This window comes from Sorangiineae bacterium MSr12523, from assembly GCA_037157775.1.
GTDB classification, from domain to species: domain Bacteria; phylum Myxococcota_A; class Polyangia; order Polyangiales; family Polyangiaceae; genus Pendulispora; species Pendulispora brunnea.
In genome coordinates, this window is record CP089982.1 from 11,577,223 (window position 1) to 11,634,893 (window position 57,671).

The window sequence follows — 57,671 nt, forward strand, 5'->3', positions numbered from 1 at the left end:
CAAGAAGTTCGCACTGCAGTCGTACTTGCCGCCGCCAGGAAAGCGGTAGTCGCAGCTGTAATGCACGAAGTCGAGCCCGAACGTGACGCCGACGTTGTTGTTGATGTTCGGGATGAATCCGTTCTGCACGACGGGGATCGTAAAGCGCCCGCCAGCGCCGAAGCCCGTGCTGCTGCCGTCGTAGCCGTTGCCGTAAAGATTCGCGAAGGCAAGCGTCCCGTGGGGCTCGATCTCGACTTTGTAGTCCGGATGATCGCCCGGATGTTTGATGGTGTCGTCCGCCATGGCGGAGGATTCACCGGCGCCGAATACGGCGAGAAGGGCTGCTGCTGACACACTTCCGATGGTGCGGAGCTTGGGCATCCTCATTGACTCCCTTTCAGATCGTCGGGTGGGGTTCCGATCGACGCACGCGGACCAGGAAGCCACCAAATGCCGTCACGGGTGCTACGTGCTCGGCCATCACGTTCGAGCCGCGCAAGTAGGCGGCTGACCGTCTCCGTCGTTGCGTTGACCATGTGTGCGATATCACGTCGGCGCAGAGGAATGGCGATAAAGCGCCCCTGCCCAAGAGGCGTACCGTGTGCGCGGGCTAGACCATCGAGCACGCGAATGATGCGCTCGTCAGCCGACCCCGACACCAATTCGTCGATGCGCTGTACGTACGTACGCGCGTCTTCGGCCGCGCGGGCCAGCCAATAGCGCGCGAGTGCCGGTGAGCGGCCCAGGGTCTCGAGCAATGCCGCATTGCCGATGGTCACGAACTGCGACGAGCGCAGGGTGACCACGCTGGCCACGGCGGGCTCCTCCCCCACCGGCGAGGAGTCCGGAATGCGGCACGGCGCCCGCAGGACACTGAGCACGATGGGGTCGGCGTCCTCGCGATCGGGCTGGCGCACCATTTTCACGGCGCCCCGTAGCAGAAAGATCACGTGGGGCGACGGTGCACCTTGGGCGAGCAAGGTCACGTTGGCGTGCGCGACGCGATGGCTCGCATTCGCGGCCAGCTCCTCGAGGATATCGGCGCCAACTTCCGCCAGACCGGGAACGAGCCGCAGCTCTGCAGCGACGTCGAAGGGGGCCTTCGCCATGAGATAAGCTTTTCAAGAAATATGCTCCGCGGCCCGGCCACAGCAAGCCGGAGCATGAAGAGCTGGTTTTCCTCCCGCCAGAAGAAAATTTCCCCCCTGGGACCCCCCAATCCGGGGTGGCGCATCGAGAGGGCTGGGATCGGTAACCAAAGTTTGTGCCTTGTGGTAGCTTGCCGCCCCATTCCAGAAAGGTCGAGACCATGACCCAGAGCAGCAACGAAGCGGAACAGACGGCGGGCATTGCGCTCAAAGGCGGCGCCGCCATCCTGGCCCCCGTCACCGCGTTTCCGAATGGCATTCCCAGCAACGCCCTCGTTCTCATTCCGCTCGGCCCCAATGGTGCGCCGGTGGAAAAGAAGATCGTGGACGGTCCCGTCGCCCTCACCCAAGACGAGGTGTGGAAGCTGCTCGGGTTGAACGGACCGCCGGTCCAAGTTCAGGACGATCAAGGCCGTCCCATCGTCATCGGCGTGGAAGATCTGCTCACTGGTCTCGAGAAGCACTGGCGCGAGAATCCGAACCCGGACGATCCGTCGCCTGGCCGCATCTACGCGCAAAAGCTCATGGAGTACGGCCGCCACGCGAAGGCCGAGACCGTGCTCGCGAAGATCGTCGCCCTCGGCGGCGAAGGCGAGGATTGGCTCGCCCTCGGCGTTGCGCAGATGCAGCAGGAAAAGTTCGACAAGGCCGAGGCCACCCTTCGCGGCGCGCAGAACCTGTTGAAGGACAGCCCGTTCCCGTCGCTGCACCTCGCCAAGCTCGCGCACGAGAAGAAGGACGCGAAGATGGAGCGCGAGGCGGTGGAGCGCGCGATTCAGATCGACGTGAACTCGGTCGATGCCTGGGCCTACCTGACGAACTTCCTGCGTGAGGCGGAAGGCGAGGAGAAGGCCGTCGCCCAGGTCGAAGAACTGGCGAACGCCCCGGTCAACAGCCGCACCGCCGCCCCGTATGTGGCGCTGCAGGGCTTCTACGCCGGCGACGAGAAGACGCGCGACAAGGCCATCGACTTTGCGAAGAAGGCCGTCAGCCGCTCGCCCGACGACGTGCTCGCGCTCCTCTGTCTGTCGGCCCTCTACGGGCAGGCGGGCAACCTCGCGGAGGTCATCAAGGTGCTCGCCCCGCACGAGGCCAAGATGCAGCGCGACGTGCGCCTCGCGCACAACTACTTCGAGGCCCTCGTGCAAATGCGCGACATGGCCAAGATCACTGCGCTGCTCAACAAGCTCGCGACGTCGCCGAACCGCGAGGTCAAAGACTTCGCCATCCAGCGTTCGCGCGCCCTGCAGCAGATGCTCGCGCAGCAGCAGCAAGCCCTCTCGCAGGCTGGCGGCGGGCAGTAAGCCGCCTAAACGCGGACGCGTTTTCCCAGCAGCAAGAGGAAGAGCGGGCCGCCCAGAAGCGACGTTACGGCGCCGACGGGCGGCTCGGTGTGCAGGAAGCGAAAGAGCACACGGCTCAGTAGATCGCAGAGAACGAGAATTCCCCCGCCTGCGAGCAGCGAGGCGGGGAGGATGACGCGCACGTCGGGGCCGAAGAGGCGGCGCAGCGCGTGCGGGACGATGAGGCCGATGAAGCCGATGAGGCCCGTGACGCTGACGATGCCGCCCACGACCAGCGAGCACGCGAAGAAGGTGCGCCGCTCGAGCGCGCGCACGTCGACGCCGAGGTGCTGCGCGGGTTCGTCCCCCAGCGCGAGAAGATTGAGCCTGCCCGCGTCGATCAAGAGAATCGCGCTGCCCAGCGCCACGTAGCCGGCGACGGAGGCGAGCGCGCCCGGTGAGGGCACGTCGAGAAAGCCCATGAGCCAAAAGAGGAGCTCCTGCGCTTTGGCGGCGCTGATGAGCGTCTTCAAGAAGGTGATCGCCGAGGCCGCGATGGCGTTCACCACGACGCCCGCGAGCAGAATGCTCGTGGCGTGGGCGCCGGGGCTCATGCGCGCCACGCCGTAGACGATGGCCGTCGCCGCGAGGCCTCCGCCCAACGCGGCCAAGGGTACGAGGGAGGCGCCTACGAAGGTGATCGCCGCGATGCCGGACAAGATGGCCACCGTCGCACCGAACGCCGCCCCGCCGGAGACGCCCAGGACGAAGGGCTCCGCCAGCGGGTTGCGCAGCAAGGTCTGAAAAGCGACGCCCACCGCCGCGAGGCCCGCGCCCGAGACCACGCCGAGAAGCACGCGCGGAAGCCGCGCCGAGAGCACGATGGTGCGGTCCAGCGAGTCGGGCTCGGTGACCGCGCGCGCGAGCGAAATGGGCTCGGCCCCGAAGGTGACGGCCAGCACCACCGCGAGAACCAGCAGCGCAAGTCCTGTCGCGAGGGCCTTAAGGCCCACTGTTCCTCTCGTGCAAGAGCCGGAGGCCGACCATGGTCAGGTCGGCGTCGTAGTGCCCAATGGTCCGCGACAGCGGCGCGATGAGCGAGCCGAGTCCGCCGGTGGCGATGACGTCGGCCGGGTAGCCCACCTCGTCGCGGATGCGATCGACCAGGCCGTCGACCATGCACACGTAGCCAAAGACGATGCCCGATTGCATCGAGTGCACGGTGTTGCGGCCCACGACCCGCGGCGGAGCCACGATTTCGACGCGCGGAAGCCGGGCCGCGCGGGCAAACAAAGCCTCGGCGCTCAACTGGATGCCCGTGGCGATGACGCCGCCCAGGTATTCGCCCTTGGGGGTCACGATGTCGAAGGTGGTCGCGGTGCCGAAGTCCACGGCGATGACCGCGCCTTTGAAGCGCTCGTACGCCGCCACGGCATTCACGATGCGGTCGGCGCCGACCTCGCGCGGATTCTCGTAGAGAATGGGCATCCCGGTCTTGATGCCCGGGCCGACCACCAGGGGCTCGGAGCCGAAGGCGCGTTTCACCAGCCGGGCCATGGGCTCGGTGAGGGCCGGCACGACGCTGGCGATGATGGCCGCGTGGATGTCGCCCGGCGCGATGTCGTGCATCGCGAGCAGCTGCCGCAACACGACGGCGTATTCGTCGGCCGTGCGTCCGCGGTCCGATTCGACGCGGAACTGGTGGACCAGCGTTTTGTCCTCGAACAGACCGTAGACGATGTTGGTGTTCCCCACGTCGATGGTCAAAAGCATGTAAGTCCCTCTGCCTTCCTCTCGCGCTACCGCTCCACGCGCGCGTCGTGGATAACATCACCTTGGGCCACCGCCGCCCAGTCCCCCTCGGCACGACCGACCCGCGTGTACTGCCCATCCAGGTGCGGCGTGCGCGACAACGTCACGAAAATCTGGCTCGAGCCCGTATCGCGCCCGGAAAGGGCCATTCCCACGGAGAGCGGCTCGAACGGCACAGGCGATGTTTCGCAGCGAAGCGTTCGACCCGATCCGCCGTAGCCATCGCCTCCAGGGTCGCCGAATTGCGCAACGAAGCCCGGCACCACGCGGTGCACGAGCATCTCCTTGAAAAATCCGTTCTGCGCCAACGCCACCAGCCGCGTCGCGGTCACCGGCGCGAGGGTCGGGTCGAACACGATGGAGAGGTGCCCCGCGTCCGTCTCGAAGACGACCTTCGTCGGCTGCGTGGCCAGATGATCGAGCTCTGGCGCAAGGGAAGGCTCGGCCGCCGGCCCCGAGCACGCGGGAGCCCCCAGCTTGGCCAGCGCCTTCGAGGCACGCTGCCGCAACATCGCATTCGGCTCCTTGCAGGCCGCCTCCACCACGGCGCGCGCCCGCTCCAGGCGAAGCGCAACCGCGGCATCGAGCAGCCCGGCGCGCGTTTCCAGGAGATCCTCGCCCCAGCGCACGTCGAGGGCCTCCGATAGCGCGGGGCCCACCCCCGCCATGCGTTCCGGATGCGCCACGATCGCGTCCGACGCCGTGCCCACGAGGCCCGCCTTGCCGGAGCGAAGGGCGGCCATCACCGCGGTGCGGGCGGCGTCACCCAGCTCGGGGTGGCCTTCCAGCGCTTCCAGCGCAAGCTCGCGCACGCGGAGGTTCTCGCTCTTGGTCAGGGCCAGCCACGCATTCTTGCGCTCGCCCGCGAGCGGCTTGCGCAGCAGCGACGTGAGGCGCGCCTGCTCGTACACCGGCGTCCCCTTCGCATCGCAGCGCGCGAGAAGCTCGTTCTCGTACGCATCCTTGGCCAGCGCCCCCGCCGCGGCGCACCGAAGCACCGCCAGCCTGCGCGCGAGCACCTTGGGCACCTCGCCCGGCGCGTTCAGCGCGGCGAGCGCCTTCAACGCGGGCTCCGCGGCCTTGGGCGCCTCGCCATGCAATGCATCCAGCAGCGTCGTGAGCACGCCGAACTCGTCGCCCGCGAGCGCCATGAGCGCCATCGGATCCGTCAGCGGCCGCCCGAGATCCGCGATGGCCTCGCCCGCGGCCTCCCGGCCCGGTGCGTCCATCAGACCGAAACCACGCGCGGCCTCGGCGCGTTCCGCAGCCGAAAAACTGCGCTCGCGTACGATCTTCGCGAGCTCGCCCGCCGCCGCAGGGCCGGCGTGCGCGAGCGCGCGCACCGTGAAGATCCGCTCCGGTGTGGCATTCGGCAACGAGGCGCGCGCCACCTCCAGCAGCCGCGGCGCGAACGCATCGGGCAGCCTCTTGATGCGCCCCAGCGCAAATAGCGCCGAGGGCACTGACGATGCGGCGTCGAGCAGCGCGCCGATGGCCTCGTCGTTCAACGACGATGCCGCCGATATCGCACCGCCCGGAAGCGATCCCGCGCGACTCGCCACATCGCCCAAGCCCTGCGCCGCGCCCTCGGCCCACGCCCCGCGCGCCTTCACCCATGCCACGAGCTGCGATTCCGCCGCCGCCCCGCCGCACTTCCCGAGCGCCCGCGGAAGCGCGATCCGCACGTCCGCCTCTTCGACGCCCACGGTCGCACGCGTGCCACCGTCCGGGAACGCCCCCGCGCGGGTCAGCAGCGCGTTCACGTGCGCCTCCTCGTGCCCCTTGCACGTGAACCCGAGGCCGTACGCGGCCCACGCGACCACGTCCTCGTCTTGATCCGCCACCGCGCGCAGCAAGCCCGGGAGGCTCGCCTCGTCGGCGATGCGCGCGAGCGCACGGGCCGCACGCCGCCGCACCCGCACATCGGCATGACCGAGCGCCACCGGCGGCACCTCGGACGCGCGCCGTCGATCCGCGGCGCGATCGAGCACGGCAAATTCCGCCGGCGTCTCCAACGCGGCATCGACCGAAGCCTCCATTTGTTGCGCCGGCGCTTCGCTCTTTTTGCAGCCCCCGAGCACCAACGCGAGCGCCAGGGTGCTCCATAGCGCGAGCCACTCCGCCACGCGCTCGCGTCCCCAACGCCAGACGCGATGGCGCACGCCCCGCTCGGGCGACTTCGCCGGCACTTCGCGCACGACGGCGAGCCCCTGGCGTTCGAAAATTCGGCGCGCGCGCGGCAGATGCCAGTCGCACGTCACCAGCGAAACCTCACGAATTTCTCGCCGCGCCAAGAGCACGGAGGAAAAGCGCGCATTGTCGACCGTATGAAACGAGCAGCGTTCCCGCACGATGTATTCCTTTGGCACACCACGTTCGACCAGCGCTGTTGCCAGCGCATCCGCCTCCACCACCCCATTCCACATCCGCCCGCCGCTCACGACAACGACCACGGGTGGCCTCCACGCCTGCGCTGCCGCATTTGCGCGGCGTCCTGCCGCGCCCGTGAGCTTGCCGCCGCCATCGAAAACGACCTTGCAACCAAGGACGACCATCGCGGGCTCCGTCACGACGCCCAGCGTCCATGTAGCGATTGACGAGCTGCGCGTAAGGGGCTTATCTCCTTAGATTGCATGCGGATCACGTTCTGGGGAGTCCGCGGGAGCATCCCGACGCCCGGTCCCGACACCGTTGAAATCGGGGGCAACACGAGCTGCCTCGAGGTCCGCGCGGGCAAGGCCATCGTCATCTTCGACGGCGGCACGGGGCTGCGGCTTCTTGGGCAAAAGTTGCTCAAAGAGATGCCGATCACGGCCCACATCTTTTTCAGCCACGTGCACTGGGACCACATTCAAGGCTTTCCGTTCTTCGCGCCGGCGTTCGTACCAGGCAATCACATTCACCTCTACGGCGGAAACAACGTCTCGCGCACCCTCGAAGAGACGCTCGCCGGCCAGATGGACTACCCGAGCTTCCCCGTCCACCTTTCGGAGATGGGCGCGAAGATGACCTTCGCGGATCTTTACGAGGGGCAGACCCTGGAAATCGACTCCGGCGACGGCAGTGCGTTTCGCATCACGACCTGCCGGGGCAACCACCCCAACGGGGTTTGGGCCTACCGCTTCGAGCACAAGGGCCGCTCCGCCGTCTACGCCACGGATACCGAACACTATTCGGTGGTGGACCCCAAGCTTTGCAGGCTCGCAAAAGACGTTGACGTCCTCATCTACGACGCGATGTACACGCCGGAAGAGTACGCTGGGACGGCAGGCACAGGCGGACCCAAGGTGGGTTGGGGTCACAGCACGATAGATGAGGCAGCCAAGCTGGCGAAGGCGGCGAACGCGAAGAAATTGGTGCTCTTTCATCACGATCCCGGTCAGAGCGACGCGGCGGTCCGCGACAAAGAGCGGCGATGCCGCGAGTGGTTCGCCAATACGGTGGCGGCCTACGAAGGCCTTTCCATCGAACCGTAGCGTTCTCCGTCGAACGCTATAACGAGATGGAAGGCAACGCCCGCCGACCTTAACGGCGTGAAAGAACGCGAAACCGCGGCCCTATAGGGTCGTCTCTCTCGGCGTGAAGGGTCCATCGACATGGACCGCGCAACGTTTGCGTCCAGTTTCGTGAACGTCGTCGCGCGTTGCGCGAACACTTCGCTGCACCTTGGACCGATCGCTAGAAACCCGCGTTAATCGCGATGGCATCGCCCGTGCAAAAGGGTCTCGCGGGTCCGGCTCCTCGGGAGATCGCCCCGGACCTCGAAAGTGGAGGAGTCTATGAGCTCCGTGTTCGACGGCGCGTCGTTGCGCGCTTACAGGGAGAGTCTTGCCTCGGTTGCCCCGCTCGATCGTGAGACGGAGCGGGATCTTGCGCGTCGCTGGATTGCGGGCGAGAAGCGTGCGGGGGAGAAGATCGTCGAGGCTTGCCTGCCCTTCGTGATTGCCATTGCCCTTGAATACCGACGGTGGGGAATCCCGCTCGAGGACATCGTTCAACAGGGAAATCTCGGTCTTTTGCGGGCCGCGAAGAAGTTCGACCCCGAGCGCGACGTTCGCCTCGCGACCTATGCGGCGTACTGGATTCGCGCCGAGATTCGCGAGTACGTCGTGCGTGCCTACCGCGTCGTTCGTTTGGGAACGACCAAGGCCGAGCGCCGCGCACTTCGCGCCTACCGCACGCAGGAGCGCGATCCCGAAGAGCTTGCGCGCTTGTCCGGTCTGTCGCCGGAGCGCGTCGAAATGCTCATGCCGCTGCTCGCTGGGCGTGAAATGAGTCTGGACGCCTCGGGCGCCGATACCACGCCGGTGGTGGAGCGCATGGCAGCCAAGGGACCGGATCCCGAAGAAGCTGCAGGCGCGCAAGAGGTTCGCGATCGCGCTGCGGGCGCCGTGCGCGATGCGCTTCGTCATCTGAACGAACGTGAGCTGCTCATCGTAAAGGAGCGGCTGATGAACGACGATCCCGTGACGCTGCAGCGGCTGGGCGAGATGCTCGGCGTGAGCAAAGAGCGCGTTCGTCAGCTGGAAGAGCGCGCCCGCGGCAAGCTTCGCGATCGCCTCGCGAGCATGCGCGAGCACGCGCAAGCGATGTAGTTCGATGGCACTCCCCCACCCCTGCCCTCTCTCTCGCGGATGGATGGATTGAAGATCCTGGCTCGTCGCGGGAGGGTGCTGACGGAACTCAATCCTGAGGCGTCAGCTCCCTCCCACGGCGGGAGAGGAATTCGGGCTCCGATACGAGAAAAAGAGGTTAGGGGTGGGGGCGGGTCTGTTTCTGGAAGGTAGAAAGGCAGCCTGCTAGGCTTCGAAGCAGCTTTTGCATGCTCGGAGGATCGCGGCGCCGAATAGGGGTGGGACTGTTTTTGGCGGTGGCCGCAGGGGCCATCTGGCTGGGGGCACGCCACCCTGTTCCGGCTCCGGTGAACGTAGGGGTGGTCACTTTCGGGGGCCCGGCAGAAGTTGCGGATGCGGGCCCGGGTGCGCAGAGCCCCAGCGGCCTGTTCGAGCAAGACGAGGGACAGGCGACATCCTTTCGCGTTCCATCCGGCGCACCCTCGGAGCTTTCGTGCGAGGAAGCACGAAGTGTCGTTTCGCAGGTTCGCGAAATGCTCGCGTACCGTCCCGCGCCCATCCGCGCGGCGGCGTTCGCCGATGCCGTGATCGACTGGCTCGATCCGCACGGCCTGTGGAGTGCAGCGCCCGATAGCCCGGTGGCGACGGCCATCGAACGGCATGGCCGGGAACTTTTGCGCGAGCTCGAGCATGAGCACGGGGACTGCGCCGCCGCGCGGGAAGTCGGACGCGGGCTGGAGCGCTGGGTTCACGACCTGCAGAGCGAGTTCGAGGCGAAGCGCCAGGCGATGACCGGCGCAGAAATGTCCATCGATACCGCCGTATTCGAGCCCATTGCCGACGGGGCGAGCCCGTCGCCCAAAGCATCGACGTTCGCGGTGCTGCTCGGGGAGCGGGTAGGAGCAGGTGAGCGCCTGCTCGGAACCAGCGGCGCCACATTTGCGCGGGCTGCCCGCGAGCATTTTTTTCCGGATCTGAACGCCGACGCCTGGTCGCGGGTGCTGCTTGCCGCCGGGGTACGTGCATATGTTCCGCTGGTCGACCCCCACGGCGGATGGGCGCCTCTGGAGGAAGAGGCGAGCATCTACGAGTTCGACCTGGATTCGCACCCGCGGGCTTCGCTGTGGGAGAAGATCGGGCGCACGGCTTTGGGGGCGCGCATCGAGTCGGGCGCGCTCCCGCCGATGCGCGATGGCGATGCCGTGCTTGCGTTGGGCGGGGTGCGCACGGCAGGGCTCGCGATGGAGCAGTTGCAACAACTGGCCATCGTGGTGGCGGCGTCGCACCGTCCGACGGAGGCCATCGTGCTGCGCCAGGGCGATGCGACGCCGCAGGCGCTCAAGCTCGATCCGGAGGCCAGCACCGAAACCGGTGGTGGTGAGGAGATGCACGTCGGCTTGCCGGCCGAGCGCATCCCGTATGGCGACGGATCCATCGTGGTGGTGACCATCCGCGAGGTGCGCGACGACTTGGGCGAGCAACTCGCGCATACGATCGTGCGCGAGCGCGCGCAATCGAGTCCGCCCGTGGGCATCGTGCTCGATTTGCGTGGCAATGGCGGCGGCTCCACCGACGGGGCCATCCACGCGCTGAGCGCATTTTTGCCGAATGCGCCGCTCTTTCCGATGAAGCGGCAAGACGGCAGCCTCGAAATGGAGCGCGCGCCCGAGCCTCCTCCGTCGGAGCGCTTCGAGGGGCCGGTGGCCACGTTCGTCGATGGCAACACGGCCAGCGCCGCCGAGATGATCTCGGGCGCACTGACCGCATACCGGCGCGGGCCGAGCGTGGGGCGCCCGACCTACGGCAAAGGCTGCGCGCAGGAGTACTCCGATGACGATGCGCGCGCGGGCGTGCTTCGTCTGACGACCTTGCTCTATGCGCTGCCCGATGGCTCGGCGGTGCAGCGCGTCGGTCTGACGCCGACGTTGCGCTTTCCCTTCGCGCTTTTGCCCGACGAGGATCCCTCGGGCGAGAGCGAGGCGAAGCTCGCTGGTTCGCCCCCGACGTGGCGAGGCCCCGACGTGCGCAACCGCCAGATGGTCGCACGCTTCGAGGCCGCGAAGCTCATGACCTGGCCCTCGCACGGTGGCCATGTGGGGCCCTGCAAGGATCCCGACGTCTGCCGCGCCCTGCACGTTCTCGGCGGCGGCCCCCCGCGCATCTCCGCGGCCTCCAAGCCCGCCGCGCGTTGAAGCCGAGCTAGTGCCGGACGAAGTCCGAGCCGAGCTTCACCACGATGGCAATCACCACGCAGAACACGACGGCGCCCACGAAGCGATCGCCGCGTCGCATGGCCAGCCGAGAGCCGACGAAGGCCCCCGCGGCGCTGGCCGCCGCCATGGGCAGGGCAATGTGCCAGATGACATTGCCGCGCACCGCGAAGAGGGTGAGCGCGGTCAGGTTCGACGCCAGGTTGATCGTCTTGGCGTTGCCCGAGGCCCGGGTGAGCGTGTCGCCGAAGAGCATCGTGAAGCCCACGATGAGCAGGGAGCCCGCACCAGGGCCGAAAAACCCGTCGTAGAAGCCGATGGCCAGGGCAAAGCCCGCGAGCACCGCCTTGGGGTTCTTCCACGCGCGGACCTGCGGGCGCATGCGCCGCGGCATGGCCACGATGATGGCGGCCACCACCAGGAGCGTCATGACCAGCGGCCGCAGAGGCTCGGGGCGCACCGCCATCACCAGGAGCGCGCCCGCGATCGCGCCGAGCATCGAACCTAGAAACGCGACCGGCACGCGATCGCGATCGATGCCGTCGCGCCGCCAAAAGGAGACGAACGACGCCACCACCCCGAACGACGACTGGCCCTTGTTGGTGGCCAGTGCCAGATGCGGCGGCAGCCCCGTGGCCAGCAGCGCCGGTAAGGTGATGAGCCCGCCCCCTCCGGCGATGGAGTCGACGACCCCGGCAAAGAAGGCGGCAAGAACGAGAAAAACGATGCTCGCTTCAGGCGAGCCGATACTTGGGAGAACGGACATCGATGTTTCGCAGGCGCAAAACCACGGAAGAGGAAGGAGTTTTCATTCCCACCGTAACTTTGGACTATGGAAGAGGAAGTTTCGGTCGAGCTGATTCATAGGGCCGCATCGGAAAGTGAGCTGGACTAAAATGGAATCTTCTACATGACGGCGTCCTCTTCTACGCACGTCGCGGTCACGCTCAGCGTCTACCGGCGCGAGCGGTTGGTGAAAACCGTGACGCTTCGCGACCCGGTCTTGCGCATTGGTACCGATCCCCGCAGTCAGTTGAGCATCGACGACACCACGGCGTCGCGCACGCACGCCGTCTTGGAGGTGCGCGAGGACGGGCCTACTTTGATTGATCTCGGCACCAACAGCGGTACGTGGGTGAACGGAGCCCGCGTGAATCGCTGCCGCTTACGCGTGGGCGATGAGATCCGCATTGGCACGACGCACATCCACGTCGAGCGCATCGAAGCCGCCAACTGAGGTCACGGCATCGACCGGCGAGACGAGTACGCCGTCACGGAAGATGCCCAGGCCTGCGCGCACGGCGACGTAGTCGAGCGGGTCGTCCGGCGAGAGGGCCTGGACGACTTCGGCGATTTTGGCGGTGCCATTGGGACGAATGTCCAAGTCGACGAGGACCGGGACGAGATCGCCGACGAAGCCGGCATCGACGGCGGCGCGGGCCGCAATGGGATCGTCGACCGAGAGCGTGCGCAGGAAGGAGCGAACGTCGACCCACTTGCCGATTTTCTCGATGCGGCGAAGAACGCGGCACTCGGTGGAGGCGAGCAGCGCGGCGGCGCGCTCGTGGAGCCACGCTTCTCCGCCACGTGATGCGAGCACCGCGCGCGGGATGCAGACGGCGTAGCGCGCGGCCTCGATGGTGCGCGAGACGGCGGCATCCTTGGGGCCAAGATGCGCGGCCGCGAAGAAGCGAACGCCCTCGGGCGAGCCGGCCGTGAGGGCCTCGAGGTGCTCGCGCGGATCGATGTCGCAGGTGAGCTTGATGTCGACGATCTCCGCGAGGCTCGAAACACCGAGCGAAAGCGCGGGGGCGAACATCATGTCCGGCTTGGGGTGGTAGCCCGAGGAGTAAAATAGCGAGAGATCGCAGCGACGGAAGGCGCGCGGCAGGGCGCGGATCAAGTCGAGGTGCGAGAGGAAGCTGCTCCTGCCGATTTTCGTGTAGGCGAACCGGTAGCGGCGGGCATCGCCTTGCACGATGCGCGGCGGCGGGCCTTTGCCTTTCGCGGGCTTCTTCGGCTCGGCGGCGACGACCGGCTCGGGCGGCGGAGGCGCGACGACGATCGGCAGCACCCGTTTTTCCTTCGCCCCCAACTTCGTCAGGTAGTCGAGGCGCTGATCGCGCATGGCGTCGAGATCGCAGGCAACGCCGCAGTCGTAACAGACGAGGCGGCGATGGTCCTGGTTGGCATCGGCGAGGTTCGTGTGGTGCACGAACATGCCCGCGGCCTTGCCGCACGGCGGGGAAAGGCGGCTCTTGAGCGCCTTGCGGTACTCGCGCGCGAGAAAGCCCTCTTCCAGGCCGACGTCGATGTGGTCCCAAGGCAGGCGCGCCGTGACGGGGATGGTGCCCAGGTACTGCGCGGGATCGATGCCCTCGGCGGCGAGGGCCTCGCGCCATGCGTCGATGTCGAGCTGGTCGTCCCACGAATCGAAGCGTGCGCCGGCGCGGTAGGCGCGCTCGAGCACCGCGGCGAGCTTGCGATCGCCGCGCGCGAAAATCGCTTCGACCCAGGAGCCGTCGGAGCCGTGCACCTTGAGCTCCACCTTGGCCCGCTTGGCCTCCTCCGCGAGCCAGCGCTGCTTCTGCTTCACGCTGTCCGGCGCATCGATGGCGCACCATTGAAACGGCGTGTGCGGCTTCGGTACGTGCGTGGACACGCTCACCGTCACCGACGGCGCCCCCGCGTTCATCTCCTTCTTGATACGCCGCCCCACCTCACGCGCACGCCCGCCAACCCGCGGGATCTCGCGCACATCGCTCTCCTCTTCGGTGGGCAGCCCGATCATGAAGTAAAGCTTCATGCTGGTCCAACCGCGGGAAAAGATGCGCTCCGCGGTGGCCATCAGCTGCTCTTCGGTGACGTTCTTGTTCACCACGTCGCGCATACGCTGGCTGCCCGCCTCCGGCGCGAAGGTGACGCCCGTGGCGCGCACGCGCTGAATGTCATCGAGCACCGACTCCTCGAGCCCGTACGCGCGAAGCGACGAGACACCAAGGCTCACGCGCTCGGGCACCAGCTTGTCGGTCACCTTTTTGATCAGCGGCGCAATGCACGAGTAGTCCGCGGTCGACAGCGAGGTGAGGCTCACCTCGTCATAGCCCGACTTTTTTACGGCGGCGAGCGCGGTGGCCACGATCTGCTCGGGATCGCGCTCGCGCACGGGGCGGTAGATCATGCCCGCCTGGCAAAAGCGGCACCCTTCCGTGCAGCCGCGGGCGATCTCGATCGACATGCGGTCGAAGATCGCTTCCGGCCCGCCGATGGGCCCATCGTCCGGAAAGGGAAATCGGTTCAAGTCGTCGACGAGCGAGCGACGCACCGGGAACGGCAGCTCGGGATCCTTCGGCGGAATCACGGCCGCGAAACCGCCGATGGGATCCACCTCGGTCTCGTACAGGCTGGGCACGTACACGCCTTCGAGCTTCGCCAGCGCGCGCAGCCGCTCCTTGCGCGGCACGCCTTGTTCGCGCAAGTCGACCCACATGAGGGCGACCTCCGTCGTGCGCTCCTCGCCGTCGCCAATGACGACGGCGTCGAGGAACGGAGCCATCGGCTCGGGGTGCGTGGCCGTGGGGCCGCCCGCCAAAATGAGGGGATCGCGGTCGCTGCGATCGCTGGAACGCAGAGGGATGCGCCCCAGATCGAGCATGGTGAGCACGTTGGTGTAGGTCAGCTCGAACTGCAGCGAGAAGCCGACCACGTCGAAGTCACAGAGGGCGTGCGCACTCTCCAGCGACACCAGCGGCAGCGCGCGCTCGCGCAGCTCCTTCTGCATGTCGATCCAGGGCGTATAGCAGCGCTCGGCGAGGGTGCGCGGATCCTCGTTCAAGATCTTGTAGAGGATCTTGAAGCCGAGGTGGCTCATGCCAATGTCGTACAGATCCGGGAACGCGAGGCAGACGCGCGCGCGAACGGCGCTCCAGTCTTTCTTCTGCGCACCGAATTCGCCTCCGAGGTAGCGCGCCGGCTTTTCGACGCCGTGAACGAAGGAGGCATAGGGGTGATCCAGCGGGGCTACGGCCTTCATGCGGTGAATCCAGCAGCGTTAGCACATACCCGGTCCCCATGCGGGGTATGATGGGGACGTGGTCCGCCGCGCGGTTCCGTTCGCTCTGATTCGCGTTTTTCTGCTGTCCGTCGTGGCGGTGGTGGGCTCCGCCTATGCCTTGGTGAGGTATTACACCCGCCCGCACCCGCCCATGGTCGTGCCGAGCCCCTCGGCCACGGTCCCGACTCAAGCGGACCCATCCGATGGTGGGGAGATCCCCGCCCCGGAGCTCATCCCCTATGAAGAGCCGCAGAAGCAGTAGCCCATGAAGGAAGACACGCTGGTCATTCACGAGATTTACGCGAGCATCCAAGGCGAGAGCACGTTCGCCGGGCTGCCCTGCACCTTCGTGCGCACCACGGGCTGCAACCTTCGCTGCACCTGGTGCGACACCACGCAAGCGTTCTACGGCGGCACCCGCATGGCCCGCGCCGACGTGCTCGCCCGCGCCCTCGCCACCGGCACCGATCTGGTCGAGCTCACCGGCGGCGAGCCTCTGCTGCAGCCGGGCGTCTTTCCACTGATGCGCGAGCTCTGCGATCAGGGCCGCACGGTTCTCGTCGAGACCAGCGGCGAGGCCGACGTCGCACGGGTAGACCCGCGCGTGCACAAGATCATGGACCTCAAAGCCCCCGGCTCCGGCGAATCGCACCGAAACCGCTGGTCCAATCTGGAGTTCATCACGGAGCGCGACGAGATCAAGTTCGTCCTGGCGAGCCGCACCGACTACGAGTGGATGCGCGACATCGTGCGCTCCCGCGATCTTTCATCGCGCACGCCAAAGCTGTTGGCCAGCACCGTCTTCGGCAAACTAAGCCCGCGCGACCTCGTCACGTGGGTCCTCGAAGACGCCCTCCGCGTCCGAGTGCAACTGCAAATGCACAAGTACATCTGGGCCCCGGAGACCCAAGGCGTGTGAGAGCGCGGGGCGAAAGAAGAATTGAACAGGGAGGGGGGGAGGCGGGGAGGGAAACAACGCGAATCCCACCGGGTGCCTAGGCTTTTTTTGGGTTTTCCGTTGGCCCAGTGGGCACACTGAAAAACAAAAAAACAGCCTCGGTGCGCGGTGGGATTCGCGCCGTATCCCTCCCCGCCTCCCCCCCTCCCTGTGAATCTTCTAGCCTCTAAACGCGGCGTTCGGAGGCGAAGGATTCGTAGTCGTGGACGTCGGCTTTGGAGCCGATGATGAGGGGGGTGCGTTCGTGGAGCTCGTGGGGGTGGATGTCCAAGATGGGCTTCTCGCCATTCGTGGCGCCGCCGCCGGCTTGCTCGAACAAGAATGAGATGGGATTCGCTTCGTACAAGAGACGGAGCTTGCCCTTGGGGCTTTTGGTATCGGCTGGGTAGGCGAAAATGCCGCCTTTGAGCAAGGTGCGGTGCGCGTCGGCGACCAAGGAGCCCACGTAACGGTGGCCGTAAGGGCGGCCGTCTTCCTTGTCGTCCTCGCGGATCCAGTCGTGCCAGCGGCGCACGCCCTTCGACCAACGCACGTAGTTGCCGTCGTTGGTGGAGAAGCAGTTGCCGCGCTCCGGACAGCGGATGTTCGGGTGCGAGAGGAAAAACTCGCCCACGTTCGGATCCAGCGTGAACGCGTCCACGCCGTGGCCGGTGCTCAGAACGAAAATCGTCGAAGGGCCATAAAGCGCATAGCCCGCCGCGACGATGCGGCGACCTGGTTGGAGCGCGTCCTCGACCGCGGGAACGATCTCGCCGTGGCGGCGACGCAGGATCGCGAAGATGGTCCCGATGGAGACGTTCGTGTCGATGTTGCTCGAGCCATCCAACGGGTCGAACAGCACGACGTACTTGCCCGAGTTGGTCGCGAAGCGGGCCTCGTCGAGCTCCTCGCTTGCCAGCAAACCGCAGTGGCCGCTGCGTTCCAGCACGTTCACCAACACGTCGTTGGCGAAGGCATCGAGCTTTTGCACCTGCTCGCCCTGCACGTTCGTGTCGCCGGTGTAGCCGAGAAGGCCAGCGAGCCCGGCAGCACGCACGCGCGTGGTGATGATGCGGATCCCCAGCGAAATGTGGTTCAGCAGCGACGTGAACTGGCCCGTGGCCCCCGGTGCGGCGTGCATGCCGGCGAGAACGTGCTCGCGCAATGTCGTTCCGACGACGGAGGAGGCACGAAGCGGCAGACTGGTCGGTGCTTCGCTAGGAAAGGAGGAGCGGTCTGTGTTGGTAGGGTCGGGCATGCGGACTCTTCTGCGTTAGGCCGAGTGCAGGTCTCGCCTTCGCCGGCGGGGTCGGATACCCTCCACCGCGAAAAATAAGACCCTCACACGGATCATACCAAGGAGCAGTGCGATGGCACTTACCGATCGCGTCAAACAGATTCTCTCGTGGTACGGCTCGGAGAGCCCCGGCGTCAAAACGAATCTCGTTCGTCTCATGAATACCGGCGCCCTCGCCGGTACGGGAAAGTTCGTTATTCTGCCGGTTGATCAGGGATTCGAGCACGGGCCTGCACGTTCGTTCGCGCCGAACCCGGAAGGCTATGATCCCGACTACCACTTCCAGCTCGCGATCGATTCGGGCTGCAATGCGTACGCGGCGCCCCTCGGCTTCCTCGAAGCAGGAGCGGACAAGTTCGCAGGGCAGATCCCGCTCATCCTGAAGCTGAATAACTCCGACACGCTGGCCAAGGTCGATCAGCCTTGCAGCGCCCTCACCGGCTCGGTGAAGGACGCCGTGCGTCTCGGCTGCACGGCCATCGGCTACACGATTTACCCGGGCTCGGGTCAGCGCAACACGATGTACCAAGACCTGCGCGATCTGATCGCCGAGGCCAAGTCGTACGGCCTGCCGACGGTGCTCTGGGCTTATCCGCGTGGCGCCGGGTTGTCGAAGGAAGGTGAGCTCGCGGTCGACGTGGGCGCATACGCGGCGCAGATCAGCGCGCAGCTCGGCGCGCACATCATCAAGATCAAGCCGCCGAAGGACTTCATCGAGCAGGCCGAGGCGAAGAAGGTCTTCGAGAAGTACAACATCCCGACCAAGACGCTGACCGATCGCGTTCGTCATTGCGTGCAGAGTGCATTCAATGGCAAGCGCATCGTCATCTTCTCGGGCGGCGAGGCCAAGGGCACCGCCGACGTTCTCGCCGAGGTGAAGGAGATCGCCGCCGGTGGTGGCTTCGGCTCCATCATGGGCCGCAACGCCTTCCAGCGTCCGCGCCCGGAGGCGCTCAAGCTCCTCTCCGACGTGATCGCGATCTTCAAGAACGCGTGAGGTATCTCGGGGGTCTCCTTGTCGTTCTCGTGGGATGCGGCGGTGCTTCGGCACCCGCCGCTCCGACGAACGAGCCGGCGGCGAATGCGCCGGCATCGCAAGCGCGCAACGCCGGTCAGGTTGGCGATGCGGGCGACGAGAACGGCAAGCGAGACCCCGCGCAGTCTCATCCGCGGATCAAGATTCGTTACGAGATTGGGGGGCGAGCATTTCCGCTGCCGCTCGTGCGCGGAGCCATCGGCGGCGAGCCGACGTGGATGCTCATCGACACGGGGGCCAACAGCCACGTGATCGCGGGCTGGCTCGCACGCAAGGCGAAGCTCGACACGAAGAATTTCGGCGACCAGGGAACGGACCACGCGGGGCACGCCATCGTGACGTCGCGCGTGGATCGATCGCAGATCACCGTCGACGGTTGGGGAGCGCTCCCGGATGCGCCCACGTTGGTGACGGAGATCCCCGAGGCGGTCGCCCGCATTGGCATTGGTGCATTTCTCTCGCCGCAGCAGCTCGCGTTGCAGGCGGGCGGCGGAACGGCTGTGGTGCTCGACCTGGCCCGCGCGGAAATGTACGCGACGGACTCTGCGCAAGCGCCGGCAGAGCTGGAGGGCAAAGGCGCCGATCTCTTCACGGCGGCCACGCGCACCTGCGAAGATCGGGCGAGCCCCATCCGCGGGCTGGCGTTCGTGGTCCCTGCGAAGATCGAAGGGGCCGACGTTTCGCTGTTGCTCGACACGGGCGCGCACCGTTCGGACCTTCTCGCGGGCACGCCGGCGGCGCGCCGGCTCATGCCGCGCAGCGTTCCAAATCGGGAGCAAGTCTACGCCGCCAGCGGCAAGCTCTCGACGCGCACCGTCCGCGGGGCCAAAGTGCACGTTGGCGCGCACACCTCGGTTGCGGACGTGGACATCATTCCCGGCGAGTCCGATCCGAGCTGCCCGCGCGACGGGGTGCTTGCCATGGATATCTTGAAATCGTGCATCGTGATTTTTGACCGCGGCACCGTGCTGGGTCGCTGCTCGCCATGAAGATGCGCCTCCTCGGAGTGGCCACCGTGCTCGTGGCCACGGGTGTTTCCGCGGCGCCGACGCTGCAGCGCAAGGCAGCCGTTCGCTACGACGTGGCGGGGCTCGCGCCCCTGCCCTTCGTGCGCGGTTCGGTGGGGCGTGAGTCCACGTGGATGCTGCTCGACACGGGCGCGTCCACGCACGTGGCCACAGCGGCGGTCACGCGACGCGGCGGCGTGAAGACGGTGGCCGGCGGCGACAACATCGAGGACCACGCCAGCGCAACGTTGGCCTCCACGCGCGCGGAGGCCGCGCAGGTGTCGCTCGACGGCTGGGGCAAGCTGCCGCAAGGCCAGCTTCTGGTCATCGAGCAGAACGAGGCGAGCCTCGCCAGCAAGGCCAACGTGGGCGTGTTCCTCTCGCCGCAGCGCCTCGAGGAAGGCCGCAGCGTCGTTCTGGATCTGCGCATCGGGGAGCTGCGCACGGCGGCCGACGAGATGGAGATCATGCGCACCCTCGCGACGAGGGCGCGCGACCCACTGCTCCGCGGGGTGCGCGTTTGCAGCGGCGTGTTCGTGGCCCAGGCGCGCGTCGAGGGGCAAACGGCGGATTTGCTCATCGACACCGGCGCGACGCGCTCCACGATTTACGAGACGACGGAGGCCGGGCGACTTCTCGGACCGCGCACGACGAAGAGCAACCTGATGAGCGAAACGCCGTCGGGCAAACTGCAGTCGCGGACGTACCACGGGGCGCAGATCGAAGTCGGCGACTTTCAGGTGAAGACGGACGTCGAGGTCTTTTCGGGCGGGCCGCCCGCGGACTGCAAGACGGACGGCGTTTTGGGATTTCCCGCGCTTCGAAGCTGCGTTCTCGTGTTCGGCCCGCGCCGAGGTCAACTTCGCGCGCGATGCTGATCGCGGATCGCTTCGTCCTCGAAGAAGAAGCCGGTCGCGGTGGGATGGGCGTCGTTCACCGCGCGTTCGATCGCACGACGGGGCGTCGGGTCGCTCTCAAGGTGCTGCGCAACACCGAGTCGTCCGCACTGCGCCGCTTCGCTCGGGAGGCCGAGGTCCTGGGCAAGCTCGAGCACCCGGACATCGTCCGCTGCATTGCGCACGGTGAGGACGAAAACGGTGAACCGTACCTGGCCCTCGAGTGGATCGACGGCGAAAGTCTGCTGATCCGCCTCACCCGCGCCGCGGCGGAGGAGGAACGGCTGCCCGTCGCGGACGTGCTCGAGCTCGGGCAACGCCTCGCGGGGGCGCTCGATGCGGCGCATGCCGTGGGCATCGTTCACCGCGATGTGAAGCCGAGCAACATTTTGCTCGCGGGCGGGAGCCTGCGCGCGCCGAAGCTCGCCGACTTCGGCATCGTGCGCGCGAAATCCGGCTCGGACACCCCCGTGGAGCAGGCGACGACGACGGGCACCGTGCTCGGGACCGTGGGCTACATGGCGCCGGAGCAAGCGCGCGGCGAAGCGGATCTCGACGGGCGCGCCGATCTGTTCTCGCTCGGTTGCGTGCTCTTTCGTTGCCTCACGAACCGCGATGCCTTTGCCGGGACCGATCCCGTGGCGGTGATCTCGCGTCTGCTGATGCACAAGCCGCCGAGCGTGAGCGAATTTCGCCCGGACGTGCCGCACGAGCTCGACACACTGGTCGCGCGCCTGCTCGCCAAGGAGCGTGAGCGGCGCCCTGCCAGCGCCGCGGAGGTGAAACGCGCCCTCGCGCGCATCGATGCAGCCCTACTCGGCGAAACGCAGGATTCGCGTACCGCTCCGCCGCCGACGAAGTCACGGCGCCCGCTTTGGCTCGCAGCGATTGCGATGGCGGTGGGGATCCTGGGCGCCGCAATCGCGCTGCGTACGCGGCGGCCATCACCGACGCCGCCCGTCGTAGGACCGGTGCCCGTGCTCCTTACGGATCACAAGGCAGCACCGTCGTGCGTGCCGCAGGCCGCCGAGGCGTATGCGCGCGCCCTGCGATCGATGCATGAAGGCCGCTGGGACGAAGCAGGCCGATTGTTCGACCAAGCTTGGCAGGCCGACAGCGCGTGCCCCCAAGTTGCATTTCGCCGCTTTCTCTCCGCGTACACGCAAGCGCCCCTCTACGTGCAGCGCGAACGGCTGCGCGACGCCATGCGCCTTCGCGACGCCTTGGTGGTGCGCGACCGCCTTCTCTTGGATGCCCTGGGCATGGCGGTCACCCAAGGCCACACCGATGAAAACGTCACGCACCTCCTGGACGAGCTCGTGCGCCAGTACCCGAACGACGCCGAAGTCCTGGTGCTCTCGGCCGTACACGGGAGGATGGAGGCCCCTCGTGACTCGGCAGACCTCGAGGCCGCGGTCGAAGGCTTGCGGAAAGCCACGCAAATCGATCCGAAGTATTCCGATGCGTGGCAGATGAAGGGGGCTGCCCTCGCGAAACTCGGACGCGAGGACGAGAGTGATGAGGCCTTCGCCCAGTGCCTCCGAGCGTCGCCCGCATCCGTCGACTGCATGGCTGCGCGGATCGACGGGCTCCAGCGACACGCCAAATGCGCAGATGCCGCCGAACTCGCGCGCCAGAAGGCGTCGTGGGAACCGGGCGAATCGAGGCCCTACGAGCACCTGGCCGAAGCGCTCGTCGGAGCCCATGCGGCACGGGAGGCCATCGACGAAGTCCTGATCCTTCGTTGGAACCGGCTGCCACCGTCGTCGCGCGATGAAGTTCGCCTTCTCGAGACCGAACAATTGGAGGCGTGGGATGGGCACTTCGACGTGGCTCTTCGCACGGCGGAGCAGCTCGCTCCTTACCTCGCGAACAGCGCCGATCCGGAGAAGCGCTGGGCCAACGCGTTGCTGACCGTAGACGCGCTCCTCGAAACCGGCAACGTGGCTCGGGCAACGCAGGAGGCCATGATGGTGCTCCGGCGCAAGGACGGGTGGGGTCCAAGCCCGCTGCACGCGTTCAAGATGGCAGCGGCGGAGCCCTGGTTGTTGGCCGCCGCGCTGCGCGGGGGAAAACTCACGGTGTCCGAGTGGCGCAGTGCCACGAAGGCCTGGGAACGAGCCAACGAAGAGGCCATCGGTCCCTTCGATCGATGGGTGCTCGCGTGGGGCGCTGCGGTGGGGCCATCGCTCGCGCCGGCCGAAGCCATGGCCGCCGCTCCCACCGAGCGCTCCGGCAAAATCCTGCGCGATTTTCGCTCGGCGTGGCAAGAAGGCATCGTCGATGGCTACGCAGGCCGAATCATGATGGAGGCCGGCGACGTGACCCGGGCCATGCCGCTTTTGGAGGCCGCGGCACGAGGTTGCCAGGGCATGAGGTACCCGTTCTTCGGCGTGCGCATTCATCTCTGGCTCGGCATGGCCAAAGAGAAGCAAGGCGACACCGCGGGCGCATGCAGCGCGTATCGTACCGTTCTCGATCGATGGGGCAAGGCCACGCCACGCTCCGTCACCGCCATCGAAGCGGAAAAACGCCGTCGCGCGCTCGCGTGCCCGTGAGTTCATCGTACTGATCGCGCCAAATGCGGGCGCGCAAGTGACCTTGTCGTGGCCGATCGCGCATGGCAACGTCGATGTGGATTTATCTCGGAAAGGCGGCAGCTTCCGTGGGCGAAGGACGCGAGTTGACGGAACGAATATCGGTCGATGACTTCTCGTTGACCATCGAGCGCAAGGAAGAAGGTTCGATCATCCGACTGAGCGACGCCACGGGACGCGAGCCACTGCGCATTGCCCTCGGGCCCGATGGGCCGGTACTTTTCCTGGGTAGCGGCTTATCGATTGCCGTCGCCGGGGACCTTTCGTTCGCAGCGAACCGCATTGCCATGCATGCGAAAGAGGGTGTCGCGATCAGCACCGAGGGCGATGCCACGATTCACTGCGAGGGCGATTTGGTGACCGACGCGCGCGAACAGCGGATCCACGCGCGCTTGGGCGAAGTGCGCGTGGAAGCCAACGACGATGTTCGCTTGTTGGGTGAACGCATCAAGTTGAACTGCTAACGCGATGCAACTCGACAATCAGACGCCCGTCTCCGCCATGCTCTGGCGCACCGCCTTCAACGAAGACGACATGGCCGCGGCCGTGGTCGCGCGCATCACCTACCGCATCGTCGACGGTCGCTTGGTGATGGACAGCGAGCAGCCCTGGATCATCGCGCAGGGAGGGCCCTGGGAAAGCCCTGCGGGCGTGACGCTCCCTCCCGACGACTGCTTTCGCCGAGGTGGCATCGACCTTCTCGTCCTGGGCTCGGCGCGCGCACCGTACGATCGGCCTGCACAGAAGGTGGAAGTGCGCGTATGGCTGGGTGACTTCGTCGGCGGGGTCGACGTCTTTGGGGAACGCGCGTGGGTAAGGAGCCTTGGCGGGACTTTGGTCCCGACCAATCCGGTACCATTCGTCCAAATGCCACTCACCGTCGCACTCGCGTACGGCGGCAAGCAGATCTGGGATCAATTGGAGATGGGATTCCCCATGAATCCCGCCGGCAAAGGCTGGTATTTCGAAGAGCGAAACGCACTTCATCAACCCTTGCCGAACATCGAGGATCCGCGCCAGCTGATTCGGCGCTTCGAAGATCAGCCGGATCCGGTGGGCGTGGGATTCGCACCGATGGGATTTGGCCCCACCCTTCGCCGGGCCGTGGAATTCGACGCGCACGGGATGCTGCAGAAGCTTCATGGCACGTTCTTCAACCAGGCTTTTCCCGAGTTGATCGCCCCTTTGGGCGCCAGCGAAGGAACGGCGTGCGGGGTGACCGGGGTTCATCCGCAGGGGCCAATTCGATTCTATCTTCCTGCGTGCCCGCTCGTGACCGATATTCAAATAGGCCCAACCCGTGTGGAACGCTCGTTGGCCGTGGATCAAATCGGCATCGAGCCCGACCTCGGCCGCGTGTTCATCACCTACCGCTATCCGTTTCGTTATTCCGTCACGCGCATGCAGCGCCGCACCTGCGTTCTGCGCTGGGCGAGGAGCCTATCTTGAAGAGCAACGTCCTACGCCGCTGGCATTTCATGATCGGGTGCGATTGGCATATTGCATATCCGCCGCCGGCAGCGACGCCCGTCGGCAGGATGCCTTACTTCGTGGTCAATATCATGACCAACGTTCTGCACATCGAATTCACCGTGCTCTACGCGAAGACGGTGGAGGCCGACTCGCTGCAGAGCAACATGTGCCGGACGACCGATATCGGCATGCTGACACCTCACATCGGGCCACCCAGCGTCCTTTTGCCCATCGAGCTGTTTCTCTCGGCGTCCAAATCGCACTTCGGCCCCATGTCGGTCCAATGCACCGACCAGCATGGCGGCGACCAGTGCCTCGCCTCCGCGTTGTTCTGTGTGGTCAATCCCAATTTGAATTGCGGCACGCCGATCCCAACGCCCTTGGGCTTCGTCATCGCCTTCAACACCACCCAGTGCGAGCTGAGTTTGGCCGATATTCTGACCGGCCTTTTCAGCATGGCCATGGACTTCGTGCTCCAATGGCTGATGGGCAAACTGCCTTTGGGAAAGGCGTTCGATTGGCTCGGCAAGAAGGTCGCGCCGCGCCTTGGAATCAAGCTGTTGAACCGAGCAGCCGCGCGGGCTGCGGGGCGGGAAGCGTGGAAGGCAGCCGGAAAGCAAGGGCCGCTGAAACCCTTCGCCGATGCGGCCATGAAGAATGCAAAGGACCGGCTCTCGCGCTTTTTGCTCCGCTTCGAAAACATCGGGAGCAACATCGCGGGATTTTTCATTGGCTCGCCGCTTGGCACGGACTTCGGTGCCCCCGGCATCGGCGGAACGACCCCCTTCGGCTTGGCGCAAAAAGGTTTGGGGGCCTTGGGCATTTCGGATCAAGGCGTCTACGACAAGGTCAACAACCCGCAACCCGCGTCGCCGTCGCCCGCCCCCGCGTCACCGTCACCGGCGACGACCACCCCCGCGTCGCCGCCGCCGGCCACGAGCACCCCACCGGCGACGACGAACATGCCCCCGCCGGGTCCCGCCCCCACCCCGCCACCGACCACCGGACCACAAGGTGCCGTGAACAATTACTTGACCGATCCCTCCGTGGAACACATTGGCGGCCCGTAACCTCATGAGCGATTCCGATCCGAAGGTCTCGGCCTATCCATTGTCCGCCCCCGATCGCAACGGCGCGCACGCGCTCGGCGTGGTCGCGAAGCGCAGTTATGGTGTGCTCTCGTCCGGACAATGTACGCCGGCGCCCGAGGAGGCACTCCTCAACTTCGCCCCCATCGATGATCCTGACCACCCCGATCTGATCGAGGAGGATTCCGATCTGTGGCCGGACAAGCTGTTGACCGACGTCGTCGTGCGGGGGCATGCGTGGAATCACCCGCGCACGCTCAGCTTTCACGCCGAAGTTTACCTCAATCGGCACTTGATGAAGCGCGTGTTGGTCTCGGGCGAGCGCCGCTGCTTCGTCAATGCGGGGGGACAACTTGCCTTCACGCCGCCGAGCCTCGTCGACCGCGTGAAACTCAGCTACGCGTTGGCCTACGGTGGGGAAGATCGGGCCGCCGAGGAGCGCGTTGGATTTCCCGAGCAGCCGTTCATCGAACTCCTGGCGGAAGATCAACGGGCCGCGGCCACGGTGGCGGCGAGCCCGTACCGGTATGCGCGCAACCACGCCGGGCGCGGATTCATCATCGATGCCACGGCGGAAGCGCTCGAAGCGCTGGCGCTCCCGCAGCTCGAGGATCCCGCCGATCGGCTCACGCCCGAACGCCTCATCGTGCACGATCCTTGGCATTGGCCGCTGCAGCCTTTGCCTGCATCCTTGGATTTTTTGGGCCATGGGATGTTTCCGCGGATCGGGTGGTTCGGGCACACGCCGGATTGGGATCCTCAAGAGATCGGGCACTTGAGCGCCCACTTTCCCGAATTTCGGCTCGGACATGCCACGACGAACATCTTCGATCTGAGCGACGAGGATTTTACGAAGCGCTTCGATCGACTCGCCTTTCAAGGCGCGTCGCTGGGCTTGCGGGTGGGGCCTCTGCAGGGCGGCGAATGGCTGACGCTCGTGAACCTGCATCCGAGCGTGCCCAATTGGACCTTGCAGCTTCCCGTAGAGCGCCCGCGCCTGGCCGTGGACGATCGGCAGGGGGGCCTCACCCCGTTGAAGGCGCGCCTTCAGACCGTGTTGGTCGAGCCGGATCGTTGGCGGGTCACCATGGTCTGGGCCGGCTTCGCACGCGCTCTTCGGCCCTACCTTCCTCAAGAGCTGGCGCGAATGCCCTTCCAGGCGCAATGGTGAACCGTGATCCTCCTGCGAGAACCTACGCGCACCGTCTACGACTTACCCGTGGGCTCCGCGGTGTTGTTCGCGGCCTCGATGGCGGCGACCATTCACCTGTTACCGCTGACGTTCAAGCACGTTGCGTTCGTCGTGGCGGATCTCGCGTTCCTATTCACGATGATCGTGCAATTCCGGGTGACGTCGCGCGTGGGCGACGAGCTCGTGACGCTGTCGTGCGTCGGTCGCAAGCGCTGGCCGGCCCGCAGGCATCGCCTTCGAGGTCGAACCTCGAGCACCAGCAGGGGGACGAAGTACCACGATCTGGAGCTCGTCCCTGGCCAGCAAACCGAGGCGCACGAGGCCCTCGCCACCATCGCCACGGTGTACGCCACAGCGCGCGGCCGGGCGAAGCTCGAAGCCGCCGCCCAGCTGCTCGATATGCCCGTTAGCTGGTGACCAGCGGCAGGCGCACCCGCTTGCGGGCCTGTGACTCTTCCTCCATGCGCAGCGCGGACTCGGGCAGCACCACGGTGCCCAGCGACTCCGGCAGCGGCAAGTGCTGGTTCTTCGCGTAGATGGGGTGCCTCCCCTTTTCGCGGTACCACTCGGCGACGGTGGCGTTGGCCTTCATCTTCTCGATGATGTTTCGCCAGCCCACGCCGGTGTTGTAGGCGCAAAAGCTGATTTCGCCCATTTGCGTGCCGTACGGGATGATGCACATCTCGGTGCGGCGGAAGTCGTAGTTGAACAAATCTTGGAACCACATGCCGGCGACGAAAAGGGCGCGCCATTCGAATTCGTGCGCATCGCTTTCGAATTCGCCGACGCGCTTTCCGCGGTTGCCGGTTTGGCTCATGAATTGTTTGAGCAGATGGAAAAAGGTGAAGCCTTTGGGCGCCTTTTCCGGGTGGAAGTTCTTGAACAGTGCCATGGCCATTTCGGCCATCGTGATCGCGCGGCCCTGGGCGGCGTCGGTGACGTCCTGGATGTCCGAGAGCAGGCCCTCGAGGTCGAGGAACTGCGTGAGCGGGACCATTTGCTTCGTCTTCTTGTGCACGAACAAGATGGTGCCGATGCCGCAGTTCGGGTGGCAGCCGCACTTCATCGAGCCGAACTCGGCGCCCTCGCCCAAAAGAAGATCCGTGAGATCGCTGAACGGGCCCAAGGCCGACAGGGGGAACCAGTCGCGCAGGGGCTCGGTGGCGCCGGTCTGCGCCTTCACATCACGCGCGAGGTGGCTCAAGGTGTAGCGCTGCGCGATGCGGGTTTCGTCGCTGACGTCTTCGTCGCGGCCGGTGAAGCTCACGGGCTGGAAGCTGATGACCGTGACCTTGTCGGCGTTGGCGATGGCAAAATCGACGATGGGGCCCACTTGGTCGTTGTTCACGCCGTTCACCACGGTGACGACGAGCACGACGTCGATGCCCACCGCGTGCAGGTTCTCGATGGCGCGCAGCTTCACGTCGAACAAATTGCCGACCTTGCGGTGCGAATTGGCCTCGTTGGTGACGCCGTCGAACTGCAGGTACGCGATGCGCAGCCCCGCCTCTTTGGCCTGCCGGGCGAACTCCGGATCTTGCGCGAACTTGACGCCGTTGGTGGCCGCCTGCACGCAGAAGTAGCCGACCTCGCGTGCGTAGCGAATGGCCTGGAGGAAATGCGGGCTCAACGTGGGCTCGCCGCCGGAGAATTGCACGCTCATCTGGCGGCGCGGCTGGATGGTCAGCGAGTCGTCGAGGATCTTCTTCGTCTCGTCCCAGGAGAGCTCGTGCACGTAGCCGACCTGGTTCGCGTCCATGAAGCAGGGGTCGCACATCATGTTGCAGCGGTTCGTCAGGTCCACGGTGAGGACGGCGCCGCGGCCATACTTGACGCTGGAGCTCCCGTGCTCGCGCAACTTGCTCAGCGGGGCGAGGTAGTCGCGCCCGGGATAGAGCTTCTCGATGCGGCGGAGGAACGCGGCGTCGATGGCCATGACGTCCTCGAAGCGGCCGTGCTCGGGGCACTCTTTGACCATGAGGACTTGGCCGTCGCGCTCGATGATGCGGGCCTTGATCTCGCCCGGCTTGCCGTCGATGAGCGTGCGCAGATCGCGCTCGCCGGAGAGGATCTCCGTGCGCACGGCCTTGACGCATTTCGGGCAGAGGGAGTCGGTCTCGCGCGGGAAACCGAGCTGGGGAAACGTGCGCTCACGCCGCTTGAGCAGCGGGGCGGGGGCCCACTTGGGGTGCTTGCCCGGGCGCTCGATGGCACGATTGAGCTTCTGCACGAGGGGCCAGGCCGAACGCGCAGCGCGCGAGAGACCGCTCTCGGCGACGCGTACCGTCGACTCGAAAAAACCGGTAGAAAAAGGAGAAGCGACCGAAAACGACCGTGCGTATTTCATGCCGATGGGGCGTGAGGGTAGTACACCTTTCGTGAAGCGGGGAGATCACGATGAAGTCGTTCACCGAGTACATGACCATGCACACACGCAACCGGCGTGAGCTCGTGCATCTAACGCCGACGTTGAAGACGCTCCTCGAGCGGTCCGATATCACCGAGGGCTTCATGCTGGTCAGCGCCATGCACATCACGGCGGGTGTGTTCGTGAACGACAACGAGCCGGGCTTGCACCGGGACATCTGGAAATGGCTGCAGGATCTCGCGCCCGCCGGCCCGGATTACGAGCACCACCGCACGGGCGAGGACAATGGCGACGCGCATCTGAAGTCGTTGCTCATCCACCACGAGGTGACCTTGCCCATCACCAAGGGCAAATTGGACCTGGGGCCATGGCAGGAGGTCTTTTACGCGGAGTTCGACGGCCAGCGGGACAAGCGGGTCATCGTGAAGGTGCTGGGCTTTTGAGGCCTTCCCGAGGAGCGGCGCTTCTTCCCACGGCTCTTTTGGCCGCGCTCTGGATGGGGGGCCTGGGGGGCTGCGCGTCCAAGGCGACGCCGCCGCCCCGCAGTGCGGGTGAGGCAGGCGCCGAGAATGCCGCCCGCTTCGCGCGGGACGAGGATGCGCTGCTCGGCGATTTGGCGGCCGTGGATGCACGCCTCGCACGGCGCGCAGGGGTGGTCGCCAAAGAGGCGGACGTGCGCAAGAACGTGATGGGCGCCATCCTGGCCGAGGATTCCACGCTCGAGGTGGGCGACGAAGGCGCGCTCGACCTTTTTTCCTTCGAGGCCCGCGCGCGGGGTCTCGAGGCGGCCTCCCAGCGTGCCCGCGGTTGGACGTATCCGCTGGCCAAGGACAGCGAGCTCGAACGACGGCTCTTGGTGCGGCTCATCGACGAGGAAAAAGCCCGCGTGGCCGAGGAAAAGGCGCTCCCGCGCTCGGCGAGCGAGTTGGTTCGCGGGATGGTGGCGTGCTGGGTCCCGCCCGCGAATCAGGAGGCCGGCAAGGCCCGCGACAAGTGGCTCGCACGCCGGCTGACGGACGTGCAGGCGAGCCTCAAAGATGGCGCGCTGACGAAGTTCGAGGCGAACGAGCTCGACGACTCGCTGGATGCGCTGGAGCGGCTCACCACGGGCTACGGGGAGAGCTCCGTGGCCATGGCGCGGCTTCGCGTGGCGCTCGATCAGGTGAGGCCGGCGAGCGATCCCACGAACGACGGCGAATCGGTGCGGCGCGGCGTGCGGACGCACCTGGGGCTCGCCACCGACGCGGCCATGTTCACGCGCATGGAGCGCGCGGAGAAGGAGCTGCGCAAAGCGCTTTCAGCGAGCAACGCGGGGCGTTCCGAGGCCGAGATGCGCACCATCGAAGCCGATGCGCTCGCGCGCGTGCTCGTGGAAGGCCGTTGCCAAGGCAATGGTTCGCGCCTTCGCTCGCGCACGCCGCCGCCGGAGCGCGCGTACGTGTGTGGCTCGCTCCGGCGCATGGCCGACGCGACCTCGCCGCAAGCGCGCGCTGCGGCGCTCATGGCGCTGCACACGGAGCTCGTGGTGGCGTTGTGGACGTCGCCGATTCACTTCGGGCAGGACGCCCCGTACCGCGCGGCGAACAAGCTGCGACCGCTCATGCCCATCCCGCCCGAGCGCGAAGTGCGACTCCTTCGCGTGGCCGCCGTGCGGCCGGTGGCGGCGCTGGCCGTGGGGTGGGCAGCGGTACTTCTCACCGAGGCGGGCCCTGACGCCGCCGGCACTCGCGCGAGCCGCTGGCTTGCCTTCGGTGACGCGCCGCTCGATATCGTCGAAGGCGCCCGCCTTTGGTAAATGGGCGAGACCGCTACACGCCGGCCGCGAAATGACGCATAGTTAAGTGGACCCACGTGCCAGCAGCGCCACCCGTCGTGAGTTTTCTCTACGAGTACGTCGGAACGACGTGTGTCATCGTCCACGGCGAATCCGTGCCCGGCGACGATGAGTGGGACGTGTTCCTCGGCGTCTTCGGCAAGCACGCCGCCGCGGGCACGATGCAGAAGGTGCTCGTCTTCAAGGAAGGCAGTGGCCCCAACCCGCGGCAGCGCGCGCGCTTTCTGGAAGTCGCCAAGGAGTACTTCCGCCGCTCGGTCCCCACGGCGGTTCTCTGTCCCCCCGGGCAGCCCGAGGGCGTCTCCACCGCCGTCGGCTGGTTCCACCAGCGCCATGCGACGTACGGCTTGAACGAGCTCACCAAGGCGCTCGACTTCCTCGAGCTCCACGGCAAAGAGCGCGACGAGGTGGCGGATCGACTCGCCTCTCTGCGCGAGAGGCTCTCGAAGATCCGCCGTCCGCCGCCGCGCTAGGCGATCGCGTTACTGCGCGCCGTGCCCGGGCGGCATCATACCGGGCGGCATCCCTGGCATACCGGGCGGCATGGCAGGGGCCTTCGGAGCACCTCCGTCCGCGGCTTGCTGGAACTTCGTCACGTCCGCCGTGACCCAGTCCGATACGGCGCTGGGAAGAACGTAGACGGTCTCGCTGCCGTCCTTCGTGGCATAGCGCTCGCTGCCCGACGAGGTCTTGCCGACCTTGAGCACGAACTTGCCGGCGTTGTCCTTGAGCCCGATGGTGACCGTAGCTTGCGGCTTGTCGAGGCCCGTCACGTCCACGCCCTTACCGTCGCCGAAGTCGTCGGCGTTGAGCGCTTTGAAGATGCGCAGCGCGTCCTTCACTTTTTCTTCGTCGAAGCGCGCAATGGCCTGGCCGTTCCACGTGCCCGCCCACTTCGCGCCCTTGGTGAAGGAAAACGTGCCGCCCGCCTTCTTCGGCGCGCCCGCATCACCGGCCGGCGCGGCCGCCGCGATCTCGTTCGACTTCTCGATGACCAGCGAGGTCACGTTCGCGTCGTCGAACTTGAAGATCTCCGTGTCGCGCCAGGCCTTGACCTCGCGGCCGTACAGGTAGCCGGAGTAGCCGCTGACCGAATAGATACCCGGGTTTCCAGCGGCAATGGCCATCTGGCCGCGGCCGCCCGACTTGCCGAAGTAGTCGTCCGCCTTCTTCTCGCCACCCTTGTACGCGACGACGTGCACCGCGTGCTCGGTGTCGAGCTGGTACGACTTCTTGATGTCCTCCGACGGATTGGCGTCGATGAGGTCCCCCGTCTTGAGCTCCTTCAAGTTGTCGATCAGCGATTTGACGTTGCCCTGATTCGCCGGGAACGACACGGGCTTGGTCAGCTCCCACTTGTCGCCCTTCTTCTCCAGCACGACCTCGCCCTTGTCGGCGTTGGTGATGGAAATCTTGTCGAGGTCCTCGCCCTCCTTGAGATCCACCTTGAGGACGGGTTTCTCGGCCGCCGTCTCCTTGGAGGCGACGCCCATCGACTCGTCCTTCTTCGACTGCGCATACACCGCGTAAACCAACACGACGAGAATGGCCCCGCCGATTGCAATCTTCTGCGTTCCGCTCATGGTCTAACGACTCCTGAACTCGATCGAACTGGCTTCAAGCAAGAGAAACGTTCTCGCGCGATGCGATGCGCGAGCGCCAACGCAAGACGCCGTACAGAGAGAAGAGCAACGGGAGCCCGAGGATGAGCAGCCACTGCACCTTGTTCTGCGTCGACTTGCGGGAGGCCTTCATCTCGTCCTCGCGCTTTTTGAGCTGCTCGTCGGTCTCGTTCTCGAAGTCGATGTTCGGCTTCGAGACCTCGCCGTAGGCGAGCGGCGCCTCGTTCAGGATCTTCGCCGACACGGCAAGCAGGTCGCTGTCGCCACCGAGCCAGTCGAGCGTGTTCTTGAACGAGAGGATCGTGTTCGTCAGGGCTTGCTGCGCGTACGGCTGCGCGAGCTGCTGCAGCTGCTCGTCGCCACCCATCTGCGGCATCATCATGCCCATCTGGCCCATGTCCGGCGCATTGCCGGCGCGAGCGAACGGATTCGCGAGGAACTGCGAGGCCGAGAGCACGAACACGCGTGCCGCCGACTTGCTCTTCTCCGGCGTATCGATGCCCTGCTTGTCGCCCGAGGGGAACGCCGTCTTCAAGGTCCCGTCGACCGTGGCCGCAATGACGTACTGCGCCGGTGCGCTCTTCTTGCGGAGCGTGCTCCAGTTCTGGAACGGCTTCAGGTCGACCGTCTCGCCACCCACCGCCGTGCTGTTCGGCGTGGAGCGCGCCACCGACTTCACCGTGGCCTCGGGCTGGATGTCCGTGTGGAGGAGCAGCGGCGAGGAGAACGGGAAGACCAGGTCGTTCATGCGGAAGAACGCGGGGAACGACGAGTCGAGGAGCTGCTCCTCACCGGAGAAGCGCGAGTCGTCCTGCACCGAGAGGAACGCGGGGAAGCGCGGACGCGCGATGCCGCCCTGCGTGAGCATCTGGACGCCGAAAGAGCGACCGAAGTCGAGCACGGCTTCCTTCTTCAGCTCGATGCCGTAACCCGCGAGGAGCTTGTCCAAGCCGTGCGCGTTGAGCGTCGCGTTCATCGACGCATCGCTCGCCTTGACGTTCACCGCCGAGGCGAAGACCGCGAGCGACTTGCCCTTCATCACGAACTCGTCGATGCGGCGCAGCTCCTTCTCGGAGATGTCCTTGCCCGGCTGCGTGATGATGAGGCCTTCGAGCGCCTCGTCGATCGCGCTGTCGCCGTTCTTCAGGTCCACGTCCTGGAACGTGTAGAACGGGAAGTTCTTCGTGATGATGTCCTGCATCGTGGCCTTGCCAAGCTGCGCGGGCACCAGGTTGGCCTCGGAGAGCTTCATCTCGTCGTGGCCCGTGAGCACACCGATCTTGCGCTTCACGTCGTCCGCCTTGTCGCGGATCTCACGGATCTTGTTGGTCAGCCAGAACTCGAGGCCGCTGGTGTTGCCCGGATCGAGGGAGCGAATCGAGTCCTTCTCCGAGCCGTACTTCAGCACGAGGCCCATGAAGCCCATGGTGACCGCGGCCTTCTCGGACTCCGTGGCGCTCGCCTCGCCGAAGGGCTGCTCGACGAGACCGGCGTCCTTGGCCGTCTTTTTGGTCTCTTCGTCCTTGGCTTCGATGATGTTGTAGTTGAACTTCCCGCCGCTCGCGTCCTTGTACTCCTGGAGGAGATCGCGGAGGTCGCGCACGAAGGCGTCGAGCTTGGGCAGGCCCTTGGTGACGTAAGCGTCCACCTGCATGGACTGCTTCATCTCGCGGACCATGGTGCCGCTGCCTTTGGAGAGCTTGAAGCGCTCGGACTTGGTGGTGTCGAAGCGTTTGTAGACGCCGAGCGCCGAAAGCGCATTCAGCGCAACGAGGATGCCGGCAATGACCAGGAGCAGAACGCCGCTTTCAGCGGCCGCGCGTGCTTTGCGTTCCATGATTCGAAAATCGTTTCTTTTGGATCCGGTTGAACGTTCGGCTCAGGACCACTTGCGGCTTTCCAGAGAACGGAAAGCAGCCAAGAGGCAGATGACCCCGATGGACACGAAGTAGATGATGGCCCGCGTGTCGATCAGGCCTCGCGAGAACGGCGTGAAACGCGTCTGGAAGCTGATGAACGCGATCGCATCGCCCAAGGCACCGGGAAGCGTCTCCACCAGCATGCCGATGATGAGGAGAAGCAGCAGGGTGAACGCCGAGAGGAAGAAGGCGATGATCTGGCTCTCCGTCAGGCTCGAGAAGAGCATGCCCACCGCGACGCCCGCGCCCGAGAAGAGCAGGAGGCCGAGGTAGCCCGTCCACACCGGACCCCAATCGAGGACGCCGAGGCGCCACGGCCACACGAACATGGCGATGGGGTAGATGAGCGTGGCCAGGAGCAGCACGGCGCACATGAAGAACGCGGCGAAGTACTTGCCGAGAATGACCTCGCTGTCGCGCACCGGCAGGGTGATGAGCAGCTCGAGGGTGCCCGAGCGCTTCTCGTCCGCGATGGATCGCATCGTGACCAGCGGGATGACCAGCGCCGCGAGCATCCAGGGCAGGAACTCGAACATACGGGTCATCGACGCGCGGTCGACCTGCCAGAAGCCGCCCTGCTGGATGAGGAAGAAGTAGATGCCGAGCGCCAAGGTGCTGCCACCAATGACGACGTAGGCGATCAGCGAGTCGAAGTATGCGCGTGTCTCGCGCCGGGCGATGGTCAGCGTGTTCTTCACGATGCTCAGACCGGGGCCCTCGGCCGCGACGGCGGAAGGCGCATCGGCATGAAGCGAGGCGCTGCGCTGGTTTGCCTTGGGCGCAGCCTCCTCTTCCTCTTCGTCGTCGTGGGCCTCGTCTTCCTCGGCCTCGGCGGGTTTGGCCTCGCCGTCCTCGTCGACGGTGCTGAGGGGCTTCACGTCCTTTTCCTCGTCTCGCTCTTTTTCCAAAGTGCTCATCGCTTGCCCGCCTTCTTCTTCGGCGCCTCTTCTTCCTCTTCGTCCTCGCCCTCGTCTTCGTCCTCTTCCTCCTCCTCGTATTCCTCTTCCTCGTCTTCGTCCTTGGCGGAGAGGTTGCGGTTGCGGCGGGCATCGCCCACCGTGAGGTTGCGGAAGACGTCTTCCAGGGTTTGCGTGTCGCGGTGCAGTTCGAGGATGACCCAGCCCTTGTCCACGATGAGGCGGAACAGGTCGGGGCGCAGATCGAGATCTTGCTCGCTGGCCAGCTCGAAGGAGTGCGCGCGCTCGTCGGTGGGCAGCTCGGTCACCGCGGTGACGCCGCGGATCTTCGACAGCGCGGCCTCGACCTCGCTCTTCTTCGGCAAGGTGCCGGTGCCGCGGTAGGGCTCTTTGCCCGCCGATTCCTGCACCGACACGACGTAACGAACCTTGCCGCTCTTGGCGCGGATCTCATCGAGGGGCCCGTCGGCCACGATGCGGCCGCGCGAGATGATGATGGCGCGGGCACACGCCGCCTCGACCTCGGACAGGTTGTGGGTCGAGAGAAGAACGGTGCGCTCTTCGCCGATGCGCTTCAAATAATCGAGGAACTCGGCCTTCTCGTTGGGGTCGAGATCGCTCGTGGGCTCGTCCAGGATGAGGATCGGCGGGTCGTGGATGAGGGCCTGCGCGAGGCCGACGCGCTGGCGATAGCCGTGCGACAGGTAGCGAATCTCCTTGCCGAGCACCTTGGCGAGGCCGCACACCTCGACGACCTTGCGCGCGCGGTCCTTGAAGCCGGACTTGTCGAGCTGGCGCAGGTCGGAGGCGAAGTGCAGGTACTCGAGAACGCTCATCTCGAGGTAGAGCGGGGCGCGCTGCGGGAGGTAACCCAGGCTGCGGCGAACCTCGAGCGGGTTTTCGAAGACGTCGAACCCGCGGATCCTCGCGCTCCCCTCGGTGGGCGAGATGAAGCAGGTGAGGATGCGCATGGTCGTGGACTTGCCGGCGCCGTTGGGGCCGAGAAATCCGACGACCTCCCCTTTCCGAACTTCGAAGTTGATCTTATCGACCGCACGGAACGCCCCGTAGCGTTTGCTCAGGTCGTTCGCGTAAATCATCACATCGGTTGCCATCTTTGTTCGCTCGTTCGCTTTTTGGCCGGTCGTAGTCACCAGGAGGCGGAGATCATGGGAGTCTCTCGAAATCCCGCGAAGGTCGCGATTTCACGAGAAAAACCCATATGGCGCCCCCGCGCGGCGCATCCTACTGACCAGGGACGACCTGTCAACTGCTCGGCATCCTGTCATCGGAAGCGCTGCCTGCATGGGCGTGCGCGCCTAAAACCAGCCAGACGCGGCTTCATTCCCGGTCGCGAAGAGGGGATTGAACAGGGAGGCGGGGAGGCGGGGAGGTTTTTTGGGTTGAGCTCCGTTTCAGGGCGCTGAAACGAGTGAAAACCACAAAAACTCCCCGTCTCCCCGTCTCCCTGTGAATCTTCTTACTTTCCGAAGCGGCGGACCGAGTTCGACCGGTTGACGAGCTCGTTGTAGGATTTCACCAATTTGCCGGGTGAGCCTTCGACGGTCCATTCGGAGGAGCCGCCCAGGCGCATCCGCTCGCCGGTCGAGTAGGGCGTCTTGTCTCGGACGCGGCGCATCAATTCTTTGGCGGCGATGAGGAAGTCCTTGGCCTCGCCCACCAGGGAATCGATCATGATGAACTTCGACGCCTCGTCTTTGTGCGCGGCGACGTAGTTGGAAAACTCGTTCACGGCCTTCTCGTATTCATCGACCTTCGCGGTGAATTTCGGCAGATCGACGGCGTCGAGCTTGTGCGAGTCACCCAATTTGACGAGATCCTCGGCGACCAGCATCGTCGTCGCGCGCCAGTAGGCGAGCTTCTTTCCCTCGGATTTTTCGATCTTCGCGAGGGTGCGCTCTTTCACCTGGCGATTCAGCGTGTCGACTTGCGTGCGCATCGCCTTGTCGGCTTTGTCGAAGGCATCGAACGAGGCGACGAGCTTCGGGTGAAGCTCTTTGCCTTTGGCCATCTTGTCGTCTTTGTAGTTCTTCTGATCGTAGTAATCGCTCGCTTCTTTGATCACCGGGTATGCCGCCGTCACCGCTTGCGCGTACGTGCTTCCGGCTTGCTCCAACTCGGGAAGCGACGGCTTCATGCCGTTGGCCTTCTGCACACCCGCCGCGCACTTCGCGGGATCGCTGATCGAATAAAGGCCGTAGACGTTGCGCTCTTTGCCGGTGGGGCCCGTCTTTTCGTTGGCCCAGTCGAAGTAGCGGCGCTCCGCATCGTGGAAGCGATCCGAAAGGCTGTTGATGCAGTCGATGTACGCGTTCAGCTTTTCGCCGACGGCTTCGTCCTCGTCCTCGGGCTCCTCCGCGTTGTTGGCGCCCGATGCGCTCGCTGCATGGACCGAGTCATCGTCTTCGGCGGCCGCGTCCTTTTGGGCGGACTTCGCGGCGGCCTTGCCGAGGGCCCTCACGATGCGCCTGCAACCGGTCAGTCCCGGGAGTGCAATGAGGGATACGGCGAGGGTCAGAACCAGAAGGGGGTTACGCATGGATCCCCCATAGTCGTACGTTTACACCTCAAATGGCAAGATGGCCGACTCATCGAGAACGGCGGCCACGGCCTTCAAGTCGATGTCCGGGCGCTCTTCGCTGTCGAGAGGACGCACGGGTTGGCCAACATTGACCCAACCGAGGAGCCGCTCGTTCGGGCCCATGGCCAGGAGGGAGCGGAGATCGGCTCCATCGTGGTACGGGGACGTCTTCCAGATGGCCCCGAGGCCCAAGGTGTGGGCGGTGAGGAGGATCGCGTAGCCGGTGCACGAAGCCGCGGCGACTTGCTCCCACTCGGGGATGTTGGCGCCGGGACGCGGGGACGCGATCAGCGCGATCAGCGTGGGGGCCACGAAGGCCTTGTTCTTCACCTTGGCCAGCACGCCGGGCGAAAGGTCGGGACGGCTCTCGGCGGCAGCACCGGCCAGCGCAGCACCGAAGCGCTCACGCCCGTTGCCGCGCACCACCACGAAACGATACGGGCGAAGCTGCCCGTGGTCCGGCACGCTCACAGCGGCCCGCAGCAAAATCGTGAGCTCGTCGGGGGTCGGCCCCGGCTCGGTGAGCGCGGAAACGCTCCGGCGCGTCAAAATGACATGGCTTACAAGCTCTTTTTGTTCTTTCGTGTGACGGAGGCCGGACATGTGCTGTCTTAGAAAGTGGTGCACTGAACGGGAACTTCAAGACTGAACATTCAGGTGCAGGCCGTCTCTTTTAGCGAAGCTCCACGACTTTGACGGTCCGCTTCACCATATGTTCACCCGGCGCGAACCCGTGTGACTCACTGCTCGTCCAGAGCGCGGTGTTGGCGCTCTCGAGGGCTCGGCGGGTGTCCTCGCGGCGGGCGGTCACGGCATCGGGGTTCGTCGTCGTGTCCGTTGGCAAGGCAACAATCGCGCGGCGGGCGAGGGCGGCGGCGTCGCGGGCAACGGCGGTGAACCAGGTCGGACGGGCGCTGAAGCTGGCCATGAAGCGCTGAATGTCCGGGTCGGCGGCAGCCCCTGCGTCGGCTTTCCCGTCCAGCAGGCCCCTCACCGGCAACAAGCCCGCCGCGGCGCTGAGCACCTTGGCCGAGGTGGCCCGTTCGTACGCGCCGATGGTCTCCAGGGTGAGCATCACCAGCGCCCCACGAAGCTCGCCCACCTCGCGCAGCACGTCGCGGGCGCAGGGCTCCGGCCCCGAGACGAGCCAACTGCGAATGCCCGCCTTTTCCCAAACGGACAACGGGAACCGATGCTCGCCGGCCCCCTGCCCTTCGAGATCGCACGGCGCCGGCTGAAAGAACGTCAGCTTCTGGCTTACGTTGGGCCGCTCTGCGGCGATGCGTGCCACGTCGGACAAGCTCGTGGCATCGGCGACGGTGGCCACCTTCGTCTCGCGACGCGAGAGCAGAGCATCGGCGAGCACCTCGATGGACGATGCGTAAGGCTCGCCCGCCACGAAGCCGAATTTGGACGCGGTCGCGTGGCGCGGTGCTGCGAGAACGACGACGGCGACGCCGTTGCTCTCCGCCCACCGCAATGCGCGCTCGGCCGAATCCGGCTCGAAGCCCGCGAGGATGACCCCGGCGCCATCGCTTGCCAGATCGTCGAGCACGGACTCGATGCGATCGGCGCGGCCGCCATCGTCACGCGTGACGAGGAGCGTCTTGTCGCCGGGATCCTTCGCGGCGCGCGGAAGGTTGAGCGCCCATGCGGCCCCGCGCGCAGCGTCCGCGGCGGCGTCGCGCAGCGATGACGAACCGGTCGGCAGCACCAAGCCGATGGTTCGCCCCGCCACAGCGCGCGTGGTGCGATGGCGGGTGGCCAACTCGCTGACGAGCAACCCGGCATCGCTCCCCAGCACGGGGGCGCCGGACGCGGGATCGACGAGCCATTGCGCCAGCCGCGCATCGCCGGTCGCCACGGCATAAGCGGAGAGCTGCAGCGCAACGAAGCGTTGCATCTCCACGCTGTAGCCCGTGACCAGCGGGGCACCACCGCGCGCGGAGGCCCGCATCGAGCGCAGCGAAGCCTCCAGCACCTGCGGCGACATGCTGGCCAGCGCCTCGGGGATCTTGCGGCGCGCCTCCTCGCGCTCCTCGTCGTCGGCGTGGCGAAGCCACGAGTCCATGTAGGCGATGGCCTCGTAGTCGTGGTGCGCGGCCACTGCATCGAGCGAGATCTCCTCTTGAAAGAGCTCGAGCGCGTGCCGGTCGACCATCTTGCCCGCGAGCGGGGCCAAAAGCTCCAGCGCCTCGTTGGGCCTCTGGGTCAGACGAAGCAGCCGCGCGCGCGCCACCATCGAGAAATCGCGCGTGGCGCCAGGCGGAATCGTCTCCAAGAAGTCGAGCTGCGCCTTCGCCTCGGTGAAATCGCCGTCGCTCAGAAGGATGAAGGTCAGGTAGGTGCGCGCGAGCGCTGCGGCGCCATCATTTGGAAACTTCGACAGAAATTGCCGAATGCGCACGCGCAGCGCATTGCGATCGCGCCCCTCGAGATCGCCCCACATGCGCCGGATCTCGGCCATTTCGGCCGCCGCCGCGGGGGTGCTCGACAAGGTGGCCACTGGGCGGCGCCGCTTCCCTGCCCCGCCGCATGCCGCGGCCAGAGCGAGCGCGAGGGCGATCGCCAAGAAAGCGGGGAAGCGCGAGCGAGGTACCACGATTGCTATCCATTTACTCGAAATTGGCTCTATGTAAGGCACACTTCACATGGCAACAAAGAGCATCCTCAAGAGCGAGTCGAACAAGGTGCGGCGGGTGATCGTCGTCGGGGGCGGACTGGCAGGGCTCACCACGGTCATCAAGTTGTGCGAAGCGGGCGTTCCCGTCGATCTGTTCTCGCTGGTGCCGGTCAAACGATCGCACTCCGTGTGCGCGCAGGGTGGCATCAACGCCAGCGTGAACACCAAGGGCGAGGGCGATTCGCCCCAAGTGCACCTCGAGGAGACGGTCTACGGCGGCGACTTCCTCGCGAACCAGCCTCCCGTCAAAGGCATGGCGGAAGCCGCACCCGGCATCGTCTTCATGCTCGATCGCATGGGCGTGCCCTTCAACCGCACGCCCGAAGGCTTGCTCGACTTCCGCCGCTTCGGCGGGACGCTCTTCCACCGCACCGCCTTCGCCGGCGCCACCACCGGGCAGCAGCTCCTCTACGCACTCGACGAGCAAGTGCGCCGCTTCGAGACCATCGACGTCGAGGACGAGCGCGGCGTGGTCGTGCGCGGCGAGAAGATGGTGCGCAAGTTCGAGTGGTACGACTTCTTGTCCGTGGTGCTGGACGACGCCGGCATCGCCCGCGGCATCGTCGCGCAAGACGTCAAAACCATGGAAATCGAGGCCTTCCCGGGCGATGCGGTGTGCCTCGCCACCGGCGGCCCCGGCATCGTGTTCGGCCGCTCCACCAACAGCGTCATCAACACCGGCACGGCGGCGAGCGCGGTCTACCAGCAGGGCGCGTGCTACGCGAACGGCGAGTGCATCCAGGTGCACCCGACGGCCATCCCGGGTGCGGACAAGCTTCGGCTCATCTCCGAGAGCGCCCGCGGTGAGGGCGGACGAGTGTGGGTCCCGCGCGATCCCAATGAAACGCGCCGCGGCCGCGACGTGCCGGAGAAGGATCGCGAGTACTTCCTCGAGGAAAAGTACCCCGGCTACGGCAACCTGGTCCCGCGCGACATCGCCAGCCGCGAGCTCTTTTTGAAGTGCTTCCACGAGAAGCGCGGCATCTTCAACCAGGGCAGCAAGAAGAACGAGAACGAGGTCTACCTCGACCTGACGCACCTCCCGCGCGAGACCTTGGAGAAGAAGCTCTCGGGCATCCTGGAGATCTACGAGAAGTTCGTGGGCGAGGATCCGTACACGAACCCGATGCGCGTCTTCCCCGCCGTGCACTATTCGATGGGCGGCTTGTGGGTCGACTTCGAGCGCTCGGCCAGCGGTTCGCTCGTGATGGGCTCCCCGCGCAACCAGGCGACGAACATCGAGGGCCTCTACGCCGCCGGCGAGGTGGACTACCAGTACCACGGCGCCAACCGCCTCGGGGCGAACTCGCTTTTGAGCTGCATTTACGGCGGCATGGTCGCCGGCCCCGCCATCGCGACGTACCGGAAGAACCTGGCGAAGAGCTCTTTCGACGTGGGCGACAACCTCTTCAAGCAGGCGCGCAAGCGCGAAGAAGAGAAGTACGAGCGCATCCTCAAGATGGACGGGAAAGAGAACCCGTACCGGCTGCACGAGGAGCTCGGCGAGATGATGCTGCGCGATGTGACCATCGAGCGGCACAACGCCACGTTGGACAAGGTCATTACGAAGATCGACGAGCTGGAAGACCGCGCGCGCAAGTGCGGCGTGACCGACAAGGCCGGCCACGCGAACCAGGGCGCACCGTTCATCCGGCACCTGTTCAACATGATCGTGCTGGCCCGCGTGATTGCGGTGGGCGCGCGCCGGCGTGACGAGTCGCGCGGTGCGCACTTCAAGCCGGAGTTCCGCGACCGCAACGACGCCGATTGGCTGAAGACGACCTTGGCGTTGCACAAGCCGGGCGTGGGCGGCGGCAATCACGGCATCGAGTACGTGTCGTCGCTCGATTACTCGATCAACGGCAAGCCGATGCATGCGACGAATCAAGTGGATACGAGTTTGGTGAAGCCGCGCGCGCGCAAGTACGAAACGGCGGGTGCGGCGGCGGCCACGGCGACTGCGCAAGCAGCGAACAAGGCCGAAAAGAAGGCAGAGGAGGCCACGCAGTGAGCCAGAAGGTACGCACGTTCAAGCTGCGAGTGTTGCGACAAGATGGTCCCACGCGCCGGGATACGCGGCGTTGGGAGGAATTCGAGATCACCTGGAAGCCGCAGATGAACGTCATCAGCGCGCTGATGGAAGTCCGGAAACACCCCGTCACCACCGATGGCAAGGAGACCACACCGGTGGTCTGGGAGTCCGTGTGCCTCGAAGAGGTGTGCGGTTCCTGCACCATGGTCATCAACGGGCGCGTGCGCCAATCGTGCACGGCGCTGATCGACACGCTGCTGCAGAGCGGCGAGACGATCACCTTGGAGCCGATGACCAAGTTCCCACTGGTGCGCGATCTCTTGGTCGACCGCTCGCGCATGTTCAACGACTTGAAGCGCGTGAAGGCGTGGGTGCTCCTCGACGGCACCCACGAGCTTGGACCGGGACCCAGGCAGTCGCAGGAGACGCAGGAAGAGGCCTACCCGCTGTCGCGTTGCATGACGTGCGGCTGCTGCTTGGAGGCGTGCCCGCAGGTGAACGACTCGTCGGACTTCATCGGGCCGGCGGCGATCAACCAGGTGCGCCTGTTCAACCTGCACCCGAGCGGAAAGATGCACGCGGCCGAGCGCATCGAGGCCTTGATGGGCTCCGACGGCGTGGCCGGTTGCGGCAAGGCGCAAAATTGCGTCGAAGTTTGCCCGAAAGAGATCCCGCTGGTCGACTCCATCGCGGTCGTTTCGCGGCAGGCGACGAAGCACATGCTGTTTCGGTGGTTGCTGAAGTAGTGCGCTGATACACTCGCGTTCGTTCGATGCGAACGCGCGTGCTCCTCGCGGTGGGCCTCACGATGGCGTTTGCGCCATCGCCGGCCCGCGCGCTCGAGGACAAGGTGAGCGCGTCGGTCGATGCGCCGCCGCCGCCGTTGCCGTACAAGCCGGGGCTGGTGCTCGATTCGTCCTTGGGCGCGCAGGGCTTCACGGGCGAATTCGGCGGCGTGGCCGGGCCGGGCTTCTGGTTGCACACGCAACTGGGTTACGAGTTCGCGCGGGCGTTCATGCTCTTCGGCGAGGGCGATCTCTATTTCACGAGCACCTCGCGCGGCCAGGACGAGACCAAGGCGCGTGCCTTTCCCATTTTCGGATTTGGCGCCGGGCCGCGCTTCACGCTGCGGGTGACGGATCGCGTGGGCTTGTATCTGCAAGGAAGCGCGGGATTCAGCAAGGCCGATATCGCAACCAATGCGCTCAAGATTCTCGGCTTCGGCGATGCGGAGAAACTCGGTTTGTATTTCGGGGGGCGCATCGGCATCGAGTACTACCAGCTCGATCGGCACCTCGCGTTCGGCCTGAATTTCGGCGTACGGGATGCCACGAACTTCAAGAAAACAGGGGGGAGTGATCTCCCCCTTCTCTTGAGTGCCGGGCTGGCGCTGCGCTACAGCTTCTGAATCCGAATCTTCGAAGCGTCGCGGGCTGCGCGACCGTGGTGGCGTGCACCGTGGTGCTGAGTGCGGCGTGCGGAAATGAGTCGGAGAACGCCACAAGGGATACGTCTGGCCGGACGCGCAGACGGGCTTCGATGCAGTGAACCCGGGATCCAGGATGATCGCACGCAGCATTCCATGATGATCGGTGCGCTCATTTCGTGATTGTTCGAGGAATGGCACCAAAATGAGCCCGATGCGGCGCCGCGAAAGCGTCGCAACGCGTGGCGCATGCCGTGCAGTGCGCGTGGCCGCATGAACCTATGCAAGATCGTCGGTGGCGCGGCTGCCGGGACGCTGGTCGTCGCGTTGAGCGCGGCGTGTGGAAGTGAGTCGGGCGATTCGGGAAGGAGTGCGCTCGATCCGGGTGCCCAAAACGGACTCGATGCGGGTGGGGACGCGGAGGACCATGATGCGCGATCGGCCCCCGTCGATGCCGGCGGCGACGCTTCGGTTTGTGGTACTGCCGAGTCACGACAGACGAAGCGTCGGATCAATGCCGTCGTCATGCACGATCGATCGGGGAGCCTGGTGCGTGATGCCCAGGGCGTAGACACGAAAGCGACACGCTGGGATCCGATCGTGGTCGCGATGAAATCGTTTTTTGCCGATCCTCAATCAGCCGGTCTCAGTGCCTCGCTTCACTACTTTCCGATTGTCGAAAGCGGAGACCCGGTCTGCATTTCGCCACGTTACGCCACGCCGGCCATTGGGCTGACCGCCCTACCCAACACGGCGTTGGGAACGTCGGTAGAGGGCCAATCTCCTGCGGGCGGAAGCCCCATGCGCTCGGCGCTGGAGGGCGCGGTCTCAGCGGCCAAGGACCTCGCGGCGAAACTGCCAGGGGCCAAGCCGGTCGTCGTCCTGGTCACCGACGGCGGCCCAAACGCGTGTGAAAGCACCAACGCCAATGTGCAGCAGGTGATCGCGTCGGCTTACCAGGGCGCGCCGTCCATCCCGACGGTCGTGGTCGCCGTGGGGCCGGAGCTCCCCAGCTTGAATCAATTCGCCAGCGCGGGCGGCACCGAGCGCGCGATCGTCGTGTCGCCCAGCGATCCCGCGAAGGCGTCTCGCGAGCTGGTGACCAAGTTGAACCAGCTCCGACCCAGCACCGCGCCCTGCTCGATGACCATTCCTGCCCTCCCCTCGGGGCGGACGTTGGCCGGCGCGACGGTGACCTTCACGTCGGGCTCGGGCGCGTCGACGACCGTTCCTTACGCGCCGGCGTGCTCCGGCGGCAACGGCTGGCACTACAATGACGCGGACGCGCCCACGAGCGTCGTGCTGTGTCCGAACACGTGCAACGTGCTCCAGCAGAACCCCGAGGCGCGCATCTCGGTGACGTTCAACTGCGCGCCGTGATCCCGAATCACCACTTCGGCTTGCGGTCCTGTGCGTACTTGAAGGGGCCCTTGGGGTGATCCTCGAAGTGCAGGTGCGGGCCGGTAACGTTGCCGGTGGCGCCCACCTTGCCGAGCTGCTGGCCGGCTTTGATGGTGGCGCCTGCGGCGACGCTGCGGCTCGAGAGATGGCAGTAAACGTAGGTGCGGCCGTTGTCGGCGTCGAGGCCGATCCAGTTGCCGTACGCGCCGCCCTTGCTATTGGACCAGCGGATCTTGCCCGCGCGCACGGCAACGACCTTCGTGCCGGTGGCGGCGGCGTAGTCGTCGCCCGTGTGGTAACCGGCGGCGTAGCGCGGATTCTTCACGCCGTAGGGGTACGTGACCTTCTTGCCAGGAACCGGCGACGCCACCCGCGCAGCCGCCGCGGCGGCGATGTCGACGGCGTCTTCGTCGGCGCTGGCTTCTTCGTCCGCGGCTTCCTCGGTCACGCTATCGCCCTCGGGGGCAAGACCGTCGCCGTCGTGGTCACCATGCGGATCGCCAATTTGAATCTCGTCTTCCGCCGCCTCCACGTCACCCTCGTCGGATGCGCGGTCGTCGGAAGAAGAGCAGCCACCGGCAGTTCCCACGACGAGTGCAAGGAATGCCACGGAGCAGAGAGAGAACAAGGAGCGGGGTCGAATCGAAGCGCTGGCAAAGAGTCGTCGTTCCATGACCGATCGTCTCTTCGAGGATCGTGCCAGAGCCGAATCCGGCCATCGTCGCGAATCCACTCGCGAGATGCCGCGAGAAGCCTCGCTAATCACCGGCGAAATCGACGTGTGCTGCGCCCGATCGCTGGGCGTGGCGCGATCCGCAGATGAACCGGGGTTGATCCCGCCGAAGTGTGCGTCTCTCTGCGGTTATGGCGGATCGCTTTGGTCGTAAAAGGCCATCTCATCGGCGAAGTAGAAGCCCAGTCGTTCGCCTTGATTCACCGTCCACGCATAGTCGACGGGGAAGTCGCTTCGAAGCAAGGTGCGCCCGCGCATGGGAAAACGCGCCGCGTCGGACAAGATTTCCGAGGTGAGCACGCTGGTGCCGGCGTGTTGGTGGCAGCCGACGCAGTTCGTGCTCGCATTCCCCTCGCCGCGTTCGATGTACGGGTTCGAGCACCACGTGGGCGCTCCCTCGCCGGAGTGCACCGCGGCGAGCGCGCCCGCCAACGATGGATGCTCGTCGAAGCCGCCGCCGGGCGCCGGATCGCGCTCGTCGAATGCCGTCACCGTGCACATCTTGTAATGCCGCCACGGCCCTTCGATCGATGCGGGCCTGTCGGCACCGAAGTCGAGATCGGGCGAAGCCGACCACCACAGGGTGGTCCACACCCAGTGGTCCAATTCCTTGGTGATGAGGTGAAGCCCCGCCAGGCGGTACGTGTTTCCATTGGCGAGCTTCAAGGTGTAAATCGCCTCGGGCCCTGGATTGGATTCGCTGTCCGGTGTTTCCCACGAGACGCCCCCATCGGGCGAAAGGCGCTGGGCGAGGGCCTCGGCCGACGTCTCGTACGTGGGCAGCTTGCGGCCGAAGTCGGCGCGCACCCACGAGCTCTTGATGACGGCAGCATCGGACGGAAAGGCCGCACGAAGGCAGGGCGCCCACGCGCTGCCGGCATCGGAGCTGCCGCGCGCGAGGCAATCCGTGATGGGGCGGTAGCTCCCGAACAGATGCCGCAACGTGGCCGGGCTGTAGGCCACGCGCGCAATACCGCCAACGCCCGCGACCTCCGCGGCCTCGTCGAGCGAGGCCAGGTAGGCCCGATAGCGGTCCGCCGGCCAATTGGGCAGCTCCTCGACGGCGCGTGTGTTCCACGCGAACGCCGCATCGAGCTCCGCCTCCGTGAACGACGCCCGCGCACGCCGCCGCTGCGGCCCGAGGCCGTCGTAAAGCCGATGAAAGACGCGCCGCGCGTCTTCGCGGTCGTACCAGGTTTGCCACGAGGGAACGCGCGAGGGGTTCGGCAATGACTCGGCCAATGCCACCGGCGCGAGGATCTTCTCCACCGTTCGCCAAGCCGCCTCGCGGCGAAGGCGCTTCGACTGCCGCAACGCCTCTTCGCGCGCACGCAGCGTCTCGTCGGCCACGAAGGGCTGTGCGGCGCCCAGGATCTTCCGGTCCGCCGCCTGGACGGCATCCGCGCGCTCGCCAATCAGCGAACGCGAGGAGCCGTCCCGATCTTGGCAACCCAGGAAGAACGCGAGCGCCGCGAACGCGGCGCCTCGTTTCAAGGAAGCACCAACGCCGCGTCGCTCGCCACGACGTATTCCGTGCTGCTGGCTGCGCCATTGCGCACCGCGAAATAGATCCAGCCATCGGAGCGGAAATGCGGGAAGAGCGCATATTGCCCGGGCTGCACCTTCGTCACGCGCGTGCGCTTACCGGTGAGCACGTCGACCAGGTAAATGTTCGAACCGCCCTTCTCCGCGTACGGCTTGAAGCCCGGATCGCTCAGGCCGGTGTAACCGAGATCTTTCGCGTCGTTCGCGTTGTTCTCGATGTAGTGGTGCATGACCATCCAGCGCTCGTCGAACGAGAAGTTCGGCTTGCCGCCGTAAAGGCAATAGCGCGCCACCTCGGGTGTCTCCACCGTGTAGCCCGTCTCGGTGCGCGTGGCCACGAGGCGGCGCAGCACGTAACCGAGCTGCCGTCCGCGGCTGCCGCCGAGGCGGCTGACCAGCCACTGCGTCGACGGCGAGATGACGGTGTCGCCTTCGAACGGCGCGCTCTTTTCGATGGAGGGCAGCGGCTCGAACGTGCTGCCCGTGTGGATCATCGGCGTGAGCCGGATCTTCGCCGTCGAGGCAAAGCTGGCCGTCGGGTCTTTGCCCGGCGTCGAGCTCTTGCCGCCGTCATCGCTCACGAAGCCACTGTCGACGGTCCAATAGTCGCCACCGCCGAGCGCCGCGCCCACGTGCTGGTAAAGCCGAACTTGCCCATTCGAGCTGCACTGCGGCTCCGAAAACGTGATGTTCGCCGGCCCCGAGGTGAGCAGCCCTTCCTCGCAGAAGAACGCCTTGCTTCCCTGGAACGCGAAACCCGAATTGTCCGGGAAGAAGCTCGGATCGTATTTGGCGTTCACGCCAATGACGCGATTCTGAAGCAAATCCACGATGGTGCTTCCCGTGCCCGCGGAGGAACCACCATGGGCCACGAAGCGGCCATCCGGCGAGCTGCGCGTCCAATAGTACGAGCGATAAGGCTGTTCGCGGAGCACGCGCAACTTGGCGCCCTCGAGCGACTCCCAGCCTTGGCCATACGGCTGCTCGCCCGCACGCGGGTAGCTCGCCAGGCAATCGCGCGGATCGGATCCGGCCGTGCACCCGTGCATGAGCAGACCGCGCTCGGCGTTCACCGCGCGCCAGCCTTCGAACTTCATCTTGCTCACGTGCGTGGCGACATCCGCCGAAATACCCGGATTGCAGGTGCTCGGCGCCGGATCCTCGGGCAGGAGCGATTCCAGCTTTGGCAATCCGCGGCCAAACCACTCCGCCAAGAGGTCGAACTCCTCTTGCGTGTAGGGTGCATGCGTTTGCGGCGGCTCGCCGACAGGCATCTTCACCCGCTCTTTGAATTTTTTGAGCTCCGTTTCCCACGTATCGCCAAATGCCTGTTTGAACAGGTATTCGAACCAGGGAAGCGGCACCGCGGTCGAATAGATACCGAGGTTTTTCGCCTTGTAGGCCGACGTTGGATCGGTGGGCACTTGCCGCATGCACGCCAGCATGGATCGCGCCGATTCCGGCGTGCTCACTTGCAAGTCGGTCAGACAATTGGAAAGTGCGGTATCGCTCAACGCGCGCCAATAGCGCACGTATTCACGTGTAATGGAGTGGCAACCATTGCAATTGAGATCCGCACCCGTTCCGCCGAGCAATTTCAGCGCTTTTGGCGCCAATTCGTCGTCGGACAACAGAACACGATTCTTCAGCGGGGGCGCCCCCTCCAGAGGGGTCGTCTGGCTCGCGCCAATGGACTCGGGCTGCGCATCACGTCCACCGCATGAGAGGGAGAGGGAGGCGAGGGGAAGCAATACAGCCATGCAGCGCGTCCCGTGGACCGCCGCAAATAAACTTTTCATGCCTCCCCATCGCGTATTGTCTGCGCACTCGTCAAGCGCGCACTGGATAGGGAGTCCGAGTCACATCTCGATCACGAGATCATGAGCGGCTGGGTTTAGTTACTTGGTGCCGCACCCACCGCCGCCTCCACCACCGCCACCTCCGCCGCCATCGCCGCAGGTGACACCCGCTTGGGCGCGCGAGACCCTCACGTCGATGATGCCATCGAGAAGGTTCACGTGAAGGGCCGACGCATCGACGCTGATCGAGCCGCCGCCACCCGTGACGACTTGCTCATTGAGGGTGACCTCGACGAGCCCTGGTATCGAGAGGACTTTGACGTTGGCGCCCAAGGTAATGTTGATGGGCGATCCACCAATTACCAAGCGGGCAATGGTCCCGTCGGCCGCGGCCAATGCTTTGCCACCGGCGCACCAGGCGTCGGCCGTCTCTTCGAGTACGTCGGCTTGAATACCGCCTTGGAGCGGGCCGCCGTTGAAGAGGCCGTCGAGCGCCGCGTCGGTGATGCCGAGACTCTCGAGTATTTCGCGCAGATTGATCGAAATGTCGCCACCGCGCCCGTCCGCACCGAGAACGTCGTGGAGCAACCCGCTCTTGACCGACGCCAGCACCGAGGCATTCGCCGTGGAGGCCGCCGAGTGCGTCTTACCTCCCCCGGCTTTCACCAGGCCATTGAAGACCGCGGCTTGCAACAGCGGACCGGCTTCGACGGTAAGAAGGCTCTTGGTGAGCGAGCCGCCGCCGGCCCCGACTGGCTTCGTATCGCCGACGACCACGATGCCGTCCCAGGTGGTCGTGGACGGATGATTCAGGCTCACGTAGACGCTGAGCGCGGAAGCCCGCCCGGAGTACCCTTTGGCGCCGCCTCCCCCTGGAGGAGGGGGCGGTGGATCGTGCGGACAAGCCGGAGAGACACCGTCCCCGGTGAGAGTGCCGTCTTGTTGCGCGGAACCATCGTCTCCAGAAGCGCAGCCAACGAAGCCTATTACGGCAAGCGCTCCCAAGAGTCCGGGGAGCAACCTTTTCGATTCAATCATGATGAATCCCCCACGTCAGGCTTACGTTCGATTACGTAAGCTCATTGTTCCCCAGTTCGATGCGCAGGTGGTACGGATGGGGTTCAGGCTCGACAGGAGGAATTGCAGGCAGTCTCCGGTTCGATCGCGCCACGGGGGCACGAAAACACCGAGAAATCTCGCGAATTCTCCGCATCTCCATGCCCCCAGGCCGCCGTCACTCGTAATGGGGATTAGCGAATGAATCCCATGTAGAGCAATTTGTTCGTGGTGTTCGCGCCCGCATTGGTGACCTTGGCGGTCGCATTGTTCACGAGGGCATTGCGCACTTGCTGCGGCGTGGCACTCGGGTTCGTCGCGAGGTAGAGGGCGGCGGCACCCGTTACGTGGGGCGTGGCCATCGAAGTGCCGTACATCGTGCGCGTCCCGCTACCGCTCGAGGACGTCGACACGGTGCCTGTGCCCGGTGCGAAGATATCCAAACACGCACCGAAATTGCTGCCGCTGCCACTGCCCCAATCCTGAGGGCGTGCCCGGCTATCGCTGCGCGTCGTAGCCCCCACGGTGATGAGATCCGTCACCCGCGCGGGCGAGGCCGAGCGGCACCCGTCCTTGTTGTTATTGCCGGCCGAAACCACGAAGACGATCCCTGCTTGCCATACCCTGCGGGCAGCATTGTCGATGGCCGAATCGCCGCCGCTGAATCCGATGCTGTAATTGAGCACCGCCGGTTTCTGCGCATGGCGGATGATCCAATCGAAGGCATTCAGGCTTTGCTCGGTGGTGCCCGAGTTGTCGTTTCCGAGCACCCGCAGGGCGACGCCCCGAGCCTTTTTGGCGATTCCGTACGTCTTGCTCAGGACGGTACCGGCCGTGTGCGTTCCGTGCCCGTGACCATCATTCGCCTCATCATCGTCGTCGACGAAGTCGTACCCCGAGGTGACTCGATTCTCGAAGTCCGGATGCCGTCGCGTCACGCCGCTGTCGACGAGGTAAGCGGTCACCCCCTGCCCGCCGTTGTCCGGATACGTGTACGAAGTGCTCAATGGCAGATCGCTTTGATCGCTCCGATCGAGCCCCCACGGCGGGTTTTGCTGGGTCGTAACACCGTGTCCGATATGAACGTGCGAAACGGAGCTCACCAGCGGATTTGCGGCGAGCAAGCGTGCCGCAAACTCCGGCATTTCGACGGAAAAACCTTTGAGCGCGTCGGTATATCGAAAACCAATGCGCCCTCCATACTGCGCCAGAAGATTGTCCACGGTGGACGACAGCGCTTCTCCGATATCGTCGCGCAGGGTCACGATGTACCGCTCGGGAACGATCTCGCCCTCGGCCCCGAGAAGGATGCCTCGTTCCTCGAGCGGTTCCTCTTGGGAGCCTGCTGCCGGTGCGGGTTCGTCTTCATCGCTCGCGCAGCCTGCCGCCGCCAACATGACGGCGGTCAAAACCGCGCATGACGCAACAACGCCAATGTACTTTCGTCGCATAATTTAACCTCCTGGACTGGGCGGCGCCTCAATCCGGATTACGAGCAAACGCGCACGGGCGATTCGGAGCCCCGCACGACATACAGGTGCAGGCTCTCGAACACAGACTCCGCTTTCGAGCGTTGGCTTCGACGTCCTGAATCGATGACGCGCCCAAGGTTGGTCGTCCGCAATCAACGTGCGTGGGCGACACCGTTGTTCATCATTGCGACGACCAAGTCAATTACAATGGAGACCACCGCGGCGACATTCCCGCGGCTATCATCGTCCAGCTAATCGTCGTGGCGAGGAATTGCTTCCAATTTGTATTTCTTCAACAATCGATAGAGCTCGTAGCGTGTACGCAAACCGAGCAAACGGGCGGCCTTCGCGACGCTGCCGTGGGAGGCTTCGAGGGCTTCGCGCACGCGATCGCACGAAGGATCGACGGCGGGCAACGTTTCGGAGCGGGGGCCGGACGGTATCGCTCGCGATTCGGGATTGTGCGCAATGATGTCGTCGACACTCTCGGTGATGGCCGCCCAGAGAAGGCGCTCCACGTGGGGAATGGTCCGCGCAATGGCATCGCGCAATAGATTGGCCACCAAAGTCCCATCGATGCGCACCTCTCCGGCCTCGGTCCGAAAGCGGGAAACGAAATTGGGATTCGTCTTCGCGAGATCGCGCAACACGTGGCGCACCACCAGCGGAACGTCCTCGCGGCGATCCTGAAGGTCGTCGGCAATGACCGGATTGACCGAGATGGGTGAGCTGGGGGTCGGCGAGGAAATGGGCCAACGGCTTCGCGATTCGCGGTCCTTGTCCGCGCGCGCGGCGGCCTCGCGCAGCTCCCACGCCGCGGGGCTCTCGCCGACGATGCCGAAGCGGTCGATCTCGCCGAAGCGCGGCATGTCGGTGAACGAGAAGGACGCGAGCTTCCCCAGCACGCGCGGGCGGGTCACCACGTAAAAGAGGACATTGCTCGGCAGGAGTACGGCATCGCCAGGCCCGACGCGGGCGCGATCCACGGCGTCGCCGTTGACGAGCATGGGGCAGCGGCCGATGCGCTCGAGCTCGAGCTCGTGCCCGCCGGCTTGCGCGCGCACGCGCAATTGCTGGCGCGACAAGCCGTCGCCCTGCAAGGGAGGTCGCAGTGCAATGGAGCCAGGGCGCTGGCGCACGAACATGAGGTCGTCGCGGCCGCGACCAAAGACGACGTCCTTGGCCCCTTCGGGCAAGAACGCGACTTCGCCGACGCGATGCGGTTCGACCGCGGACCACGCCAAGACGAGCGCGGGAGAGGCGGACATCGTCCCCACGTCCGTATTGTAACTGAGAACGACGTTAGAACCAGCGAGTGTGCTCGCTTACGAGCCGGACCGGCGTACGGTCGAAATCGAACTTGAATTGCGCGATGTTGCGGCGCTTCTCATCCGTATCGCCCTCCATCGGGATGCCGCCCAAATCGAAGCTCGTGCATCCCAAATCACGTGCCCACCGAATGGCCGCAAGGAAGGGGAGCACCATCTTCGAAAAAGAACGGTGGGAGCGATCGGAGGCGCCGAGCACGAAGGTGGCTACGCTTCCATGACGCAGCATGAGCGCTGCAGCAACGACATCGCCCTCGTGCTCGCACACGAAAAGGCCCGCCGGTCCGTTCGGGGCGAGTTGCCCTTCGAGGCGCTCGAAATAGAGATCCGGCTTTTGCGACATCGCCTGGCCGGACATCAACTCCCCATGGAGGCGCCGGAGGGTGGGCAGATCGGCCGCGGTGCCCATGCGCGCGCGCGCGCCGGCTTTTTCGGCCTGCTTCAATTTTCGTCGCAAGGTGGCGCGGTCGCCGCCCGCGAGGACCTCGGCCTCGGTGCGCTCGCCCAGCGCGAGGCGCAACGTGGCGATGTGCGCCCCATCGGCCTTCTGCGTGTTGGTGAAGCGCTCGCGATCGAGGGCGCGCTCGACGGCGTCGGCCTCGGCGTCGGTCCAATACGGCATGATGGACAGGCGCGCGATGCCGTGCAGGCGCGTCCTCGCCACGAGGGCCCGAGCCACGTGGCCGACCCGCTCGGGATCGTCGCACACGGGTCCGCGATCCATGTGCGCGACCGGTGCCAGGAGGTAGCGAGCGACCTGCGGGCGGAGCAAGAGGCCCGCGCCTACGGTCTTTCCGCCGTCGCGAGCAAGGAACCAGCGCACGGTGAGCGGGCGGCCGGCGGTGGCCACGGGACTCCACGAGCGGGCCTGCGAATAGTGTCCGCCGCGCGCGGTGGCGACGAAGGCGTCGTATTCCTCCGCCTCGACGGGGGAGAGCGTTTCTTTCAGCAGGACGCGCATGTCAGCTTTCGATGGCCATCATGCGCACCGTGCGCGGCGGCACGGTGAGATCGAAACCACCGGCGGTGCGGGAGATGCGGCGTGCCCGTGTGGCAAGCAAGTCGACGAGCGCGTTCGCTCCAGGCAAGGCCACGCGCGCGCTCACCTCGGAGGCCGTGGGGTTCATGAAAAAGGCGACCTTGGCGACGCCGCGATCGTCTTCGTGCACGGCGACGAAGATGTCGTCGGGCGCATGCGGATACGTGGGCAGCGCGAGCTCCTCGATGCGCCGTGCGACCAGGGCATCGGCCTGGGCCATTTCCTCGAGCGGCTCGAGCTCGATGGCGCCGCGCTCGTAGGGCACGTCGAGCCGGCGCAGGCTCCCATCGCGGTCCGGGATGCGCGGCCCGACGGTGACGCGCGTGCCTTCGGAGCTCGCGGCCACGAGGAGCGAAGCCCAGAGTTCGCGCTTCACGCCGCCGGCGGTGGCGCAGATGAGCCAGCGGGCATCGCGCGTGCTGACGTCGAAGGTCTCCCCGCCGGCGTACGCAAAGGGAACGCCGCGCGCGGAGAGCGCCCGTTCGAACGCGCGCAGGTACGCTTCGGCGTCGAGGGTGGGCGCGCCGCCGCCGAGGCCGAAGTCGTCCTCGAGGCAGCTCTCGCGAAAGCCGGCACCGATGACGTGGAACATGGCCGGCGTCATGGGTCCGAAGGCATGCGTCGCACGCGCGAGGCGCCGCAGGGCGCGCGGCACCACGAGCCGCACGGGCGCGCGGCGCGTGAGCGTGTGGAAGCGGGTCTGCTCGAGCGCACGCGAGAGCGCTTCGTAGCGATCGGCGAAGGGTCGGCGTCGACCCTGCGGATCGATGGGCGCTCCGACCCAGCGATCGCGCTCGACGGCCATGTACAGGTTGTAGCCGCGCAGGCCGTAGGCCATGGCGCTCATCAAGGTGTAGACCGAGTCGTCCTCGGAGAGCGGCGAGAAGAACGGCGGAAAGCCAGCCCCCACTTCGGCGCCGTATGCGGGCGCGCCCATGCCGGCGCATCGCGAGACGAGCTCGCTGGTGCGGCGCAGAATGGCCATGTGATCCTGCGGCGCGGCGCGGTGGTAGTAATCGAGCCCGATGAGATCGAGCTCGATGCGGCCGGCATTGAGCGGGGTCACCGCCTCGGCCAGGGGGAAGTTGTGCATCGTGGGCAGGCCATCGAGGCCGCTCGCGGCGAGGGTGCGGGCCATGCGCTGCATGGCGCCGGCGAGCAGGTGCTCGTGGAACTCCATCCAGTCCATGTGGCGCACGAGGTCGTCGGCCGTGGTCGCCTCGAAGCGCACGGGCGGTGTGACCGTGGAGAAGGAGAGATCCGACTGGCCCCACGCGGCGCGGAGCTCGCGCGGGGTGCGGTACTTTCCGCGGAGGAAGCGCCGGAAGAGGACGATGGCGTCGGGGTGGTAATCCTGGTCGTACGCGCCGTCGCGGAAATAGAGCGCGCCCTCGTTGTCGATCTGCACGAGGACGATGGGGCCCTCGGGGTAGCGCAGCGGCGCGAGCTCCTTGGCGACGCGATCGAACCAGCGCTCCACCTCGGAATGAAAGACGCGGCTCGCGTAGCTCGGCACCGGAAAGGCGACCGGCACGATGGGAAGCATCACCGGGTTGTCGCGCGGCGTGCGCGCTTGGCACGCGCGGTCCCAAACGATGCGCTCGGGCAAGCCGAAGTACGTGAGCTCCGCATTGATGTGCGGCCCCGGACGAACGACGGCGCGAAGGCCGCGCTCGTGGGCCATGCGCAGAAAGCGGCCGACGTCGTGGCGCGGCTCCTTGGTGCCGAAGTCGTAGACCCCCGGCTCGCGCTCGTGCACGCCCCAAGGGACGTAGGTGTCGACGAGGAGTAGCCCCATCTCGCGCATCGCATCGAGGCCGGGGCCCCACGTGGACGGATGGTGGCGCCAATAGTGCATCGACCCGGCGTAGAGCGGCAGCACGGAAGAGGCGCGCTCCACCTGAGGGCCACCGCTCGGCAGCTCGAGGCCATGCGGATGCAAGCGCACGCGCGCAACCTGCGGGGCCCGTTGGGAAACGGGCTCGGGCTCGATCTTGAGGCGGCGGGCACGCAGGGATCGCGTGCGGCTCTCGGGCATTGTCGTCCTCTTGGATGCGGTTGCTACCACACTTTCAGGCGGGCCTGCGGCTTTCCAGGTCCTCCCAGCGCGCGGTGAGCCGTTCCACATCGGCCCGCGCGGCATCGAGCTGGGCTTGCGTCTCGCGCGCCTCGTCCGGAGCTTTGCCCCAAAGCGAACCGTCCGCGAGCTTTGCCTCGAGCGCGGAGGCCCTTTCTTCGGCTTCCATGATGACGTCCATGATTTTCTCCAGCTCGAGCCGTTCGGCATAGGTGAGCTTTTTCGCCCCCGTGCCCGTGCCCGCCCCCGTGCCCGTGCCCGTGCCCGCGCTTGTGTTCGTACCGGGGCGCGGGCTCGCCTTCTCTTTTTCTTCCGCCCGAATCGCCGCAATCCGCTCGCGGTAGGCCGACCAGTTGCCGCCGTACAACGTCACCTTGCCGTCACCTTCGAAGGCGAGGATGGACGTCGCCACGCGATCCAAGAACCACCGATCGTGCGACACCACGATCGCGCACCCCGGCCACGACTCGAGCAACTCCTCGACCGCGGACAACGTGACGATGTCCAAGTCATTGGTCGGCTCGTCCAAGAGCAACACATTCGCGCCGGACTTGAGCGACAGGGCCAAGGCCACCCGCGCGCGCTCGCCGCCCGACAGCGCCGACACCTTCCGGCGCGACGCATGCCCATCGAACATGAAAAGCTCCAGGTACGTGCGCATATCCATGGTGCGCTCGCCGATGGTCACCGTGCCTGCACCCGTACGCTCCGCACCCTCGCGTTCGGCGACGTTGTCCAGCACGCTCCAATCGTCGTGCAACATGGCGCGCGCCTGATCGAACAGCGCGATCCGCGTCTGCGTCCCACGCTTCACCGTACCGTGCACCGGCTCGAGCTCGCCTTGCACCACACGAAGCAAACTCGTTTTGCCCGCGCCGTTCGGTCCCACCACGCCGATGCGCTCACCGCGCACCACGTTCAAGGTCAGATCGCGCACCAGGGTGCGGCCGGCCACTTCCACCGTCACGCGATCCAAGTCCAGGATCGTCCCGCCCAACTGCGCCGCCCCCTCTTCGAGGCCCACGAGATCCACTTTTGCGCGCTGCACGAGCCCGGGCTCGGCGATCTTCGCGTTCGCCCGATCGATGCGCGCCTTTTGCTTCGTGCTGCGCGCCTTCGGCCCGCGCCGCAGCCACTCGATCTCGCGGCGCAGCAGGTTCTGCCGGTTTCGCTCGATGCGCTCCTCCTGCGCATCACGCTCCGCGCGTTGCTCCAGAAAATCCGCGTACGCG

Annotated in this window: 48 protein-coding genes (2 of these 48 only partly in view); 23 read left to right on the forward strand and 25 right to left on the reverse strand. The window is 65.8% G+C overall.

Features of this window, described 5'->3' with window-relative positions:
• Window positions 1-363, reverse strand: partial view of a hypothetical protein gene (locus LZC95_45850; protein WXA93766.1) — the 5' portion only. It extends 258 nt beyond the left edge of the window; only the first 363 of its 621 coding nucleotides appear in the window; the start codon lies at window positions 361-363; its stop codon lies beyond the left edge, outside the window.
• A gap of 2 nt (window positions 364-365) precedes the next feature.
• On the reverse strand, window positions 366-1,091 hold the full coding sequence (locus LZC95_45855; protein WXA93767.1) for a Crp/Fnr family transcriptional regulator: 726 nt from the start codon (window positions 1,089-1,091) through the stop codon (window positions 366-368).
• Between the two features lie 200 nt (window positions 1,092-1,291).
• Here LZC95_45855 and LZC95_45860 point away from each other — a divergent pair, with 200 nt between their 5' ends.
• Window positions 1,292-2,434, forward strand: a complete 1,143-nt coding sequence (locus LZC95_45860) for a hypothetical protein (protein ID WXA93768.1) — start codon at window positions 1,292-1,294, stop codon at window positions 2,432-2,434.
• 5 nt (window positions 2,435-2,439) lie between these two features.
• Here LZC95_45860 and LZC95_45865 read toward each other — a convergent pair whose 3' ends face one another.
• From LZC95_45865 to LZC95_45875, 3 genes are read right to left on the reverse strand one after another with little or no spacing between them, the layout of a single operon-like run.
• Window positions 2,440-3,426 carry an iron ABC transporter permease gene (locus LZC95_45865; protein WXA93769.1) on the reverse strand — a complete coding sequence of 329 codons (987 nt, stop codon included), beginning with the start codon at window positions 3,424-3,426 and terminating at the stop codon, window positions 2,440-2,442.
• Complete coding sequence (locus LZC95_45870; GenBank protein ID WXA93770.1) at window positions 3,416-4,186, reverse strand: type III pantothenate kinase; 771 nt, start codon at window positions 4,184-4,186, stop codon at window positions 3,416-3,418. The genes LZC95_45865 and LZC95_45870 overlap by 11 nt, the downstream gene beginning before the upstream one ends.
• Window positions 4,187-4,212: 26 nt before the next feature.
• The gene (locus LZC95_45875; protein WXA93771.1) at window positions 4,213-6,795 is read right to left on the reverse strand and encodes a YdcF family protein; all 2,583 of its coding nucleotides are present in this window, start codon (window positions 6,793-6,795) and stop codon (window positions 4,213-4,215) included.
• Window positions 6,796-6,858: 63 nt separating this feature from the next.
• On the opposite strand from LZC95_45875, the gene LZC95_45880 reads away from it, so the two are divergent.
• The 3 genes from LZC95_45880 (at window position 6,859) to LZC95_45890 (ending at window position 10,991) form a co-directional block, all read left to right on the forward strand.
• Complete coding sequence (locus LZC95_45880; GenBank protein WXA93772.1) at window positions 6,859-7,701, forward strand: MBL fold metallo-hydrolase; 843 nt, start codon at window positions 6,859-6,861, stop codon at window positions 7,699-7,701.
• Window positions 7,702-8,004: 303 nt separating this feature from the next.
• Window positions 8,005-8,820, forward strand: a complete 816-nt coding sequence (locus LZC95_45885; GenBank protein ID WXA93773.1) for a sigma-70 family RNA polymerase sigma factor — start codon at window positions 8,005-8,007, stop codon at window positions 8,818-8,820.
• Between the two features lie 227 nt (window positions 8,821-9,047).
• Window positions 9,048-10,991, forward strand: a complete 1,944-nt coding sequence (locus LZC95_45890; GenBank protein WXA93774.1) for a S41 family peptidase — start codon at window positions 9,048-9,050, stop codon at window positions 10,989-10,991.
• A gap of 7 nt (window positions 10,992-10,998) precedes the next feature.
• On the opposite strand, the gene LZC95_45895 is transcribed toward LZC95_45890, so the two are convergent.
• The gene (locus LZC95_45895) at window positions 10,999-11,775 is read right to left on the reverse strand and encodes a TSUP family transporter (protein ID WXA93775.1); all 777 of its coding nucleotides are present in this window, start codon (window positions 11,773-11,775) and stop codon (window positions 10,999-11,001) included.
• A gap of 144 nt (window positions 11,776-11,919) precedes the next feature.
• On the opposite strand from LZC95_45895, the gene LZC95_45900 reads away from it, so the two are divergent.
• Window positions 11,920-12,246: an FHA domain-containing protein gene (locus LZC95_45900; protein ID WXA93776.1), complete on the forward strand. Its 327-nt coding sequence runs from the start codon at window positions 11,920-11,922 to the stop codon at window positions 12,244-12,246.
• Here LZC95_45900 and LZC95_45905 read toward each other — a convergent pair.
• Entirely contained in the window at window positions 12,175-15,042 is a 2,868-nt protein-coding gene (locus tag LZC95_45905; GenBank protein ID WXA93777.1) for a TIGR03960 family B12-binding radical SAM protein, read from the reverse strand. The genes LZC95_45900 and LZC95_45905 overlap by 72 nt on opposite strands.
• 58 nt (window positions 15,043-15,100) lie before the next feature.
• On the opposite strand from LZC95_45905, the gene LZC95_45910 reads away from it, so the two are divergent.
• Together LZC95_45910 and LZC95_45915 are read left to right on the forward strand one after the other, a co-directional pair.
• Window positions 15,101-15,325, forward strand: a complete 225-nt coding sequence (locus LZC95_45910) for a hypothetical protein (protein ID WXA93778.1) — start codon at window positions 15,101-15,103, stop codon at window positions 15,323-15,325.
• Window positions 15,326-15,328: 3 nt separating this feature from the next.
• The gene (locus LZC95_45915; protein WXA93779.1) at window positions 15,329-15,982 is read left to right on the forward strand and encodes a radical SAM protein; all 654 of its coding nucleotides are present in this window, start codon (window positions 15,329-15,331) and stop codon (window positions 15,980-15,982) included.
• 205 nt (window positions 15,983-16,187) lie between these two features.
• On the opposite strand, the gene fbp is transcribed toward LZC95_45915, so the two are convergent.
• Window positions 16,188-17,258 (reverse strand): class 1 fructose-bisphosphatase, encoded by a 1,071-nt coding sequence (gene fbp, locus LZC95_45920; GenBank protein WXA93780.1) that lies wholly within the window; start codon window positions 17,256-17,258, stop codon window positions 16,188-16,190.
• Between the two features lie 112 nt (window positions 17,259-17,370).
• On the opposite strand from fbp, the gene LZC95_45925 reads away from it, so the two are divergent.
• From LZC95_45925 to LZC95_45965, 9 genes are all read left to right on the forward strand, one after another.
• On the forward strand, window positions 17,371-18,294 hold the full coding sequence (locus LZC95_45925; GenBank protein ID WXA93781.1) for a class I fructose-bisphosphate aldolase: 924 nt from the start codon (window positions 17,371-17,373) through the stop codon (window positions 18,292-18,294).
• Complete coding sequence (locus tag LZC95_45930) at window positions 18,291-19,322, forward strand: aspartyl protease family protein (protein WXA93782.1); 1,032 nt, start codon at window positions 18,291-18,293, stop codon at window positions 19,320-19,322. Before LZC95_45925 ends, LZC95_45930 begins: the two co-directional genes overlap by 4 nt.
• Window positions 19,319-20,218 carry a retroviral-like aspartic protease family protein gene (locus LZC95_45935; GenBank protein ID WXA93783.1) on the forward strand — a complete coding sequence of 300 codons (900 nt, stop codon included), beginning with the start codon at window positions 19,319-19,321 and terminating at the stop codon, window positions 20,216-20,218. The genes LZC95_45930 and LZC95_45935 overlap by 4 nt, the downstream gene beginning before the upstream one ends.
• Entirely contained in the window at window positions 20,212-22,794 is a 2,583-nt protein-coding gene (locus LZC95_45940; protein ID WXA93784.1) for a protein kinase, read from the forward strand. Before LZC95_45935 ends, LZC95_45940 begins: the two co-directional genes overlap by 7 nt.
• 62 nt (window positions 22,795-22,856) lie before the next feature.
• Window positions 22,857-23,297: a hypothetical protein gene (locus LZC95_45945; GenBank protein ID WXA93785.1), complete on the forward strand. Its 441-nt coding sequence runs from the start codon at window positions 22,857-22,859 to the stop codon at window positions 23,295-23,297.
• Between the two features lie 4 nt (window positions 23,298-23,301).
• Window positions 23,302-24,282, forward strand: coding sequence for a DUF2169 domain-containing protein (locus LZC95_45950; protein WXA93786.1), 981 nt, complete (start codon window positions 23,302-23,304; stop codon window positions 24,280-24,282).
• Window positions 24,279-25,376, forward strand: a complete 1,098-nt coding sequence (locus tag LZC95_45955) for a hypothetical protein (protein ID WXA93787.1) — start codon at window positions 24,279-24,281, stop codon at window positions 25,374-25,376. The genes LZC95_45950 and LZC95_45955 overlap by 4 nt, the downstream gene beginning before the upstream one ends.
• Window positions 25,377-25,380: 4 nt before the next feature.
• Entirely contained in the window at window positions 25,381-26,565 is a 1,185-nt protein-coding gene (locus tag LZC95_45960) for a DUF2169 domain-containing protein (protein WXA93788.1), read from the forward strand.
• Between the two features lie 3 nt (window positions 26,566-26,568).
• Window positions 26,569-27,003, forward strand: coding sequence for a hypothetical protein (locus LZC95_45965; GenBank protein WXA93789.1), 435 nt, complete (start codon window positions 26,569-26,571; stop codon window positions 27,001-27,003).
• Here the strand turns inward: LZC95_45965 and LZC95_45970 are convergent.
• Window positions 26,993-28,816 carry a radical SAM protein gene (locus LZC95_45970; GenBank protein ID WXA93790.1) on the reverse strand — a complete coding sequence of 608 codons (1,824 nt, stop codon included), beginning with the start codon at window positions 28,814-28,816 and terminating at the stop codon, window positions 26,993-26,995. The genes LZC95_45965 and LZC95_45970 overlap by 11 nt on opposite strands.
• 167 nt (window positions 28,817-28,983) lie before the next feature.
• Here LZC95_45970 and LZC95_45975 point away from each other — a divergent pair, with 167 nt between their 5' ends.
• The 3 genes from LZC95_45975 (at window position 28,984) to LZC95_45985 (ending at window position 31,261) form a co-directional block, all read left to right on the forward strand.
• On the forward strand, window positions 28,984-29,397 hold the full coding sequence (locus LZC95_45975; protein WXA93791.1) for a secondary thiamine-phosphate synthase enzyme YjbQ: 414 nt from the start codon (window positions 28,984-28,986) through the stop codon (window positions 29,395-29,397).
• Window positions 29,394-30,749: a hypothetical protein gene (locus LZC95_45980; protein WXA93792.1), complete on the forward strand. Its 1,356-nt coding sequence runs from the start codon at window positions 29,394-29,396 to the stop codon at window positions 30,747-30,749. The genes LZC95_45975 and LZC95_45980 overlap by 4 nt, the downstream gene beginning before the upstream one ends.
• A gap of 77 nt (window positions 30,750-30,826) precedes the next feature.
• On the forward strand, window positions 30,827-31,261 hold the full coding sequence (locus LZC95_45985; protein ID WXA93793.1) for a hypothetical protein: 435 nt from the start codon (window positions 30,827-30,829) through the stop codon (window positions 31,259-31,261).
• Window positions 31,262-31,270: 9 nt separating this feature from the next.
• Here the strand turns inward: LZC95_45985 and LZC95_45990 are convergent, their stop codons facing one another.
• From LZC95_45990 to LZC95_46020, 7 genes are all read right to left on the reverse strand, one after another.
• Window positions 31,271-32,371, reverse strand: a complete 1,101-nt coding sequence (locus LZC95_45990; protein ID WXA93794.1) for a DUF4340 domain-containing protein — start codon at window positions 32,369-32,371, stop codon at window positions 31,271-31,273.
• A 34-nt stretch (window positions 32,372-32,405) separates the two neighbouring features.
• On the reverse strand, window positions 32,406-34,247 hold the full coding sequence (locus LZC95_45995) for a GldG family protein (GenBank protein WXA93795.1): 1,842 nt from the start codon (window positions 34,245-34,247) through the stop codon (window positions 32,406-32,408).
• A gap of 42 nt (window positions 34,248-34,289) precedes the next feature.
• The gene (locus LZC95_46000) at window positions 34,290-35,246 is read right to left on the reverse strand and encodes an ABC transporter permease subunit (protein ID WXA93796.1); all 957 of its coding nucleotides are present in this window, start codon (window positions 35,244-35,246) and stop codon (window positions 34,290-34,292) included.
• Entirely contained in the window at window positions 35,243-36,361 is a 1,119-nt protein-coding gene (locus LZC95_46005) for an ATP-binding cassette domain-containing protein (GenBank protein WXA93797.1), read from the reverse strand. Before LZC95_46005 ends, LZC95_46000 begins: the two co-directional genes overlap by 4 nt.
• Window positions 36,362-36,726: 365 nt before the next feature.
• On the reverse strand, window positions 36,727-37,806 hold the full coding sequence (locus LZC95_46010; GenBank protein WXA93798.1) for a YiiG family protein: 1,080 nt from the start codon (window positions 37,804-37,806) through the stop codon (window positions 36,727-36,729).
• Between the two features lie 21 nt (window positions 37,807-37,827).
• A complete protein-coding gene (locus LZC95_46015; GenBank protein WXA93799.1) occupies window positions 37,828-38,451 on the reverse strand; it encodes a nitroreductase in 624 nt (207 codons plus the stop codon).
• Window positions 38,452-38,521: 70 nt separating this feature from the next.
• Window positions 38,522-40,450, reverse strand: a complete 1,929-nt coding sequence (locus tag LZC95_46020; protein WXA93800.1) for an ABC transporter substrate-binding protein — start codon at window positions 40,448-40,450, stop codon at window positions 38,522-38,524.
• A gap of 49 nt (window positions 40,451-40,499) precedes the next feature.
• On the opposite strand from LZC95_46020, the gene sdhA reads away from it, so the two are divergent.
• The 4 genes from sdhA (at window position 40,500) to LZC95_46040 (ending at window position 45,369) form a co-directional block, all read left to right on the forward strand.
• Window positions 40,500-42,542 (forward strand): succinate dehydrogenase flavoprotein subunit, encoded by a 2,043-nt coding sequence (sdhA, locus tag LZC95_46025; GenBank protein ID WXA93801.1) that lies wholly within the window; start codon window positions 40,500-40,502, stop codon window positions 42,540-42,542.
• Window positions 42,539-43,309 (forward strand): succinate dehydrogenase iron-sulfur subunit, encoded by a 771-nt coding sequence (sdhB, locus tag LZC95_46030; protein ID WXA93802.1) that lies wholly within the window; start codon window positions 42,539-42,541, stop codon window positions 43,307-43,309. Before sdhA ends, sdhB begins: the two co-directional genes overlap by 4 nt.
• 26 nt (window positions 43,310-43,335) lie before the next feature.
• Window positions 43,336-43,971: a hypothetical protein gene (locus LZC95_46035; GenBank protein WXA93803.1), complete on the forward strand. Its 636-nt coding sequence runs from the start codon at window positions 43,336-43,338 to the stop codon at window positions 43,969-43,971.
• Window positions 43,972-44,262: 291 nt separating this feature from the next.
• Entirely contained in the window at window positions 44,263-45,369 is a 1,107-nt protein-coding gene (locus LZC95_46040) for a hypothetical protein (protein WXA93804.1), read from the forward strand.
• 7 nt (window positions 45,370-45,376) lie between these two features.
• On the opposite strand, the gene LZC95_46045 is transcribed toward LZC95_46040, so the two are convergent.
• The 9 genes from LZC95_46045 to LZC95_46085 form a co-directional block, all read right to left on the reverse strand.
• Complete coding sequence (locus LZC95_46045) at window positions 45,377-46,063, reverse strand: M23 family metallopeptidase (GenBank protein WXA93805.1); 687 nt, start codon at window positions 46,061-46,063, stop codon at window positions 45,377-45,379.
• A gap of 189 nt (window positions 46,064-46,252) precedes the next feature.
• Window positions 46,253-47,617 (reverse strand): hypothetical protein, encoded by a 1,365-nt coding sequence (locus LZC95_46050; protein ID WXA93806.1) that lies wholly within the window; start codon window positions 47,615-47,617, stop codon window positions 46,253-46,255.
• Window positions 47,614-49,428: a hypothetical protein gene (locus tag LZC95_46055; protein ID WXA93807.1), complete on the reverse strand. Its 1,815-nt coding sequence runs from the start codon at window positions 49,426-49,428 to the stop codon at window positions 47,614-47,616. The genes LZC95_46050 and LZC95_46055 overlap by 4 nt, the downstream gene beginning before the upstream one ends.
• Window positions 49,429-49,566: 138 nt before the next feature.
• A complete protein-coding gene (locus LZC95_46060; protein ID WXA93808.1) occupies window positions 49,567-50,505 on the reverse strand; it encodes a hypothetical protein in 939 nt (312 codons plus the stop codon).
• 212 nt (window positions 50,506-50,717) lie between these two features.
• Window positions 50,718-51,974 (reverse strand): S8 family peptidase, encoded by a 1,257-nt coding sequence (locus LZC95_46065; protein ID WXA93809.1) that lies wholly within the window; start codon window positions 51,972-51,974, stop codon window positions 50,718-50,720.
• Between the two features lie 272 nt (window positions 51,975-52,246).
• Complete coding sequence (locus LZC95_46070; GenBank protein WXA93810.1) at window positions 52,247-53,263, reverse strand: hypothetical protein; 1,017 nt, start codon at window positions 53,261-53,263, stop codon at window positions 52,247-52,249.
• Window positions 53,264-53,297: 34 nt separating this feature from the next.
• Window positions 53,298-54,284 carry a GNAT family N-acetyltransferase gene (locus LZC95_46075; protein ID WXA93811.1) on the reverse strand — a complete coding sequence of 329 codons (987 nt, stop codon included), beginning with the start codon at window positions 54,282-54,284 and terminating at the stop codon, window positions 53,298-53,300.
• 1 nt (window position 54,285) lies between these two features.
• Window positions 54,286-56,400, reverse strand: coding sequence for a beta-galactosidase (locus tag LZC95_46080; GenBank protein ID WXA93812.1), 2,115 nt, complete (start codon window positions 56,398-56,400; stop codon window positions 54,286-54,288).
• Between the two features lie 34 nt (window positions 56,401-56,434).
• A protein-coding gene (locus tag LZC95_46085; protein ID WXA93813.1) for an ABC-F family ATP-binding cassette domain-containing protein crosses the window boundary here: on the reverse strand, window positions 56,435-57,671 show its 3' portion. Its footprint extends 614 nt past the window's final position; 1,237 of the gene's 1,851 nt are visible here — the last part of the coding sequence; the start codon falls outside the window, past its right edge; the stop codon is at window positions 56,435-56,437.

Coding starts and splice junctions, on each gene's coding strand:
- LZC95_45855 (WXA93767.1), bottom strand. CDS start 1,091: ATGGCGAAGGCCCCCTTCGACGTCGCTGCAGAGCTGCGGCTCGTTCCC.
- LZC95_45860 (WXA93768.1), top strand. CDS start 1,292: ATGACCCAGAGCAGCAACGAAGCGGAACAGACGGCGGGCATTGCGCTC.
- LZC95_45870 (WXA93770.1), bottom strand. CDS start 4,186: ATGCTTTTGACCATCGACGTGGGGAACACCAACATCGTCTACGGTCTG.
- LZC95_45880 (WXA93772.1), top strand. CDS start 6,859: ATGCGGATCACGTTCTGGGGAGTCCGCGGGAGCATCCCGACGCCCGGT.
- LZC95_45885 (WXA93773.1), top strand. CDS start 8,005: ATGAGCTCCGTGTTCGACGGCGCGTCGTTGCGCGCTTACAGGGAGAGT.
- LZC95_45890 (WXA93774.1), top strand. CDS start 9,048: ATGCTCGGAGGATCGCGGCGCCGAATAGGGGTGGGACTGTTTTTGGCG.
- LZC95_45895 (WXA93775.1), bottom strand. CDS start 11,775: ATGTCCGTTCTCCCAAGTATCGGCTCGCCTGAAGCGAGCATCGTTTTT.
- LZC95_45900 (WXA93776.1), top strand. CDS start 11,920: ATGACGGCGTCCTCTTCTACGCACGTCGCGGTCACGCTCAGCGTCTAC.
- LZC95_45905 (WXA93777.1), bottom strand. CDS start 15,042: ATGAAGGCCGTAGCCCCGCTGGATCACCCCTATGCCTCCTTCGTTCAC.
- LZC95_45915 (WXA93779.1), top strand. CDS start 15,329: ATGAAGGAAGACACGCTGGTCATTCACGAGATTTACGCGAGCATCCAA.
- fbp (WXA93780.1), bottom strand. CDS start 17,258: ATGCCCGACCCTACCAACACAGACCGCTCCTCCTTTCCTAGCGAAGCA.
- LZC95_45925 (WXA93781.1), top strand. CDS start 17,371: ATGGCACTTACCGATCGCGTCAAACAGATTCTCTCGTGGTACGGCTCG.
- LZC95_45935 (WXA93783.1), top strand. CDS start 19,319: ATGAAGATGCGCCTCCTCGGAGTGGCCACCGTGCTCGTGGCCACGGGT.
- LZC95_45940 (WXA93784.1), top strand. CDS start 20,212: ATGCTGATCGCGGATCGCTTCGTCCTCGAAGAAGAAGCCGGTCGCGGT.
- LZC95_45945 (WXA93785.1), top strand. CDS start 22,857: ATGGCAACGTCGATGTGGATTTATCTCGGAAAGGCGGCAGCTTCCGTG.
- LZC95_45950 (WXA93786.1), top strand. CDS start 23,302: ATGCAACTCGACAATCAGACGCCCGTCTCCGCCATGCTCTGGCGCACC.
- LZC95_45960 (WXA93788.1), top strand. CDS start 25,381: ATGAGCGATTCCGATCCGAAGGTCTCGGCCTATCCATTGTCCGCCCCC.
- LZC95_45975 (WXA93791.1), top strand. CDS start 28,984: ATGAAGTCGTTCACCGAGTACATGACCATGCACACACGCAACCGGCGT.
- LZC95_45990 (WXA93794.1), bottom strand. CDS start 32,371: ATGAGCGGAACGCAGAAGATTGCAATCGGCGGGGCCATTCTCGTCGTG.
- LZC95_45995 (WXA93795.1), bottom strand. CDS start 34,247: ATGGAACGCAAAGCACGCGCGGCCGCTGAAAGCGGCGTTCTGCTCCTG.
- LZC95_46000 (WXA93796.1), bottom strand. CDS start 35,246: ATGAGCACTTTGGAAAAAGAGCGAGACGAGGAAAAGGACGTGAAGCCC.
- LZC95_46005 (WXA93797.1), bottom strand. CDS start 36,361: ATGGCAACCGATGTGATGATTTACGCGAACGACCTGAGCAAACGCTAC.
- LZC95_46010 (WXA93798.1), bottom strand. CDS start 37,806: ATGCGTAACCCCCTTCTGGTTCTGACCCTCGCCGTATCCCTCATTGCA.
- LZC95_46015 (WXA93799.1), bottom strand. CDS start 38,451: ATGTCCGGCCTCCGTCACACGAAAGAACAAAAAGAGCTTGTAAGCCAT.
- sdhA (WXA93801.1), top strand. CDS start 40,500: ATGGCAACAAAGAGCATCCTCAAGAGCGAGTCGAACAAGGTGCGGCGG.
- LZC95_46035 (WXA93803.1), top strand. CDS start 43,336: ATGCGAACGCGCGTGCTCCTCGCGGTGGGCCTCACGATGGCGTTTGCG.
- LZC95_46040 (WXA93804.1), top strand. CDS start 44,263: ATGAACCTATGCAAGATCGTCGGTGGCGCGGCTGCCGGGACGCTGGTC.
- LZC95_46045 (WXA93805.1), bottom strand. CDS start 46,063: ATGGAACGACGACTCTTTGCCAGCGCTTCGATTCGACCCCGCTCCTTG.
- LZC95_46055 (WXA93807.1), bottom strand. CDS start 49,428: ATGGCTGTATTGCTTCCCCTCGCCTCCCTCTCCCTCTCATGCGGTGGA.
- LZC95_46060 (WXA93808.1), bottom strand. CDS start 50,505: ATGATTGAATCGAAAAGGTTGCTCCCCGGACTCTTGGGAGCGCTTGCC.
- LZC95_46065 (WXA93809.1), bottom strand. CDS start 51,974: ATGCGACGAAAGTACATTGGCGTTGTTGCGTCATGCGCGGTTTTGACC.
- LZC95_46070 (WXA93810.1), bottom strand. CDS start 53,263: ATGTCCGCCTCTCCCGCGCTCGTCTTGGCGTGGTCCGCGGTCGAACCG.
- LZC95_46075 (WXA93811.1), bottom strand. CDS start 54,284: ATGCGCGTCCTGCTGAAAGAAACGCTCTCCCCCGTCGAGGCGGAGGAA.
- LZC95_46080 (WXA93812.1), bottom strand. CDS start 56,400: ATGCCCGAGAGCCGCACGCGATCCCTGCGTGCCCGCCGCCTCAAGATC.